49 protein-coding genes and 2 pseudogenes are annotated in these 50,075 nt (G+C 71.2%); 27 read left to right on the plus strand and 24 right to left on the minus strand.

Translation table 11 applies throughout. The annotated features are described in order from the left end of the window. A partial coding sequence (locus tag QSK03_RS30115) for an alcohol dehydrogenase catalytic domain-containing protein (protein WP_285659286.1) occupies nt 1-355 on the minus strand: 355 nt, incomplete at its 3' end. A 181-nt stretch (nt 356-536) separates the two neighbouring features. On the opposite strand from QSK03_RS30115, the gene QSK03_RS30120 reads away from it, so the two are divergent. Continuing rightward, nucleotides 537-797: an SHOCT domain-containing protein gene (locus tag QSK03_RS30120; RefSeq protein ID WP_285659287.1), complete on the plus strand. Its 261-nt coding sequence runs from the start codon at nt 537-539 to the stop codon at nt 795-797. A 629-nt stretch (nt 798-1,426) separates the two neighbouring features. Here the strand turns inward: QSK03_RS30120 and QSK03_RS30125 are convergent. Next, nucleotides 1,427-1,633 (minus strand): DUF1918 domain-containing protein, encoded by a 207-nt coding sequence (locus QSK03_RS30125; RefSeq protein WP_285659288.1) that lies wholly within the window; start codon nt 1,631-1,633, stop codon nt 1,427-1,429. Between the two features lie 680 nt (nt 1,634-2,313). Here QSK03_RS30125 and QSK03_RS30130 point away from each other — a divergent pair. Then, entirely contained in the window at nt 2,314-2,502 is a 189-nt protein-coding gene (locus tag QSK03_RS30130; protein ID WP_285659289.1) for a hypothetical protein, read from the plus strand. Between the two features lie 346 nt (nt 2,503-2,848). Here QSK03_RS30130 and QSK03_RS30135 read toward each other — a convergent pair whose 3' ends face one another. Together QSK03_RS30135 and QSK03_RS30140 are read right to left on the minus strand one after the other, a co-directional pair. Next, complete coding sequence (locus tag QSK03_RS30135) at nt 2,849-3,493, minus strand: response regulator transcription factor (RefSeq protein WP_285659290.1); 645 nt, start codon at nt 3,491-3,493, stop codon at nt 2,849-2,851. Between the two features lie 87 nt (nt 3,494-3,580). Next, a complete protein-coding gene (locus tag QSK03_RS30140) occupies nt 3,581-4,108 on the minus strand; it encodes a universal stress protein (RefSeq protein ID WP_285659291.1) in 528 nt (175 codons plus the stop codon). 246 nt (nt 4,109-4,354) lie between these two features. Between QSK03_RS30140 and QSK03_RS30145 the strand changes: the two genes are divergently transcribed. The 9 genes from QSK03_RS30145 to QSK03_RS30185 all read left to right on the plus strand — a co-directional run bounded on the left by QSK03_RS30145 (nt 4,355) and on the right by QSK03_RS30185 (nt 11,945). Continuing rightward, a complete protein-coding gene (locus QSK03_RS30145; RefSeq protein ID WP_285659292.1) occupies nt 4,355-4,702 on the plus strand; it encodes a BlaI/MecI/CopY family transcriptional regulator in 348 nt (115 codons plus the stop codon). 4 nt (nt 4,703-4,706) lie between these two features. Next, nucleotides 4,707-5,669 (plus strand): M56 family metallopeptidase, encoded by a 963-nt coding sequence (locus QSK03_RS30150; protein ID WP_285659293.1) that lies wholly within the window; start codon nt 4,707-4,709, stop codon nt 5,667-5,669. A gap of 54 nt (nt 5,670-5,723) precedes the next feature. After that, nucleotides 5,724-6,284: a DUF2231 domain-containing protein gene (locus QSK03_RS30155; protein ID WP_285659294.1), complete on the plus strand. Its 561-nt coding sequence runs from the start codon at nt 5,724-5,726 to the stop codon at nt 6,282-6,284. 8 nt (nt 6,285-6,292) lie between these two features. Continuing rightward, entirely contained in the window at nt 6,293-6,880 is a 588-nt protein-coding gene (locus QSK03_RS30160; protein WP_285659295.1) for a hypothetical protein, read from the plus strand. Nucleotides 6,881-6,896: 16 nt separating this feature from the next. After that, entirely contained in the window at nt 6,897-7,616 is a 720-nt protein-coding gene (locus tag QSK03_RS30165) for a response regulator transcription factor (RefSeq protein ID WP_285659296.1), read from the plus strand. Continuing rightward, nucleotides 7,613-9,037: a HAMP domain-containing sensor histidine kinase gene (locus tag QSK03_RS30170; RefSeq protein ID WP_285659297.1), complete on the plus strand. Its 1,425-nt coding sequence runs from the start codon at nt 7,613-7,615 to the stop codon at nt 9,035-9,037. Before QSK03_RS30165 ends, QSK03_RS30170 begins: the two co-directional genes overlap by 4 nt. Nucleotides 9,038-9,186: 149 nt before the next feature. Beyond that, a complete protein-coding gene (locus tag QSK03_RS30175) occupies nt 9,187-10,614 on the plus strand; it encodes a ferredoxin reductase family protein (RefSeq protein WP_285659298.1) in 1,428 nt (475 codons plus the stop codon). A gap of 39 nt (nt 10,615-10,653) precedes the next feature. After that, entirely contained in the window at nt 10,654-11,109 is a 456-nt protein-coding gene (locus QSK03_RS30180; RefSeq protein WP_285659299.1) for an FMN-binding protein, read from the plus strand. Beyond that, nucleotides 11,106-11,945, plus strand: coding sequence for an FAD:protein FMN transferase (locus QSK03_RS30185; protein ID WP_285659300.1), 840 nt, complete (start codon nt 11,106-11,108; stop codon nt 11,943-11,945). Before QSK03_RS30180 ends, QSK03_RS30185 begins: the two co-directional genes overlap by 4 nt. On the opposite strand, the pseudogene QSK03_RS30190 reads toward QSK03_RS30185, so the two are convergent. Further along, a pseudogene (locus tag QSK03_RS30190) lies at nt 11,896-12,150 on the minus strand (cbb3-type cytochrome c oxidase subunit I); the annotation flags it as partial. The gene QSK03_RS30185 and the pseudogene QSK03_RS30190 sit on opposite strands and share 50 nt — an antisense overlap. A 238-nt stretch (nt 12,151-12,388) precedes the next feature. Between QSK03_RS30190 and QSK03_RS30195 the strand changes: the two are divergent. From QSK03_RS30195 to QSK03_RS30215, 5 genes are all read left to right on the plus strand, one after another. Next, nucleotides 12,389-13,789: a cytochrome ubiquinol oxidase subunit I gene (locus tag QSK03_RS30195; RefSeq protein WP_285659301.1), complete on the plus strand. Its 1,401-nt coding sequence runs from the start codon at nt 12,389-12,391 to the stop codon at nt 13,787-13,789. Nucleotides 13,790-13,820: 31 nt separating this feature from the next. Next, on the plus strand, nt 13,821-14,870 hold the full coding sequence (cydB, locus tag QSK03_RS30200) for a cytochrome d ubiquinol oxidase subunit II (RefSeq protein ID WP_285659302.1): 1,050 nt from the start codon (nt 13,821-13,823) through the stop codon (nt 14,868-14,870). Further along, a complete protein-coding gene (gene cydD / locus QSK03_RS30205) occupies nt 14,867-18,256 on the plus strand; it encodes a thiol reductant ABC exporter subunit CydD (RefSeq protein ID WP_285659303.1) in 3,390 nt (1,129 codons plus the stop codon). Before cydB ends, cydD begins: the two co-directional genes overlap by 4 nt. A 655-nt stretch (nt 18,257-18,911) precedes the next feature. Then, nucleotides 18,912-19,349: an SDR family NAD(P)-dependent oxidoreductase gene (locus QSK03_RS30210; RefSeq protein ID WP_352232076.1), complete on the plus strand. Its 438-nt coding sequence runs from the start codon at nt 18,912-18,914 to the stop codon at nt 19,347-19,349. Nucleotides 19,350-19,480: 131 nt separating this feature from the next. Further along, nucleotides 19,481-20,218, plus strand: a complete 738-nt coding sequence (locus QSK03_RS30215) for an alpha/beta fold hydrolase (RefSeq protein WP_502872238.1) — start codon at nt 19,481-19,483, stop codon at nt 20,216-20,218. A gap of 59 nt (nt 20,219-20,277) precedes the next feature. Here the strand turns inward: QSK03_RS30215 and QSK03_RS30220 are convergent, their stop codons facing one another. Then, nucleotides 20,278-21,240, minus strand: a complete 963-nt coding sequence (locus tag QSK03_RS30220) for an SMP-30/gluconolactonase/LRE family protein (RefSeq protein ID WP_285659305.1) — start codon at nt 21,238-21,240, stop codon at nt 20,278-20,280. Nucleotides 21,241-21,278: 38 nt separating this feature from the next. Beyond that, complete coding sequence (locus QSK03_RS30225) at nt 21,279-22,133, minus strand: MmyB family transcriptional regulator (protein WP_285659306.1); 855 nt, start codon at nt 22,131-22,133, stop codon at nt 21,279-21,281. Nucleotides 22,134-22,876: 743 nt separating this feature from the next. Between QSK03_RS30225 and QSK03_RS30230 the strand changes: the two genes are divergently transcribed. From QSK03_RS30230 to QSK03_RS30245, 4 genes are all read left to right on the plus strand, one after another. Continuing rightward, on the plus strand, nt 22,877-23,695 hold the full coding sequence (locus QSK03_RS30230) for an N-acyl homoserine lactonase family protein (protein ID WP_285659307.1): 819 nt from the start codon (nt 22,877-22,879) through the stop codon (nt 23,693-23,695). Nucleotides 23,696-23,740: 45 nt separating this feature from the next. Next, entirely contained in the window at nt 23,741-24,175 is a 435-nt protein-coding gene (locus QSK03_RS30235; protein WP_285659308.1) for an FmdB family zinc ribbon protein, read from the plus strand. A 74-nt stretch (nt 24,176-24,249) separates the two neighbouring features. After that, nucleotides 24,250-25,683 carry an MFS transporter gene (locus tag QSK03_RS30240; protein WP_285659309.1) on the plus strand — a complete coding sequence of 478 codons (1,434 nt, stop codon included), beginning with the start codon at nt 24,250-24,252 and terminating at the stop codon, nt 25,681-25,683. Further along, complete coding sequence (locus QSK03_RS30245; protein WP_285659310.1) at nt 25,680-26,792, plus strand: NDMA-dependent alcohol dehydrogenase; 1,113 nt, start codon at nt 25,680-25,682, stop codon at nt 26,790-26,792. The genes QSK03_RS30240 and QSK03_RS30245 overlap by 4 nt, the downstream gene beginning before the upstream one ends. A 14-nt stretch (nt 26,793-26,806) precedes the next feature. Here QSK03_RS30245 and QSK03_RS30250 read toward each other — a convergent pair whose 3' ends face one another. The 6 genes from QSK03_RS30250 to QSK03_RS30275 are packed head-to-tail and all read right to left on the minus strand — an operon-like array spanning nt 26,807 to nt 32,519. Beyond that, a complete protein-coding gene (locus QSK03_RS30250) occupies nt 26,807-28,147 on the minus strand; it encodes an MmgE/PrpD family protein (protein ID WP_285659311.1) in 1,341 nt (446 codons plus the stop codon). Between the two features lie 5 nt (nt 28,148-28,152). Further along, on the minus strand, nt 28,153-29,115 hold the full coding sequence (locus tag QSK03_RS30255) for an HpcH/HpaI aldolase/citrate lyase family protein (RefSeq protein ID WP_285659312.1): 963 nt from the start codon (nt 29,113-29,115) through the stop codon (nt 28,153-28,155). Then, nucleotides 29,115-29,609 carry a MaoC family dehydratase gene (locus QSK03_RS30260; protein ID WP_285659313.1) on the minus strand — a complete coding sequence of 165 codons (495 nt, stop codon included), beginning with the start codon at nt 29,607-29,609 and terminating at the stop codon, nt 29,115-29,117. Before QSK03_RS30260 ends, QSK03_RS30255 begins: the two co-directional genes overlap by 1 nt. After that, the gene (locus tag QSK03_RS30265) at nt 29,606-30,778 is read right to left on the minus strand and encodes an acyl-CoA dehydrogenase family protein (RefSeq protein WP_285659314.1); all 1,173 of its coding nucleotides are present in this window, start codon (nt 30,776-30,778) and stop codon (nt 29,606-29,608) included. Before QSK03_RS30265 ends, QSK03_RS30260 begins: the two co-directional genes overlap by 4 nt. Further along, entirely contained in the window at nt 30,775-31,302 is a 528-nt protein-coding gene (locus QSK03_RS30270; RefSeq protein ID WP_285659315.1) for a MaoC family dehydratase, read from the minus strand. Before QSK03_RS30270 ends, QSK03_RS30265 begins: the two co-directional genes overlap by 4 nt. Next, nucleotides 31,299-32,519 (minus strand): CaiB/BaiF CoA transferase family protein, encoded by a 1,221-nt coding sequence (locus QSK03_RS30275; protein ID WP_285659316.1) that lies wholly within the window; start codon nt 32,517-32,519, stop codon nt 31,299-31,301. The genes QSK03_RS30270 and QSK03_RS30275 overlap by 4 nt, the downstream gene beginning before the upstream one ends. Nucleotides 32,520-32,799: 280 nt before the next feature. On the opposite strand from QSK03_RS30275, the gene QSK03_RS30280 reads away from it, so the two are divergent. After that, the gene (locus tag QSK03_RS30280) at nt 32,800-33,552 is read left to right on the plus strand and encodes an IclR family transcriptional regulator (protein ID WP_285659317.1); all 753 of its coding nucleotides are present in this window, start codon (nt 32,800-32,802) and stop codon (nt 33,550-33,552) included. A gap of 58 nt (nt 33,553-33,610) precedes the next feature. Here the strand turns inward: QSK03_RS30280 and QSK03_RS30285 are convergent, their stop codons facing one another. The 6 genes from QSK03_RS30285 to leuB form a co-directional block, all read right to left on the minus strand. Then, the gene (locus QSK03_RS30285; protein ID WP_285659318.1) at nt 33,611-33,934 is read right to left on the minus strand and encodes a DUF3870 domain-containing protein; all 324 of its coding nucleotides are present in this window, start codon (nt 33,932-33,934) and stop codon (nt 33,611-33,613) included. Between the two features lie 36 nt (nt 33,935-33,970). After that, the gene (locus tag QSK03_RS30290; RefSeq protein ID WP_285659319.1) at nt 33,971-35,377 is read right to left on the minus strand and encodes an FAD-binding protein; all 1,407 of its coding nucleotides are present in this window, start codon (nt 35,375-35,377) and stop codon (nt 33,971-33,973) included. A 71-nt stretch (nt 35,378-35,448) separates the two neighbouring features. After that, the gene (locus QSK03_RS30295) at nt 35,449-36,927 is read right to left on the minus strand and encodes an aldehyde dehydrogenase (protein WP_285659320.1); all 1,479 of its coding nucleotides are present in this window, start codon (nt 36,925-36,927) and stop codon (nt 35,449-35,451) included. Nucleotides 36,928-36,999: 72 nt separating this feature from the next. Continuing rightward, nucleotides 37,000-37,638: a 3-isopropylmalate dehydratase small subunit gene (leuD, locus tag QSK03_RS30300; protein ID WP_285659321.1), complete on the minus strand. Its 639-nt coding sequence runs from the start codon at nt 37,636-37,638 to the stop codon at nt 37,000-37,002. A 1-nt stretch (nt 37,639) separates the two neighbouring features. Then, entirely contained in the window at nt 37,640-39,022 is a 1,383-nt protein-coding gene (gene leuC, locus QSK03_RS30305) for a 3-isopropylmalate dehydratase large subunit (protein ID WP_285659322.1), read from the minus strand. 17 nt (nt 39,023-39,039) lie between these two features. Beyond that, on the minus strand, nt 39,040-40,140 hold the full coding sequence (gene leuB, locus QSK03_RS30310) for a 3-isopropylmalate dehydrogenase (protein WP_285659323.1): 1,101 nt from the start codon (nt 40,138-40,140) through the stop codon (nt 39,040-39,042). A gap of 486 nt (nt 40,141-40,626) precedes the next feature. Between leuB and QSK03_RS30315 the strand changes: the two genes are divergently transcribed. After that, nucleotides 40,627-41,355 carry a GntR family transcriptional regulator gene (locus tag QSK03_RS30315; RefSeq protein WP_285659324.1) on the plus strand — a complete coding sequence of 243 codons (729 nt, stop codon included), beginning with the start codon at nt 40,627-40,629 and terminating at the stop codon, nt 41,353-41,355. Between the two features lie 100 nt (nt 41,356-41,455). Here QSK03_RS30315 and QSK03_RS30320 read toward each other — a convergent pair whose 3' ends face one another. Then, entirely contained in the window at nt 41,456-41,914 is a 459-nt protein-coding gene (locus tag QSK03_RS30320; protein ID WP_285659325.1) for an Lrp/AsnC family transcriptional regulator, read from the minus strand. Nucleotides 41,915-42,045: 131 nt separating this feature from the next. Here QSK03_RS30320 and pdhA point away from each other — a divergent pair, with 131 nt between their 5' ends. The 3 genes from pdhA to QSK03_RS30335 are packed head-to-tail and all read left to right on the plus strand — an operon-like array spanning nt 42,046 to nt 45,421. Continuing rightward, nucleotides 42,046-43,122: a pyruvate dehydrogenase (acetyl-transferring) E1 component subunit alpha gene (gene pdhA, locus QSK03_RS30325; protein WP_285659326.1), complete on the plus strand. Its 1,077-nt coding sequence runs from the start codon at nt 42,046-42,048 to the stop codon at nt 43,120-43,122. Further along, nucleotides 43,122-44,108: an alpha-ketoacid dehydrogenase subunit beta gene (locus QSK03_RS30330; RefSeq protein WP_285659327.1), complete on the plus strand. Its 987-nt coding sequence runs from the start codon at nt 43,122-43,124 to the stop codon at nt 44,106-44,108. The genes pdhA and QSK03_RS30330 overlap by 1 nt, the downstream gene beginning before the upstream one ends. Then, complete coding sequence (locus QSK03_RS30335; protein WP_285659328.1) at nt 44,105-45,421, plus strand: dihydrolipoamide acetyltransferase family protein; 1,317 nt, start codon at nt 44,105-44,107, stop codon at nt 45,419-45,421. The genes QSK03_RS30330 and QSK03_RS30335 overlap by 4 nt, the downstream gene beginning before the upstream one ends. Before the next feature lie 76 nt (nt 45,422-45,497). On the opposite strand, the gene paaD is transcribed toward QSK03_RS30335, so the two are convergent. The 4 genes from paaD to QSK03_RS30355 all read right to left on the minus strand — a co-directional run bounded on the left by paaD (nt 45,498) and on the right by QSK03_RS30355 (nt 47,744). After that, entirely contained in the window at nt 45,498-46,007 is a 510-nt protein-coding gene (gene paaD, locus QSK03_RS30340; protein WP_285659329.1) for a 1,2-phenylacetyl-CoA epoxidase subunit PaaD, read from the minus strand. Beyond that, nucleotides 46,001-46,141: a hypothetical protein gene (locus QSK03_RS30345; RefSeq protein WP_285659330.1), complete on the minus strand. Its 141-nt coding sequence runs from the start codon at nt 46,139-46,141 to the stop codon at nt 46,001-46,003. The genes paaD and QSK03_RS30345 overlap by 7 nt, the downstream gene beginning before the upstream one ends. Next, nucleotides 46,138-47,103: a 1,2-phenylacetyl-CoA epoxidase subunit PaaA gene (paaA, locus tag QSK03_RS30350; protein WP_285659331.1), complete on the minus strand. Its 966-nt coding sequence runs from the start codon at nt 47,101-47,103 to the stop codon at nt 46,138-46,140. Before paaA ends, QSK03_RS30345 begins: the two co-directional genes overlap by 4 nt. Before the next feature lie 92 nt (nt 47,104-47,195). Next, entirely contained in the window at nt 47,196-47,744 is a 549-nt protein-coding gene (locus QSK03_RS30355; RefSeq protein ID WP_285659332.1) for a TetR/AcrR family transcriptional regulator, read from the minus strand. Nucleotides 47,745-47,951: 207 nt separating this feature from the next. Here QSK03_RS30355 and QSK03_RS30360 point away from each other — a divergent pair, with 207 nt between their 5' ends. Then, the gene (locus QSK03_RS30360; RefSeq protein WP_285659333.1) at nt 47,952-49,187 is read left to right on the plus strand and encodes a thiolase family protein; all 1,236 of its coding nucleotides are present in this window, start codon (nt 47,952-47,954) and stop codon (nt 49,185-49,187) included. Nucleotides 49,188-49,634: 447 nt separating this feature from the next. Then, nucleotides 49,635-49,916: pseudogene (locus QSK03_RS30365) on the plus strand (helix-turn-helix domain-containing protein); the annotation flags it as partial. Between the last annotated feature and the right edge of the window lie 159 nt (nt 49,917-50,075).

Here is a 50,075-nt window from a genome sequence, read left to right on the forward strand (position 1 = left end):
CGTCCCAGCCGGTGTAGCGCGAGGCGGGGCAGAGGTTCTCGTCCCCGCGCCGGCAGTACCGGCAGGTGCCGCAGGTGTGGCGCAGCCACGCCACCCCGACCCGGTCGCCCTCGGCGAACCCGGTGACCTCCTCGCCCACCCGCTCCACCCGGCCCACCACCTCGTGCCCGGGGACCACACCGGGGCGGTGGACCGGCAGGTCGCCCTCGGCGACGTGCAGGTCGGTCCGGCACACCCCGCACGCCAGCACGGCGACCAGCAGGTCGTCCCGCCCCGGCGTCGGCACGGCCTCCACGACCCTCTCCAGCGGCCCGTCGGCCGCCGGTCCCAGCCGCCGCACCCTGAACGCCCGCATGCGCCTCCCCTCCCGGTCGTCACGTCCCGAGGTTCCGCTCTCGTCGGGGCAGGACCAGGGCCGCGGGACCCGCCGGGCGCCCGCCGGTGGTCACCCCGGAACGGGTCGTCAGGCACTCCCCGCGACGCGCGCCGGCACCGATCGTCCGGCCCGTACCGGTCGGACGGGCGAGGAGGACACGATGATGTGGGGCTACGGCTGGGGCGGCGCGTGGATGGGGCCGCTGATGGGCGTGAGCGCCGTCCTGTGGTGGGTGCTGGTCGTCGTGGTCGTGCTCGGGGTGGCGCGCTGGTGGCGGGCCGGACCGGGCACACCGCCGGACGCCCTCGGGCCGGCGACGAGCGCGCCCGACGCCCGCGAGATCCTCGACCAGCGCTTCGCGCGCGGCGAGATCGACGCGGACGACTACGCCGAGCGTCGCCGCGTGCTGACCGGCGGCTGACCCCGGTCCCGCCCGGCGCGGGACGATCGGCCCACCGCCCCGGGGACCCCGGACGCTCCCGGGCCGGCCGGCGTCGGGGCAACGCTCGTCGGCATGTCCGTGTCCGACGTCCCCGACCGGCTCGCCGCGCACCGCGGCCGCTGGTCGGGCGCTACCGGCACCCCGCGAACCAGCTGCGCCACGGGGGCGCGACGCTCGGCGAGCGGGTCGCGGACCGCGTCACGGTGGCGTTCGGATCCTGGGCGTTCATCCTGGCGCAGAGTGCCGCGATGCGTCGCCGAGCTCGGGTCGGACGCCGAGAGGCTGCTGGCGGCCTCGGCCGACCACGGGCGGGGCCCCGAGACCCAGGAGGTTCCCCGTGAAGGTGCGAGACATACTGAGTCATCTCGTCGTGCGGGTCGGGCCCGACACGTCGGTCTCCGAGGCCCTGCTCGTCGAACGGTCTACGCGCCCTCCCCGTCGTCGAGAGCGGGGAGCTCGGCGGCCTCATCGCCCGGCGCGACGTGCTGCGGTACGCCGCGGCAGGTGAGCTCACATCCGCCGAGGTGTGGCGGCACCGCTTCGGCCTCGTCGACCACGACCGGCGCTGACGCCCGCGTGCTTCGCCGCCCGGCAGCGCTCCCGGGGCATCAGGGCGTGCCGAGGTGTCGTGGGTGCTCCTCGACCCGGGCGTCCGGGCCCGGGAAGACCAGGCTGGTGTGCTCGTCACCGAGCCACCGCACCCAGAACGGTGGGCTGCCGTCGGCGTGGTCGACCGCCACGATCTGGGCCTGCCGACGCGGCGACTCGTCGGTCAGCCCCTCGACGATCAGCCAGTTCCCGACCCGTGCGTGCATCTCCGGACCTCCTCCGCCTCGCCGATCACGCCGATCCGAGCGTCGGGCCGCCGCCACCCCCGGACCAGGGACCTCCGGCTCGTGCGTGGTGGGCCCCTCGGCTCCTTCCCCGGCCGTCGAACGCGACCAGCGTCCCGCCCGACGGCAGGCGGCACCGCGGCATCGGGACCGAGCGGATGTCGCGGCAATCGCAGTCGAGCGGCGGCGGACCGAGGCGGCGGGGCAGGGGGACGCCCGCGCGACGACGTCAGCCCCCGATGTCTGAGGGCGTCGGCTGTCGGGGGTCGCGAGCCGGGACCGTCGGCCGCCTCCGCGGGGGGAGGCGGGGCGACCGACGGTCCGGTTGCCGCCGGGGTCGGGATGAGCCCGACGGTTTTATGACCCCATGGTCGCGCTCCGCACCCGGACGATCACCCGCCGGTCGCAACTCCGCCCAAGGATCTCCCGCCCCCGGTGCTGGCGACGGTCTCCCCGTCGTTCGCGGCACGTGGCCCCGTACGGAGGGGGAGCTGTGTGGTCATCGCATCCTGTTCGTCGGGATGAGGTCGAGCGCGGCCGCCCGCGCTCACGTCCACCTTCCGTCGTACGAGCCGTCCGTCGGCAGGGCCGAACGTCCCGGGCACGCACCGTCACTCGACGGACACGTTCTGCGCTCCCACCAGTCCACGCCGCAGGACGCGATGCACGGCGACCCGCGGATGCTCGACGACGAGCACTCCGCCGTGCTCGCGGAGGTCGCGGGTACCGCTGAGCACGGCATCGCACCCCCGCAGACCGAGGAACTCCAGCTGCGCCAGGTCGAGGCGGAAGGTCCGCCGGCAGGGGCCCGCTGGCGGCGGCGAGGACCAGGGCCGCGCCACAGCTCGTGAAGAACGACAGCGCACCACCGAGGTGCAGGCGGCAGGGCGAACACGGCCCACCGTCGACGAGCGCAGGCTCCACGACGAGCGGCATGCCGGAGGCGCGCATCTCCTCGACGCAGCGCCGGACGTGCGGGGCCGCGACGAGATCGCTCTCGAACACGACCAGGACCTCGGTTCCCCGCATCTCGACGTCGCTCCCGGCGTGACCCCCCACCCCGCGGACCGCCCGTGACCTCCCCGGTCACACCGGCCCCCTGCTGCCCCAGAGTCCCACCGTGCGGACGGCGGGCAATCCGCCGCGCCGTCCAGCGGCGTGCTCCGGAGTGACGATCCTCCGGGCACGCACGAACGCTCAGTCCCGACCCTCCCCGGACCGCACCTTGTTCGCGAGGACGGCCGCCTGCACACGGCGCTGCATCCCGAGCTTCGCGAGCAGCGCGGAGACGTAGTTCTTCACCGTCTTCTCGGCGAGGAACATCCGATGGCCGATCTCTCGGTTGGTCAGCCCCTCACCGATGTAGTCGAGCACCTCGCGTTCCTTCGCTGTGAGCTCGGCCAACGGGTCCGGGGTCTCGCTGCGGGTCCGCAACCGCGCCATGAGCGCGCTGGCGGCGCGGCCGTCGAGCAGGGTGCCACCCGACCCGACCTCGCGGACGGCGTTGACGATGTCGTTGCCGCGCACGTCCTTGATGACGTAGCCGGCCGCGCCGGCGAGCACCGCATCGAACATCGCCTGCTCGTCGGTGAAGGACGTCAGCATCAGGCACTTCAGCTCGGGCATCCGCGACCGCAGCTCGCGGCAGAGCTCGATGCCCGTGCCGTCGGGCAGACGCACGTCGAGCACGGCGACCCGCGGGCGCAGGGCCGGGATGCGCGCCAGCGCCGTCGCGACCGATCCAGCACCGCCGACCACCTCGAGATCGTCCTGAGCGTCGAGCAGCGCCGCGACGCCCTGCCTGACCACCTCATGATCATCCACCAGGAACACCGTGATCACGGTGTACTCCTCTCTGCGGCAGCGCGGGTACGACGATCCATCCTCGTCGCGATCAGGACGAGGTGACAGGGTCGAACGTCCCCACGATCACGGGACCGACGGTGACCCCGTCCGGGCCGTGTCGGGCACCACCCGCACCGGGCAGGGCGCGTGGAGCACGCAGCCCCACCCGACCGACCCGATCAGGGTGCTCGCGACGGCGCCCCGGCCGCGGTGCCCGACGACCAGCTCGTCGGCGCCCCGCGCGGCCTCGACGAGGACCTCCGGGGCATGGCCGGGCACCGCCACCACGTCGATCTCCGGGCGGCGCAGGCCCTCGCCGCCGAGCTCGTAGGCGAGATCGGTGACCATCGCGCGTGTGCGGTCGACCAGCGACTCCTCGATCTCCCGGCGGCTCGGCAGCGGCACCATGAACGCCGGGCCGAGGCGCCACTCCGGCGGCTCGTAGACGGCGACCACCCGCAGCAGGGCGTCCCGGCGCGCGGCCGAGCGCATGGCGTCGGCGAGCGCGGCCCGTGCCCCCGCCGAGTCGTCGACGCCGACCACCACCGTCGGCCGGTGCCGCTCCCCGGTCGTTGCCGTGACGGCCTGCGTCGTGGTCTCCGTGGTGCTCACGTCCGTTCCTCCTGTCGCTCGGCCCGCCGCACGGACGTCGACTCCGACGGTCGCGCCCACGGGACCCCCGGACCAGGGCCGAAGGGCACGTCCGAGGTCCCGGGTGCCCGGGCGGGGGCGAGCCGGCGGACCGAGCACCCGGGTGATCCCGTACGCCGACGTAGCGACCAGGACGTGGCGACCAGGACCGTCACGACCCTCCGGGCGCCGGCGACTACCGTCGGGATCTCGCGGACAGGGGGCCGGATGGGTGAGGGACGGGGTCGGGGCGAGCTGGAGTCGGCGGTGCTGGAGGTCCTGCGCACGGGCGCGGCGATGACGCCGGGCGAGGTGCGGGCCGCGCTCGGCGACGAGCTCGCGTACACCACCGTGATGACGACGCTGGCCCGGCTGCACGCCAAGGGGATCCTGGCGCGAGAGCGCCGGGGCCGGGCCTTCGCCTACCGTCCCGTCAGCGACGACGCCGGTCTCGCGGCCCTGCGGATGCGCCGGGTGCTCGATGACGGACCGGATCGGGACACCGTGCTGTCCCGGTTCGTCGACGACCTGTCCGACGACGACGAAGCCGTCCTGCGCCGGCTGCTGGGTGAGTGAGGACATGCGATACGCCGTCTACGCGCCCTGGTTGCTCTCGTCGGTGCTCGCCCTCCCGGCGGTGACGGCGACCCTGCGCCGGCTCCCGGACCGTGTCGATCCCCGGCCGGTCCTGGTCCTGCTGACGATCTCGATGGCCGCGGCCGCCGTGGCGACCACGGCGTCGCTGGTCATGCTCGTCGCGGTCGGGGTGGCCCAGCTCGGGCAGGCGTCTCCCCTGACCTCCCCGAGCGGTCACGCCGCCCCGGGCGCGGTCCCGGTCGGGGTGACCGCGGCCGTGGCCCTGGCCGTCGTGCTCGTGCGGACGGTGCGCGAGTGCCGGGGTCGGCGCCGGCGCCGGCGCCGGGTCCACGACGCGCTCCGCTCGTCGGGACGGCCGGAGGACGGTGTCGCGCTGATCGACGACGGCCGCGTGTTCGCGGTCGCCGCCCCGGGGTGGCGCCGCTGCCCTCGACGCGTGGTCGTCAGCCGCGGCCTCGTCGAGGCCCTCGACCGCGGAGAGTACGACGCGGTCGTCGCCCACGAACGCGAACACCTCGACCGGGGTCACCACCGCCACCTCGCGGTCGCCGGGCTGGCCGTGGCGCTGAACCCCCTGCTGCGGCCGTGGTGGGAGGAGCTCGTCTACACCGCGGAGCGGTGCGCGGACGAGGGTGCCGCGCGCCGGATGGCCGACCGCGAGCTGGTCGGCCGCGCGGTGGGGCGGGCCGCCCTGTCCGCGCGGACGTCGCACGCCCGCCCGGTGGCGTCGGCGTTCCCGGCTTCGTCCCTGGCGCTCGGTGTCACCACCGGCCCGGTGCCCCGTCGGGTCGCGGCCCTGCTCGCGGGCGACGATCGCGGGTCCGGCGTCGTCCCGGCGCTGCTCGTGGCGGTGGTCGTGCTCGCCCTCGCCGCCCTGGCCGCCGCGGGCGCGGTCCACGCCGCGTGGGACCTGGGCGACCTGTTCGGCACCGCCCCGGTGGGGTGACCGCGGCGGACTACTACGCTCCGGTAGTAGTTCGACCGTCGAGAGGGGCCGACCGTGACCACGGTGAACGGGCTGCCCGCCCACGTCCTGCTCGTGCACGCCGTCGTCGTGCTCGTGCCGCTGACCTCCCTGGTGATCGTGCTGGTGGCGTTCTGGCCGGCCGCGCGACGCCGGCTCGCGATCCCCGCCGCGGTACTCAGCGTCGTGACGCTGGTCGCGGTCCCGCTGACCACCGAGGCGGGCGAGTGGCTCGAGCACCGCCTGCCCGAGAGCGAACTGCTGCGCGCGCACACCGAGCTCGGCGACGGGTTGCTGCCGTGGGCCATCGGCCTGGCCCTCGTCGGGATCGCGGTCGGCGCGCGCGAGGTCCTCGCGAACCGCACGGCCCGCGCAGGGGAGGACGTCCCGGGGCCCCGGTCGCACGCACGCACCGGGGAACGCGGCGGGCGGGTCGTCTCCCTCGTGCTGGCCGTGCTCGCCGTCGTGGTCGCGGTCGGCGCGACCGTGACCACCTACGAGATCGGCGACTCCGGCTCGCGCGCGGCGTGGACCGGCCAGTTCAGCCCGACGCCGCTGCAGCAGCCGGGACCTCCGCGGCCCGATGACGACGGGTGACGCCGACCATGACGACGCGGCGACTCTCGGCGGCCGTGCTCTGGCGGGGACCGCGGCTGGAGGCGGACACCGCGGCAGGCTCCTCGGCGCGGGTCCAGGCTCTCGTCGGGATCTCCGACCGCGCGTCGCCACACCGCGTCCTGCTCACGATGACCGCGACGCCGCCCGAGGCGTGGCAGCTCACGGCGGTCGAGGTGCAGCGAGCACCGGACGGGCCTCCCCTCGACGCCGACGTCCTGCGGGACGTCCCGCTCGGGCGGTGCCTCGATCTCGCCCTCGACGAACTGGCCTCCGCCGACCCGCCACCAACGCCCGGCCCGGCCCCTGGCGAGGGTGTGCGTCGTCCGCTGCCGCTCGACGACGCCGAGGCCGAGGTGCTGGGTTGTGTTGCCCACGTCTACCGCGCCGCGCTGAGCAGTGCGGTGGCCCGGGAGCAGCAGGCGCCCACCGCCGCCGTCGCACGCGTCCTGGGGGTGAGCCGGGCACACGCCGCGCGACTCGTCTCGCAGGCGCGTCGCCACGGGCTGCTGGGGGCCGCGCTGCCTCGGCGCCCCGGCGAGACACCGCAGCACCCCGGCCCCCAGGACGCGCCGTGAGCGTCGGCGGCGCGGCATGACCCAGGAGGGGCCGGTGCCGCTGCGCGTCCTGGTCGCCGACGACGACCGCGCCATCCGGGAGTCCCTCGCTCGCGCCCTCGAGCTCGAGGGCTACGAGGTGGCCGCGGTCGCCGACGGCGTGGAGGCGTTGACCTGCGTCCGCCGCGACGCCTTCGATGCGCTCGTGGTGGACGTGATGATGCCCGGGGTCGACGGGCTCGCGGTGTGCCGGGTCCTGCGCGCGGAGGACGACCGGACCCCGGTGCTCATGCTCACCGCGCGGGTCGAGACTCCCGACCGTGTGGCCGGGCTCGACGCCGGCGCCGACGACTACCTGCCCAAGCCCTTCGAGCTCGACGAGCTCTTGGCCCGGTTGCGGGCGCTGCTGCGCCGCGCGGCCTACGCCCCCGAGGAGACCGCGGACGGCGGCGCCGGCTCCCGGCTCACGGTGGGGGCCCTCGCCGTCGACCCCGCGGCGCGTCGCGCGTGGTGGAGCGACGAGGAGCTGAGGCTCTCGAAGACCGAGTTCGACCTCCTGGAGCTGCTGGTCCGCAACGAGGGCATCGTCCTCGACCACGGCACCGTCTACGACCGGATCTGGGGTTACGACTTCGGAGCCGACTCGAAGAACCTCGCCGTCTACGTCGGCTACCTGCGCCGCAAGCTGGCGGCGGCAGGCGCTCCGCCGCTGATCCACACGGTGCGGGGGGTCGGCTACGCGGTGCGCCGGCCGTGAGCCTGCGGACGCGCCTCGCCCTGGCGTTCGCGCTCGTCGCCGCCGTGGTCGCCGGGCTGGTCGGCGTCCTGAGCTACCACTCCGCGGGCGAGCGCATCAGCGACGAGAGCGATCGCTCGCTGGCCGCGGCGACCACCGCGCTGATCGACGGTCAGACCGCGGTCCTGTCCGCGCTCCCGCCCACGCAGCCCACGGACAGCGACGGCCTCGACGGCGACGAGCCGGGCGGACCGGATCCGCGCCGCGAAGGCCCGACGCTGACCGCCCAACGGATCGCTCCCGACGGCACCGCCACCTACCTCGGGGGCCGCCGGGTGCGGCTGCCCGTCGACGACGCGACCCGCGGGCTCGCCGCCTCCGGCGCCGCGGGCCGGACGGCGACCACGGAGATCGACCTCGGCCGGGGCGCCTACCGGGTGCGCACCACCGCGCTGGGCGACGGCCGTGGCGCGGTGCAGGTCGCCGTCGACATCGACCTCTCCCGCCGCGTCCTCGGCGGGCTGGCGACCGAGATCGCGCTCATCAGTCTCGCGGTCACCGTCGTCGCCGCGGGCGCCGGCTGGCTGCTCGCGCGGCGCATCACCCGTCGGCTCGTGCGGCTCGCCACCACCGCCGAGGACATCGCCGACCACGGGCGGATCGACGTCGCGGTGCCGGTCTCGGGTCGCGACGAGGTCGGGCGGCTCGCGACCTCGTTCACCACCATGCTCGCCCGCCTCGGCGCGGCCCGGGACGCCCAGGACCGCCTCGTGCAGGACGCCGCTCACGAGCTCCGCACCCCCCTGACCAGCCTGCGCACCAACGCCAGCGTCCTGCGCCGTCTCGGTGAGCTCTCGCCCGACGCCCGCGACCGCCTGGTTCGCGACATCCAGGGCGAGACCCGCGAGCTGTCCGACCTCGTCGACGAGCTGGTCGAGCTCGCCCTCTCGCGGCGCAGCGAAGAGCCCGACGAGGACATCGGCCTCGGCGATGTCGTGCGCCTGGTCGCCGAGCGCGTGCAGCGACGCAGCGGGCGCGCGATCACCGTCGACGACGACGGCTCCCGCATCCGCGGTCAGCGCGGAGCGCTCGAACGTGCGGTCGGCAACCTGCTCGAGAACGCGGTCAAGTTCGATGCGGGAGGCAGCGGCGACATCCTGGCCCGGGTCCGCGCGGGCACGACGACGGTCACCGACCGCGGGCCCGGGATCGCCCCGGCGGACGCGGCCCGGGTCTTCGACCGCTTCTACCGGGCCGACTCGGCCCGTGGCCTCCCCGGCTCCGGGCTGGGCCTCGCGATCGTGCGTGACGTCGCCGAAGGCCACGGCGGGGGTGCGTTCGTCTCCACCCCGCCCGGCGGCGGGACGACGGTCGGCTTCTCCGTGGGCGCCGGGCGGCTGCTTCCCGCCGAGCGCCCGGACGGCACACCGTCGCCCGCGTAGCGGCCCTTCTTACCCGACTCCGAACCGCGTCACGTCGACGCTTCACCCCGGGCGACCACGGTGGGGATCACCTACCCCGCACCACCGCCCCCGAGGTGATCGATGAACCCCCACGAGGTCCCCGCGTCCGAGGACGCCGGGCGGCGCTGGTGACCGCCACCCTCGGGCGCCCGGTCCCCCGCGCCACCCGCCCGACCCGCCACGCGGCCGGCGCGACCCCCGCGGCCCGCGACCGCCGGCTCCGCACCGCGGCCGAGGCGCTCGTGTGCGCCTCCCTCACGCTGGTGGCGTTCTGGTGGGCCACCGGTGGCGGTCTCTCCGACCTGAGCGGCTGGGCGACCGGTCTGGACTCGCTGGGTCGTCTGACCGGACTGCTCGCCTCGGTGCTCCTGCTCGTGCAGGTGATCCTCATGGCCCGGGTACCGCTGCTCGAGCAGGCGTTCGGGCAGGACCGGCTGGCGCGCATCCACCGACTCGTCGGCTTCACCTCCTTCACGGGCATGCTCGCCCACATCGGGCTCATCACCTGGGGTTACGCCGCCGGGGATCTCGCCCGAGTCCCCGCCGAGGCCTGGGATCTCACCGTCGACTACCCCGGCATGCTGCTCGCCGTCGCCGGCACCGCGTGCCTGGTCATGGTGGTGATCACCAGCGTCAGGGCCGCGCGGTCACGGCTGCGCTACGAGTCCTGGCACCTGCTGCACCTCTATGCCTACCTGGGCGTCGGGCTCGCGCTGCCGCACCAGCTCTGGACGGGCCAGGAGTTCCTGGAGTCCACCGCACGCACGGTCTTCTGGTGGACGCTGTGGGCGCTGGCCGCCGGCTCGGTGCTCCTCTGGCGGATCGCGCTGCCGCTGCGGCGCAGCCTGCGCCATCGCCTCGTGGTCACGTCGGTGGTCGACGAGGGCGACGGGTGCGTGTCGGTCCACCTCAGCGGGCAGCACCTGGCCGAGCTCGACGTCCGGGCGGGCCAGTTCTTCGGGTGGCGCTTCCTCACCGGCCCGGGATGGACCCGCGCGCATCCCTTCTCGCTGTCCGCGGCACCCGACGGGCGGAGCCTGCGGATCACGGTCAAGGACCTCGGCGACGGCAGTCGGGCCCTGCGCCGGCTGCGCCCGGGCACCCGGGCGCTGGTCGAGGGCCCCTTCGGACGGCTCGCGGACCGTGCCGGGAGCAACGGGCGCGTGGCCCTGGTCGGCGCCGGGGTCGGCATCACGCCGCTGCGGGCTCTCGCCGAGGAGCTCGGGGAGGCCGGGCGTGACGTGGTCGTCCTGCACCGGTTCACCGACGAGCCGCTCTTCGCCCACGAGTTCACCGTCCTCGCCCGGGAGTGCGGGATCGGGCTGATCCCGCTGCCCGGACCCCGGCGGGCCAGCGACTCCTGGCTCGGGGACGGTGTCGGCGGCCCTCTCCGCCACACCGACGACCTCACCGCCCTGCTCGCCCGCGTACCCGACATCGCCGAGCGCGACGTCTACGTCTGCGGCCCCGAACCGTGGACCCGTCTCGTCCGGCAGACCCTCAGCGCGGCCGGCACCCCGACCGACCGTGTCCACTCCGAGACCTTCGGCTGGTGACCCGCGTTGCGCCGCATCCTGCTGTGGTTCCTGACCACCGTGAGCACGGTGGTCCTGCTCTTCGGCTACAAGACCTCGACCTCCTCGACGCTCCCCTCGAGCGAGGAGGCCGCCGCCGGCGGCACCGGAGCGACCACGACGACCGCCCGGGCCGCCGCCCCGAGCACCCCGGCGACGTCGTCGGCGGGCTCGTCGACGGCCCTTCCGGCCGCCGCCAACGGGACCTTCACCGGCAGCACCGCCAGCACCCGCTGGGGACCCGTCCAGACCCGCGTCACGGTCGCGAGCGGCCGCATCACCGCGGTCGACGTCGTCCAGTACCCGGACGGCAACGGCAAGGACCGGGAGATCAACGCCGACGCGATCCCCCAGCTCGTCGACGAGACGGTGCAGGCCCAGAGTGCCGACATCGACATGGTCAGCGGCGCCACCGTGACCAGCACCGGGTACCTCGACTCGCTGCAGAGCGCCCTCGACCAGGCCCGGGCGGCGTGACCGCCGGTGCGTCGGCAGCGCCGCCGGTCACCCGGTACGTCGAGCACGTGATGGGCCTCCCGATCAGCCTCGCCCTGCGGGGACGCCACGCCGACGACGCCAGCGGTCGGGACGCGTGGCGCGCGGTCATGGCGTCGCTGGGCCACGCCGACCGCGTCTTCAGCACCTACCGGTCCGACTCGATCGTCTCCCGGCTCGACCGCGGTGAGCTCGCCCCGGACGACCCGGCGGTGCTGGCCGAGGTCGGCGAGGTGCTGGCGCTCGCCGACCGTGCCGAACGGGCCTCCGACGGCGCCTTCTCTGCGTGGCGCCACGGGCCGGACGGCCGGCGCCGCCTCGACCCGAGCGGCGTCGTGAAGGGCTGGGCGGTCGAGCGTGCGGCCGCGGCCCTGCGTGCGCTCGACGACACCGACTTCTGCCTCGGTGCCGGCGGCGACGTCCTCGGGCGAGCCCTCGACCCCGACCTTCCGTGGCGCGTCGGCATCGAGGACCCGCACGACACCCGCAGCGTCCTCGCGGTCGTCCCGATCCGCGACGGCGCCGTCGCCACGTCCGGCACCGCGCACCGGGGTGCCCACGTCGTCGACGCACGCACCGGTCTTCCGCCCGTCGGCGTCGCGTCGGTGACGGTGATCGCCGGGAGCCTCACCGTCGCCGACGTCGACGCCACCGCCGCCTTCGCGCGGGGCGCGGACGCCGCCGCCTGGCTCGGGCACCGGGTCGGGCGGACGGGTCTCGTCGTGGCGGACGACGGCACCATCACGTCGGTACCGGCGGCCCGGACGCCACCATCGGGGTCGCGTGGAGCAGCAGCACGATCGTGCCGTGCGTCGTGAACAGCCGGTTGTACTGCTCCACCGACAGGAACTGCAGGCCCGGCTGCGCCGGCTCGCCACGCATCAGCAGGGCCATCAGCCCGCCGATCATGCAGAACGCGAACGAGGTCACCAGGTACAGGATCGCGATGTCCTTCGGATCCGTCGTCCGGAGGTAGTGCGCGAACGCCGAGCCCCGGAACGGGCGGCGCGGGGCGTGGAGAGGCGAGGGGCCCGGACGCCCGAGCCGTCCGGGTCGTCGATCTCGCTCGCAGGTCGGTCAGCAACTCGCGGCGGGCGTCGGCGTCGAGCGACTCCGGCGGGCAGGGCGAGCGGGGCCCGGAAGACCCGGCGGCGCCGGGACGTCGAACAGGACCTTGGGCCCTGATCACCCGCGTCTCCCTCGGCCACCGTCGTCGGCGATCCCCGCGGCGAGCGGGGCCCGACGCGGGGAGGCACTCGAGATGGCGCTGGACCTGGCGCGCTGGCAGTTCGGCGTGATCACCGTCTACCACTTTCTCTTCGTCCCGCTGACGATCGGCCTCTCGCTGCTGGTCGCGGGCATGCAGACCGCGTGGGTGCGCACCGGCGACGAGCGCTGGCTGCGCATGACCAAGTTCTGGGGCAAGCTGTTCCTGATCAACTTCGCCATGGGCGTGGTGACCGGGATCGTCCAGGAGTTCCAGTTCGGCATGAACTGGAGCGACTACAGCCGCTTCGTCGGCGACATCTTCGGCGCCCCGCTGGCCATCGAGGGCCTGCTCGCCTTCTTCCTCGAGTCGACGTTCCTCGGCCTCTGGATCTTCGGCTGGGACCGGCTGCCGAAGCGGGTGCACCTGGCCACGATCTGGCTGGCCGCGATCGGCACGATGCTCTCGGCTTACTTCATCCTCGCCGCGAACTCGTGGATGCAGCACCCGGTGGGCTCGGCGGTCAACCCCGTCACCGGGCGCGCCGAGCTGCACGACTTCGGCGCGGTCCTGACGAACTCCACCGCGGTCGGCGCCTTCACCCACACCATCACCGCGGCCTTCCTCACCGCGGGGATGTTCATCCTCGGCATCTCGGCCTGGCACCTGGCGCGGCACAACGAGGTCCGGGTGTTCCGCTCCTCGCTGCGCCTCGCGCTGGTGACCGTCCTGATCGCGGGTGTCGGCGTCATCGTCACCGGCGATCTCCAGGCCCGCCTCATGACCCAGCAGCAGCCGATGAAGATGGCCGCCGCCGAGGCGCTGTGGAACACCAGCTCGCCGGCCTCGTTCTCGCTGTTCACCGTCGGCAGCCTCGACGGTTCGCAGGAGGTCTGGAGCATCCGCGTGCCGAAGGTGCTCTCGTTCATGGCCACCGGCGATCCGGACGGCACCGTCGAGGGCATCAACGACGTGCAGCGCGCCGAGGAGGCCCGCTTCGGCTCCGGCGACTACACGCCCAACGTGCCGATCGCCTACTGGACGTTCCGCGTGATGATCGGCTTCGGGGCGCTCGCGCTGCTGCTCGCCCTGGCCGGACTCTGGATGCAGCGGGGTGGGCGGGTCCCGGCCTCGCGGTGGTTCACCTGGGCGGCTCTGGCCGGCATCGGGTTCCCGGTGGTGGCCAACTCGGTGGGCTGGATCTTCACCGAGATGGGCCGCCAGCCGTGGGCCGTCTACGGGACGCTGCGCACCGCCGACGGGGTCAGCCCGTCGGTCGGCCCCGCCACCGTCGCGACCTCGCTCATCGTCTTCACCCTGCTCTACGGCGTGCTCGCCGTGGTCGAGGTGACGCTGCTGGTCCGCTACGCCCGCAAGGGCCCGGATCCGCTGCCGCCGCCCGACGAGGCGATGCCGGCCGAGTCGGCCCCGCGCCCACTCGCCGTCGCGTACTGATCCCCGGCCCTCCGAGACCCCCGAGGACATCATGTTCGGCCTCGCGCTGACCGACATCTGGTTCCTGCTCATCGCCCTGCTCTGGACCGGCTACTTCGTCCTGGAGGGCTTCGACTTCGGCGTCGGCTCGCTGCTGACCCTGCTCGGACGCGACGAGACCGACCGCCGCCGCGTCGTCAACACCATCGGCCCGCTGTGGGACGGCAACGAGGTGTGGCTCCTCGTCGCCGGCGGCGCCACGTTCGCGGCGTTCCCCGAGTGGTACGCGAGCCTGTTCTCCGGCTTCTACCTCGCCCTGCTGATCATGCTCGTGGCGCTCATCGGCCGGGGTGTCGCCTTCGAGTACCGCGGCAAGGTCGACGACGACGCGTGGCGCCGCCGCTGGGACGCCGTCATCGTCACGACGTCGGCCGTGCCCGCCCTGCTCTGGGGTGTCGCGTTCGCGAACATCGTGGCGGGCGTGCCTCTGGACGCCCAGCACGAGTACACCGGGACCCTGCTCACCCTGCTCAACCCCTACGCCCTGCTCGGGGGCCTGACCACCCTGCTGGTCTTCCTGCTCCACGGCGCCGTCTTCGTCGCCCTCAAGACCGACGGCGACCTGCGGGTGCGGGCCCACCGGACCGCGCTGCGCCTGGGTGTGGGCGCCGTGCCGGTGGCGGCCGGCTTCCTCGTCTGGACCGAGCTGGCCCACGGCAAGGACTGGACGATCCTCAGCGCCGGCCTCGCCGCGCTGGCCCTCGTCGGCGCCGTCCTGCTGGTCGGGCGGCAGCGGGAGGGGTGGGCGTTCACCCTGACCGCGCTCACGATCGTCGCCACGACCGTGACGCTCTTCGGCTCGCTCTACCCCGACGTGCTGCCCTCGTCCACCGACCCGGCCGGCACGCTGACCACGACCAACGCCGCCTCCACGCCCTACACACTGGAGATCATGACGTGGGTGGCCCTCGCGGTGACCCCGGTCGTGCTGGCCTACCAGGCCTGGAGCTACTGGGTGTTCCGGCGGCGCCTGACCCGTGACGACATCCCCCCGGCGTCGGGACTCCCCGCGCGGGAGCGCCGTCCCGAGGTCCGTCGGTGAAGCCGCTCGACCCGCGGCTGCTGCGCCACGTCCGCCCAGCCCGCACCTTTGTGGTGCTCACGGCCGCGGCGGGCGTGGCCACCGCGGCCCTCGTCGTCGCCCAGGCCGACCTCCTCTCGCGGGTGGTCGCCCGGGCCTTCCTCGACCGGGCCCCGCTGACCGCGTTGACGGTGCTCCTCTTCGGTCTCGCGGCGGTCGTCGCCGGGCGCGCGCTGCTGGGCTGGGCCACCGAGACCGCCGCGGTGCGGGCGAGCGCCCGGGTGATCCGGCAGCTGCGGGCCGACCTCGTCGACCATGTTCTGCGCCTGGGGCCGCGCGACCCCCGCCTGCCCTCGACCGGCGAGCTCGGCACGTTGGCCACCCGCGGCGTGGACGGCCTCGACGGCTACCTGCGGCGCTACCTCCCCACCCTGTTGCTGGCGACGACGGTGCCGCTGCTCGTGGGCGTCCGGCTGCTGACCGCCGACTGGATCGCCGCGGTGATCGTGGCGGTGACCGTCCCGCTGATCCCGCTGTTCATGGTGCTGGTGGGGCTGCGCACCCGTGACGACACCGAGCGGCGCTGGCGCGCGCTCGCCGTGCTCGGCCACCACTTCCTCGACCTCGTGTCCGGCCTGGACGTCCTCGTCGCCTTCGGCCGCGCGGGACGGCAGTCCGGGCGGCTGCGCGCCCTCGCCGAGGAGTACCGGCGCACGACGCTGCGCACGCTGCGGGTCGCGTTCCTGTCCGCGCTCGTGCTCGAGGTGCTCGCCTCGCTCTCGGTCGCCCTCGTGGCCGTCTCGGTGGGCCTGCGCCTGGCCGAGGGCCGTCTCGACCTCACCACCGGCCTGCTGGTGATCATGCTGGCGCCCGAGATCTATCTGCCGCTGCGTGCGGTCGGGGCCCGCTTCCACGACAGCGCCGAGGGTCTCGCCGCGGCCGACGATGTGTTCGCGGTGCTGGAAATGCCGCCGGCCGCCACCGCGACCGACGCGCGGCGGCCCGCCCCCGACCCGTCCCGGGTCCCGGTGCGCCTCGAGCACGTCGGCGTCGACGGCCGCGGCGGCCCGGTGCTGGACGACCTCGACCTCACGGTCGGCCCCGGCGAGGTCCTCGGGCTGCGCGGGCCGAGCGGGGCGGGCAAGTCGACGCTGCTCGACCTCGTCACCGGTCTGCGTCGCCCCGACCGGGGACGCGTCACCGTCGGGGGCGTGGCGCTCGACGACCTCGATCTCGAGGCGTGGCGCGCCCGCATCGCCTGGGTCCCCCAGGGGCCCGTGCTCGTGGTCGGCACCGTCGCCGACAACATCCGGCTGGGCGCGCCCGCCGCCTCCGACGCCGCGGTCGAGCAGGCCGCCCAGATGGCGCAGGTCGACCTCGACACGGACACGCCCGTGGGCGAGCGGGGCGCCGGGCTGTCCACCGGCCAGCAACGCCGGGTCGCGCTCGCTCGCGCCCTCGTCACCGTCCGGCCCCTGATGCTGCTCGACGAGCCCACCGAGGGCGTCGACGCCGACACCGAGTCGGCGCTGCTCTCCGCCCTGCCCGGCGCGCTCGCCGGCCGCAGCGCGATCGTCGTCAGCCACCGCGCGGACGTCCTCGCGACGGCCGACCGGATCGTCGACCTACCGGCGCGCGCCGCCCCGGCGACGGAATCCGTCCTCGGGCCCGCGCGAGCCGCCAGCACGTCGACGGTGATCGCCGCATCGGCGACTGAGCCCGCACCCGCGGTGTCCGACGCGCCCTCCCGGAACCGGGGTGCCCTGCGATGGCTCGCCGCCGTGGCCCGCCCCCACGGCGGCCGACTCGCCCTGGCGGTCCTGCTCGGGGCCGGCGCCCTGGGCAGCGCCGTGGCACTGACGGCCACCTCGGCGTGGCTCATCTCGGCGGCGGCGCTGCAGGCGCCGCTGCTCACCCTCATGGTCGCGATCGTCGCGGTGCGGGCCTTCGGGCTCTCGAAGGGCGTCCTGCGCTACCTCGAACGGCTCGTGTCCCACGACGCTGCCCTGCGCCTCGGCGCCGACCTGCGGGTGCGCGTCTGGCAGGCCCTCGTGCGCCGCGGGCCCGCGACGACCGCCAGGCAACGCCGAGGCGACCTGCTCGCCCGGCTGACGGGCGACGTGGATGCCCAGCAGGACGTCCTGGTCCGCGGTCTCGTCCCGGCCGGTTCGGCGTTGCTCGTCGCTACCGGACTGGTCGGCCTCTTCGCGTGGCTCCTGCCCGAGGCCGCCCTGGCCCTCGCCCTCGGCCTGGTGCTCGCCGGTGTGGTGGCGCCCGTGCTCGGCGTGTTGGCCGGACGGCGGGCCGCGCGCTCGACGGCGGCCGCCCGAGCCGCGGTCGCCGGCGGCACCCTGGAGCTGCTCGACGGAGCCGCCGATCTCCTCGTCCTGGGTGCCGCGGCACGCATGCGCCGCCGGCTCGCCGCCGCGGACGACGACCTGGCCCGGCGTCTCGTCGCCCAGGCCGGGGGCGCCGGCGTCGGCGCGGGGCTCGGGGTGGTCGGAATCGGTGCGGCGATGCTCGGCGCCACCGTCGTGGGGGTGCTCGCGCTCGCCGACGGCCGACTCGCCCCGACCGCCCTCGCCGTGCTCGCCCTCGCCCCGCTCGCCGCCGCCGAACTGGTGGCCGGGCTGCCCGACGCCGCCGCCCGGCTCGCCGAGGCCGTGCCCGCGGCCCGGCGCCTGGCCGACCTGGAGGCGGCGCCGGCCCCGGTCACCGACCCGGCGCACCCGGCTCCGGTCCCCACCGAACCCGGTGTGGCGGCCGAGTCCGTCGCCGTGCGGTGGCCGGACACGACGGTCGAGGCCGTCAGGGACGTGTCGTTCGCGCTCCCCCCCGGCGAGCGATTCGTCTTGGCAGGTCCGTCGGGGGCAGGGAAGAGCACGGTGCTCGCCGCGGTCGCCCGCACACTGCCCGTGGCCCGAGGCGAGATCACTCTCGACGGTCACGACACCGCGACCATGGCCGCCGACGACGTGCGCGCCCGCCTCGGCTGGTGCGGCCCCGCGGCGCACCTGTTCGACAGCACCCTGCGGGAGAACCTCCGCCTGGCCCGGCCCAACGCGACCGACGACGACCTCCTCGACGCGGTCCGGCACGCTCGGCTCGGCGACTGGTTCGCGTCGCTTCCCGACGGCCTGGACACCACCCTCGGCGACCACGGCGGCCCGGTGTCCGGCGGGGAGCGTCAGCGCCTCGCCGTGGCCCGCGTGCTGCTCGCCGACCGCCCGGTGCTCACCCTCGACGAGCCCACCGCCCACCTGGACGCCACCACGGCGACGGGGTTGGCGTCCGAGATCGCCGAGATCACTCGCGGACGTACCGCGATCGTCGTGTCCCACCGACCGGCCGAGTTCCCGGACCTGCCGGTGGTGACGATCGCCGGGAAACGGACCGTCGGCGCCTGACGTCCGCCGACCTACGAACACTCGACGCGCATGACGAGCGAACCGCCCGCCGTGGGCCGAGGGTCTGCGGGTCGATTACGGTGCGCCGTCGCCAGCACCACCTACAGCTCCGTGCCCACCCCTCCGATGGAGATCCCTCGGCCCGTGAAGTGCGTCGGGACGACAGGATTTGAACCTGCGACCCCTTGACCCCCAGGACGGCGAGGATGCAGTTTTGGCTGCTCAGGCCGTGTGTAGGGGTGGACCCACGGCATCAACTGTGCAGGTGTCGCGTCCTCATGCGCAGGTCGTGTGGTCCCAAGCTGGTCCCAAGAAAGTCTGGCCGCCCGACCAGCGGCGGACGCATGCACTCTCCTCCACGCGAATAATGAGGCTTGTCGGGTTGTGAGCCGCGACCGTTGCCGCATCGTCTGCTGCACACCGTGCGCTCCACACCTCAGTCACCTGAAGGCGCGTGCTGTCTCCGGCTTGAGAGTGCTCCCCCGACGTCCCGGAACCAGAGCAGTCGTGGCCTTACTCCAATCTCTGCCAAAATGTCCTTAAGCAACGGCCAGCCAATAGCTGCAAAGATTGCGAAAGAAACTACGAAGTTGAACACCTGTGGAAGTGTGTAGATCAGTCCGACATACGGCAGGAGTGGACTCCTGTATCCCTGCTGGGCCGCGTCAACACGCTGAGCGTCTTCCACTGCCTCAAGCACCAGCTCCCGGCGATGAGCAACGGCGGCTCCGTCGTGAACACCAGCTCGGCCCTCGGCGAGACGGGCGCGCTCGACCAGGCGGGCTACATCGCGTCCAAGCACGCGATCTGCGGCCTCACCCGCGCCGCGGCCGTCGAGGTCGCCGACCGCGGGATCCGGGTCAACGCGGTCCTCCCGGGGATCATCCGCACGCCGATGCAGGTCGCGGCGCACGGTCCGGTCGACTCCGCCGCCGCGCAGGAGCGCGTGCGACGACTGCACCTGCTCGGCAGGCTCGGGGAGGCCGTCGATGTCGGCCGGATGGTGCGTTGGCTGCTCTCGGACGAGGCGTCGTTCGTCACCGGCGCACTGCTGCCGGTCGAGGGCGGAGCGCTCGCGGGACGGCGATTGTGACGCCGCCCGTCGCGCTACGCCGACACGTCCGCACCTCGGTGGGCGGGACCATCACGGCGCTGGTGGGTGGGGACGGACCACCCCTGCTTCTTCTCCACGGGTGGCCGCAGACCTCGAGGGCCTGGCGGGCGGTGGCGCCGACGTTCGCGTCGTCCGGCTACACGGTCATCGTCCCCGACCTGCCCGGTACGGGTGACTCCGCCGCACTGCCGGACGGGCACGACGACAAGGAGGCGGTCGTCGACGCGCTGCGGCCCGTGGTCGGGGAGCTCGTCGGCAACGAGCCGCTACGCGTGGTCGGGCACGACATCGGCGGGATGGTGGCTCTGGCCTGGGCGAGATCCCACCCCGACGACGTGGTCCGGCTCGCCGTGGTCGAGACCGGTCTGCCCGGGCTCGGCCTGGAGGAGGCCATGGATGTGGCCCGCGGGGGCCGGTGGCACCACGGGTTCTTCATGACCCCTCAGGTGCCGGCCATGCTCGTCGCGGGCCACGAGGAGGAGTTCTTCACCTGGTGGTTCGGTCGTCTCGCCGCCCGCCAGGACGCCTTTCCCCCGACGGAGATCGCGGCGACCACCGCCCCCTACCGGGGGCGGGCCGCGCTCGACCGCAGTTTCGCCCACTACCGGACGCTGCTGCGAGACGGCCGCGTCACCGCGGCGTGGCTCGAGGACGGCGGCCGGCTCACGATGCCCGTCGCCGGTGTCGGTGGAGAGCTGTCTCTGCGGGATCACGTGGGCCGGGCCCTGGCGCGCGCCGCGTCCGACGTGCGCACCATGGTGGTCGCCGACTCCGGTCACTTTCCCGCCGAGGAGCAACCCGCCGCCTTCCTCGATCATCTCCGGCCCTTCCTGGCGGACGACCCGTGACGTCGACATCCCGGCGCATCGCAGCGGCGGTGGGGCGCGGCGGGCCGAGACGGCCGTCGTCATCCCCCGACGAGGTGTGCGATGCGCAGTGCGGGTCGGTCACCTGCTCGCAGAGCACCGTTGGTGATGAAGGCCATCTCCCCCCGGACCACCACGGCCGTCGTGCCCTGCAGGCCGTCACGACCGTCCAGCAGAGTTCGGCGGCTGCCGTGGGCCCCGATCCTGACGAGCTCGCTCGTGTCGTTGATCGCCGCGAGGATCTCGTCGCCGCGGCCGGTGAAGTCGAAGTCGTCCACGCCGGGGAGACCCGCGGCACGGACGACGCCCGCCTCGGACGCACCCGTCTGTGTCAACGGAATGCGCACGATCGTGCCCGCGTCGTAGTTGCTCACCCATGCTGCTCCGGCGTGCAGCTTCAGTCCGTTCGCCCCGAAGAACCGCGACGGAGCCAGGGCCGGGTCGGCGCTCCACACCGACGCTCGACCGCCGACCCGCGGGGCCTCCCACACCCGCCCGCCGGTCGAGTCGGTCACGAGGAAACGGTCCCCGGGCCCGTCGATGAGGAGCGCGTTCGGGAAGGTGTCGGCCGGCATGGGGACGATCAGTTCGGGCTCGGTGGAGCCGGGCACGAGTCGCCAGATTCCCGTCAGGCCGCCCTGCCCCGCCGCGTAGAGGAAGAACACCGTGCCGTCCGCGTCGCGCGCCACCCCGGTCACCTGAGCGGTCTCCACCACCGGTGTGGTGCGGCTTGCGGGCGCGGGCATGGCGACGAGGACCTCGATGCCGCCGTCCGCCCCGACACGGACGACCTGGCGGGCCCGCACCATCCCCACGATCGCCCCGCCGTCGGCGTCGGGCGCGACGCTCTCAGCGTTCTGCCCGGCGGACCGATCGAAGCTTGCGAGCACCCGCACATTGGCCAGCCCCGTGAGTTCGGACGAAGGCGGTGTCAGCGGCGGCGGTCCGGGCACGCACGCGACCGCGCCGAGCGTGGCCGCCACCACCACCGCTGCACCCAGCACTGACGACCAGCTCCGCCCGACGGAGGACGCACGCATCGTCACCGACCCCTCTCCGTCTCGTGGGCGAACCGTTCCCGACCGAGCGTCGCGAGCAGCTCGAGCTGGCCCACTGCCTTGCTGCCCGGGGCGGGTGAGTACACGATCAGCCGCTGGCCCGCGGTGGTCGCCAGGACGTCGAAGTCCAGTTCGAGGAGCCCGACCGCCGGATGGCGGATGCGCTTGCGCTCGCTCCGCCGGACGGCGACATCGTGCTCGGTCCAGAACTGCTCGAACTCCGAGCTCGCGGAGCGCAGCGCTGCGACCAGCCCCGTGGCGAAGCGATCCCCCGGTCGCGCCGCGACCGTGGCGCGGAGGTCCTCCACCTGGGCGCGGCCCTCCTTCTCGTGGTCACCGACCGGCTGCCGAGCGCGAAAGGCCGGCTCGGTGAACCAGCGGTAGGTGCAGCTGCGGGCATAGCCGCGCCGTGCGGCCTGCTCTCCCAGGAGAGCGTCGGCCAAGGAGTTCTGCGCGAGGACCACGTTGAGGTCCGAGGCGATCACCGCGGGCAGCGTCCCGAGATCGTCGAGCAGACGCAGGAGCGCCCGACCGACATGCTCGTCGCGCCCGACGCCGGTCGGAACCGGGAGCCCGGAGAGCCGGAACAGGTGGTCGCGCTCGTCGTAGCTGAGTCTGAGGGCACGAGCGAGGGCAGCAGCCATCGCGGCCGACGGGACCGCGCCCCGACCCTGCTCGAGCCGGGCGAGGTAGTCCGGCGACATCACGGCCAGCTGCGCGACCTCGAACCGCCGAAGCCCCGGCGTCCTCCGTCGGGATCCCTGCGGCATCCCGACGTCCGAGGGCTGCAGCAGGGCCCGTCGACGACGCAGGAAGTCCCCGAGCACGGCGCGATCCATGGCCTCCAGCGTGATCATTCCCGAGCCGGACAACCAGGACCTGTCTGGTCCACGCTCGCCGTCGGTCGGCGAGGCGTACCGCGAACCCGTCGCGGACCTGGCGAGCAGAGAAGCGCTGGTACGTCGAACGGCGTCGCGCAACGAAAGCTTGACAAAGCCGGAACAAATCCGGAGTCTGATGCTCTCAAACGGAACGCGTGCCACGTCACAGCACGCGATCGGTGACGAACGATCAAGCAAGGACTCACCGCCCGCACGGCACAGAGCGTCCCCGATCGAGCCCGCTCCACGGCTCGACACACACGGGACCTCTCCCTGACACGTCAGCGGACGCGCGCCCGACAGCGAGCGCTGCCCCGTGAACGAGATCAAGGGAGATCGCCAGTGCCGAATATCGACGACGCCGGAATGTCCTGGGGCTTCCGAACCATCGGTCGCGCGCGCACCCGCGACAGGTCCCGTGCTGGTGTCCTTCCCGCCGACATCGGCGACCGCGGTTGTTCATCCCGAGCCTCGTGCCCGCCTGCAACCGCGTGAGCCGCCGTCGCGCGGGCCTCGCGCGCGAGACGTGGCAGATGGCCTCACGATCGCCGTGACGGCATGCCCGCGGCCGGAACGACGAGACCCTCCTCCCCTGTTCCGCGCAGCCCGCCACCACCTTGTTCTCACCAACGTCACCACCCCTTTCGCCGCCGATTCGCGTGCACCGGGGTGTCATGCCGTACCCAACGAGGAGAATGGCCATGACTCATGGCGACAAGATCAAGCTGAGCATCCTGCCGACCGGCACGATGCACGGCGATCTGACGTGGCTGCTCATCGACCCGAATCGTATGGCGTCACGATCCCAGCCGATCCGCACGAGGGACTGGGTCGAGATTCCTACTCATGTCGTGTACATCGAGCATCCCGCGGGGCAGAAATTGATGTGGGATGCCGGCGTCCCGCGGGACTGGGCGACACGATGGGCGCCGACCGGCTTCGACGAGGTGTTCCCTGTCGACGCAACCACCGACGAGATGTGGCTCGATTCTCGTCTTCGCCAGCTCGGCCTAGAGCCTGGAGAAATCAACTACCTCCTGCTCTCACATCTGCATCTCGACCACGCGGGAAACGCAAGACTGTGGCAGGGCGCCGGCACGAAGATCATTCTCGACGAGGCCGAGAAGGCAGGCGCCCTCTCCTTCGACGGGCACAGCATGGGCGGCTACCTCCGATCCGACTACGACAACCTGGCATTGGACACCGTCAACGAGGACACGGAGATCCTTCCCGGGATCACGCTCCTGCAAGTACCCGGCCACACCTGGGGCACCCTGGCACTTCAGGTCGATCTCGCAGACTCGGGCACCATGATCTTCGCTTCCGATTCACTGTATCTGAAGGAATCCTACGGTCCCCCCGCGATCGCTGCTGGGATCGTCTACGACAGCATCGCGTGGTTCCGCTCCGTCGAGAAGATCCGTGCGATCCAAGAGAAGACGAACGCCACGATTGTCTTCGGGCATTCGGCTGACCAACTGCATCAGCTGCGGCTCGGCCCTCACGAGTACTACACATAGGCGGCCGCCCGACGCATGTCAGTACCGGGAAACTTGGAGACGCCCGTGCCACTCTACGATTACGCCTGCGTCTGCGGTGAGCGCTTCGAGGTGCTCATGCCCAGCTGGAGGAGCGCCAATCCTTACTGCCCTACCTGCGGTGAGGTCACGACCCGCCGACCGGCTGCGCCGGCGCTGAAGGGCATGACGTCACCACCTCCCCCGATGTCGGCAGCTCCGCATTCGTGGGAGGGGGTGGATCGCGGCAACCGTGAACTCCTCACGCGTTGGCGGCACGCTCTCGATCGACGCCAGGAATTCGAGTCCGTGCATCCCGAACACGCGGAGCGCCGCGATGCCGTCGCCGCACACGAGGGGATATTCGAAAACAGTCCCCTGACCTACAGGGAGATCGCCACGAGGGCCGAGACGCATCGTGACACGCGCGAGGCGGTGACAGAGGCGGGGCGTTCGCGGCTGGCGACCCATGACCAGGAATAGACGACTCCCGGATGCGAGAAGAAGCTCGAACCACCCCCGTCGACATCTCTGCCACAGAAAGCCTAGGTACTGACATGACGTCCGATCCGGATCTGAAGGTCAACCCTCCGGGCGCTCATCGCACGGAGCAGGACCGTCGACGCGCCCTCTGGGCTGCCATGTTCGGCACTCTCATCGAGTACTACGACTTCTACTTGTATGCCTTGGTCGCCGCCATTGCACTGGGTCCGCTCTTCTTCCCGCAGGCAGATCCGACCGTCGGCCTCATTGCCTCGTTCGCCACGTTGGCAGTCGGATGGTTCGCGCGTCCGGTGGGCGCACTGATCATGTCCCTCGTCGGTGATCGACTCGGGCGCAAGAACGTACTGCTGATCACCGTGCTGCTGATGGGCATCGCGACCTTTCTGATAGGGATTCTTCCGACCTACTCCAGTATCGGAGTCGCGGCTCCCATCATGCTGGTCTTCTTGCGGACGATCCAGGGCCTCGCAGCCGGTGGTGAATTCGCCGGCGCGCTGCTCATGTCGGTCGAATACGCACGGCCGAATCGGCGTGGACGGGCGAGCACGGCGACCACGTTCGGACAGTACGGCGGCATCATTCTCGCCAATGTCGTCCTGCTCGCGGTGTCGCTGCTGCCCGAGGAGCAGTTCATGGACTGGGGCTGGCGTGTTCCCTTCCTCGCCTCCGCCGCTCTTCTCGCCGTCGGGGTGCTGCTCCGGGCGAGAGTCAAGGAGACGCCGGTCTTCGAGGCCGCCCGAAAGACCAGTGGGCTGTCCGAACGACCCGTCACCGGGATGATCCGAACACAACGACGGCCACTGCTGCGGCTGGTCGGCGTGATGCTCATCGTAGCGACGGCCACGGCGTTCTACACATCCTACCTGCCGGCCTATGCCATCCAGTCCGACTTCTCCGCATCGGCGGCTCTCGCGATGAGTCTGGTCGGGACGATCGTCGGGTTCGTGGTCGCGCCGGCCGCTGCCGCGGCGTCCGATCATCTGGGCCGTCGTCGCGTGGCCTCGATCGGCGCCGTCCTGAATCCTTTTCTCGTGTGGATCGCCTTCGAGTCCGTCGGGCAAGGCTCTCTCTTCTTCGTCATCGTCGCCGGAGTCCTGGCGGCGCTCGCCCAGAGCCTGGTCCTGGGCCCGGTGGCGGTATGGGTGAGTGAATTCTTCCCGACCCGCTACCGCTACAGCGGAGCGTCAATCGGATACCAGGTCTCCTCGGCGATCGGCGCGGGCATCTTCCCTCTGGCCGCCGCGTCCTTGATGGCAGCGGCGGGAGGACCTCCTCATTTCGGCCTGGTGGTCGCGTATGTCGCCGTCATCGCAGCCGTGAGCCTGGTGGCGATGCACTTCTCCCCCGAGACGTCGCGGGCGACCTTCGCCGACCTCGACGGCGACGAACCACAGGAGTCGGCGGGTTCCCGAGCACAGGGCGGCCGGTCGGAGGACCCGCCGACGACCGGCCCCACACACGCCACGAGAAGAAAGGTGGACCCATGAGAACCAGAGCGGCTGTCCTCGAGAAGCCCGGCGACGATCAGTTCACGATCAGGGAGCTCGAGGTGGACGAGCCCGGGGCGGGAGAGGTTCACATCAGGTATGTGGCCTCGGGCCTCTGCCATTCCGACCTGCATCTGATCGACGGGATCATCGTCCCGCGCTACCCCATCGTCGCGGGCCACGAAGGTTCGGGCGTGGTCGAGGCCGTGGGCGCGGGCGTGACGAAGGTCGAGCCGGGCGATCACGTCGTCTGTAGCTTCATCCCCAGCTGCGGGCACTGCCGCTACTGCGCCACCGGTCATCAGAATCTCTGCGACCTCGGCGCGCACTTCCTCGCCGGTCGCCTGCCCGAGAGCGGTTTCCGATACCACGCGGACGGAACGGACTACGGCAGTCTTGCCATGCTCGGGACCTTCTCGGAGCGGGCTACGGTCCCGCAGCAGTCGGTGGTCAGGATCGATCCGTGGATCCCGCTCGACGTCGCTGCTCTCGTCGGGTGCGGCGTGCCCACGGGCTGGGGAAGCGCCGTCAACACCGGAGCGGTGCATGTCGGGGACGCCACCGTCGTCTACGGGATCGGTGGGATCGGGATCAATGCCGTTCAAGGTGCCGTCTTCGCCGGAGCGAAATACATCGTCGCGATCGATCCTCTTGACTTCAAACGACAGGCGGCTCTCGAGCTCGGCGCCACCCACGCCTTCGCCGACCCGGAGGAAGCGGCCGCAAAGGTGCACGAGCTGACCTGGGGCCAAGGTGCCGATCAGGCGATCGTGACCGTCGGGGTCGTCGATGAAGTAGTGCTCCGGCACGCTTTCGATGTCATCGGCAAAGGCAGCACCGTCGTCGTCACCGGACAGTCACACCCCGACAACCTGACAATCCAGATCCCGAGTGCTCTGTTGGTCCGTAACGAGAAAGTGATTCGTGGCTCGCAATTCGGTTCCAGCAACCCCCAGTACGACATCCTGAAGTTGCTGCGCCTCTACGATTCCGGTCACCTCAAGCTCGACGAGCTGGTCACCAAGCGGTACACCCTCGACCAGGTCAACGACGGCTACCAGGATCTCCTCGACGGAAAGATTATCCGAGGGCTCGTCGTACATTCGTGACCGCAGGCGGTCGATCACCAGGACCATGTCGCCCTCAACAGACCGGCCACCGGGTCGTCATCCGCTCGTGACGTGACCTCGTCCCGGAGGGCGCGCACCTGTCCCGGGGTCGCCCACGGGGAGAGGACCGCCGACAGCTTCCGGTCCAGAAGGGCGCGCCGCTCGAGCGCGGAGGGTGGTCCGGGTGAAGGTTCCTGCCGGGACCGCCCGCCGGCCGGGCCACCATCGACGGTGACGATCGCCTCGACGTTGTCGAGGCGATCGTTGCTGCGCACCGCGGTCCTTTCCAGCAGGCTGCGCACGTCCGCTCGTCGCGCGGTCGCATCGGTGAAGAGGGCCGGATCGGAGAGATCGCACCCCAGGACGACCAGCGCGACAGTCGCACCGACATGAAACTTGAGCTCCAACCCGGTGTCGGCGTTCCGGGTCACGATGTCGTGGAACTGCGGTCCGACCTCGATCTCGATACGGGCGTCCGGTCCGAGGTCCGTACCGGCCAGTCCGAGGCCCTCGGCCGCCGCGATCGCGGAGTGCGTCGCGAAACACGCGGCGTAACGCTTGAAGACGGTGTCGTGGATGCGTGGGGAAGGGTCGTGTCCAGACCCCGACTCACCGACCTCGCGGGCGCAGTAGACCGATGGCCATCCGGCGCCGGGATCGAGGATGTCGCTGGTCACGGCCAGGCCACTCGCTGCCGCCAGCGCCGCGAGGACACCGTTGTGCGCGGCCAACCCGACCTGCCAACTCTTCCCGTGCGAGCCGAAGGCGTGCTTGAGCCCGGAGCTTCCCGTGGCCGCGCCGGCAAGCGCTCTGGTCAGTGCGTCCTCGTCGAACCCCAGCGTGATCGCGGCCGAGGCCGCGGCACCGAACACCCCCAGCGCCGCCGTGGGGTGCCAGCCCGCTCGGCTCAGCGCGGCACCCCAGGCATCGCCCAGCGCGCACATCACCTCGACGCCCGCCACCACGCCGCGCAGCGCTGCTCCCCAGGAGCGTCCTGCGGTCTCGGCGACCGCCAGCGCCGACGCCACGACAGGGGCGCCGCAGTGTCCCGGCAGCCTGGCCATGACGTCGTCGTAGTCGAGCACGTGCGCCAATGTGCCGTTGATCAGGGCGGCGGTCTGCGGCGGCACCGTGGCGCCGGAGGCCAGGGAAGAAGCGGTGCCACCGCCCGCGTACTGCTCGAACCGACACAGCACAGCGGCCAGTTCCTCCTGGCGCGCCGCCGTGGCGACACCCACCCAGTCCAGGACGCAATCGGCGGCGAGCGCGAGAGCTGCTTCGTCGGCGGAGCCGGCCACCCGCGATCCGAGGACCGCCAGATCGTGAGCCGACAACGGTCTCGAGGAGACGACCATGGGACTCAGCTCTCGGGCGGGGAGAAGGTCGTGGTACGGCTCAGCCCGGCGGACCGTCCCTGGGCGGCGACGACGAGCGCCATCTTCCGGGACGCCTCGTCGATCATCTCGTCCCCGAGCATGACGGCACCGACGGCGCCACCCTCGGCGGAGGTGAAGTACGCGTAGGCGTCCAGGATGAGCTCCGCCCGGTCGTAGTCCGCCTGCGTCGGGGCGTAGACCCGATTGGCGATGTCGATCTGGTCGGGATGCAGGACCCATTTGCCGTCGAAACCCAGCGCCGCCGAGCGTTCCGCGGTGCGGAGGTAGCCCTCGGCATCGCGGACCCGCCCGTAGGGTCCGTCGATCGCCTGCAGGCCGTTGGCCCGCGCAGCCATCAGGATCGCCATCAGGATGTAGTGGTAGGCGTCGGACTCGTACCCGGGAGGCTGGTCGCCGACGACGAGGCTCCGCATGTTGATGCTGGCCATGAAGTCGGCCGGACCGAAGATGATGGTCTCGATCCTCGGCGAGGCGGCGCCGATGGCGTTCACGTTGGTCAGACCCTCGGCGTTCTCGATCTGCACCTCGATGCCGATCCGTCCGACCTCGAGCCCGAGCACCTTCTCCAACTGGGTCAAGGTCATGTCGAGCCACTGCACCTGCGCCGCGGTCTGCACCTTCGGCAGCATGATGCAGTCGACCTTCGGGCCGGCCTTCTCCACGACGGTGATGACGTCTCGGTAGGTCCACTCGGTGGTCAGGTCGTTGACGCGGACCGTCCGAATCTTGTCCTTCCAGTCGCCCTCGTCGAGCGCCGTGGCGATGGCATCCCGCGCCGCCGGCTTGGCCACCGGCGCGACCGAGTCCTCCAGGTCGAGGAAGACCTGGTCGGCGTCGGCGCTCTGGGCCTTCTCCAGGAAGCGGGCGCTGGATCCGGGAACGGCCAGACAGGAACGGCGGGGGCGTAGGAGACGGGTGTCGGTCATCAGGACTCCTCGGCGGTGACGGCTGCCGGGCGGCGCCGGACGTGCACGATGCGGTCCGCCTCGAAGACGGTCTGGTCGTCCTGGTTGCGTCCCCAGTGGTGGAACACGATCTCGCCGAGGCCGTCGTCGATCGGAGTGGCCGACACGACCTCGGTGAAGGCGTAGACGGTGTCGCCGTGGACGACGGGCCGGGCCAGCTTCATGGTGCGCAGCCCGATGTCGCGCACGAGGTTCTCCGACGCGTCCTGGCTCGCGAGCCCGATCACCACGGAGGCGGTGACTCCACCGAAGACGATGCGCGTGCCGACCGGCTGGTGTTTCTGGGAGTCCTCGTTGAAGTGCGCCTGGGCGGTGTTCACGCAGAGGTTGGTGAGCAGGACGCCTTCGAGCTCGTCGATCGTCTTGCCGCGCTTGTGTCGCATCCTGCGGCCGACGGGATAGTCCTCGAAGAAGGTTGCCGGACCCGTCACGGCGTCCGGGGACGGGGCGTTCATCGGGCCACCTTCCCGAGGAGCCGGTCGGAGATGATGCGCAGCTGGATCTCCGACGTGCCCTCGAAGATCTTGGTCAGGCGCGCGTCGCGCCAGTAGCGCTGGGCCGCGAAGTCGGTGGTGTAACCGGCCCCGCCGTGTACCTGCAGACCGTCGCTGGTGACCTTCTCGGCCATCTCGGAGGCGACGTACTTGGCCATGGCGGCCTCGTCCGAGCACGGCAGCCCGGCGTCGAGCAGGCGGGCGGTGTGGTGGGTGAGAGCACGAGCGGCCTCGATCTCGGCCGCCATGTGCGCCATCTTGAAGCGCAGGCCCTGGAAGCTGGCGATGGGCTCGCCGAACTGCACCCGCTCCCGGGCATAGGTGACGGCGTCCTCCAGCGCGCCGCGGGCCACGCCGACGGCACGGGCCGCGGTGTGGATGCGGGCGATGTCGAGGCTCACCATGCCGGCGTAGAAGCCTTCACCCTCGTTGCCGAGCAACGCCGAACCGGGCACCCGGACGTCGGACAGCCCGAGCTCGAAGGTGTTCCATCCGTGGTAGCCGATCTTGCGGACGGGCGCGGCCCGGATGCCGGCCGGGAAGGAACCCCGCTCCTTTTCGATCATGAACGCGCTGATGCCGAGGTGGCGCCTGCGCTCGTTCGGAGTCGGCGAGGTGCGGGCGAACAGGACGATGTAATCGGCCTGGTCGGCGAAGGTGCACCACATCTTCGCACCGTTGATGATCCAGTCGTCCCCGTCCCGGACCGCGCGGGTCCGGATGTTCGCGACGTCCGAGCCCGCTTCCGCCTCGGAGAGCGAGAAGGCACCGAGGTACTTGCCCTGGGCGGCGAGTGGCTCCAAGATCGCGCGGCGCTCGGCGGGCAGCGCCCTCGGCAGGGTGCTGGCCCGGATGATGCTGCCGACGCTCATCCAGGCGCGAGAGAGCTCCTCGGTGATGAGCGCGTACTCGAGGACGCCGAGACCGAGACCGCCGGACCGCTCGGGAAGCATGACCCCGAAGAAGCCGATCTCGGCCATCTTGTCCAGCAGGTCCTGCGGGATCACGCCGCCGATCGGGTCGAGCTCGTTCGCGACGGGTAGCACCTCCTTGAGGGCGAACTCCCGGGCCGCCTCGCGGAGGTGGAGCTGGTCCTCGGTGAGGACGTGGGCGGAAGGTTCGGACATCATGAGGCACTCCCTCGGACGACGAGGTTGGTCCGGACGAGCTCCAGGACGGGCTCGCGGGAGTCGACGTAACCCGTGGTGCGCCACGTGACGATGCCGGCGGTGGGGCGGCTCTTCGAGTCGCGGACCGCCAGCACCTCGCTGCGCGCGGTGAGAGTGCCGCCGGGATAGACCGGAGCCAGGAAGTCGACGGAATCGACGCCGAGGAACATCCCGCCGTCGCGCTCACTGGTGTCCTCGACGGACAGTCCGAGCACGGTGAGGAAGACGAAGTACGCATTGATCGGTCGCTGCTCGTGGCCGAGCTGCCGTGACCAGTGCGCGTTGGTGTAGAGCGGTGCGTAGTTCAGCGTCAGGCTGCCGAACAGCACGGCGTCCGTCTCGGAGAGCGTGCGGCCCCAGTGGTGCTCGAGCTGCTGCCCGACCTCGAAGGTCTCGAAGACCGGGCCCTTCTCCACGAGCTCGAAGTCTCCGGGGTCGAAGACCGGCCGCTCGGTCGTGATGGCCCCGTCGGCGCGGGCGGTCATCGCGTCACTCCTTCTTCACGCAGGCTGTCGATGGCATCGGCCGAGTAGCCGAGGTCGGAGAGGACGCGGTTCGTGTCCGCGCCCAGGAGCGGGGCCGACCGGGGTTCGGCTTCCGGTGGGCCGCCGAACTTGACGGGCTGTCCCGCGATACTGATCCGCGCGCCCGAGCCGGGGTGATCCACGGCGCGCACCATCCGTCGTGCGGCGACGTGCTCGTCCGCCACGATCTGGTCGACGGTCTGCACGGGGCCGAACGGGATCTGCGCGCCGAGCAGCTCCTTCAGCACGTCGATCGTGTGCCGTGCGGCCCAGTCCGACACGATCCCCACGACCTCGTCCCGGGACGCCGTGCGGTTCGCGCTGCGCGCGAAGGGATGGTCGCCGACGAGATCCTGACGGCCCATGATCGCGGCCAGACGCGCCCACAGATCGTCGTTCGGGGCAGCGATCGCGATCCACCCGTCCTCGGCCCGGTAGACGCCGAACGGAGCGAAGAAGGGGTGCGCGTTGCCGATCCGGCTCGGCACCGCCCCGGTGATCGAGTGCTGATATACGAGCCGCTCGCACAGCGAGACGATCGCGTCGTACATCGCCACGTCGACGAAACGGCCGCGCCCGCTGCGCTGGGCGTCGAGCATGGCGGCGAGGACACCGTTGATCAACAAAGACGCCGGAAAGATGTCGCCGAGGCCCGGACCGGTCTTCGTCGGTGCCCCGTTCGCGTCGCCCGTGATCCCCATCAGGCCCCCCATCGCCTGGGCGATCACGTCGTAGGCCGGCCAGTCGACGTACGGGCTGACGCCGGTCCGGGGATCTCCGAAACCCCGGATGCATCCGTAGACGAGGCGTGGGTTGACCTCCCGGAGTGCCTCGTAGGAGAAGCCGAGTCGCTCCATGACGCCGGCACGGAAGTTCTCGACGAGCGCGTCGGACCCGGCCACGAGCTCGAGGAAGACCTCACGCCCCTCGGGCGCCTTGAGATCGAGGCACACGCTGGCCTTGTTGCGATTGACGCTCGCGAAGTAGCCGCCGTAGGCGTCATCGTCGGAGAGGAAGGGGCCGGACCGCCGGATGAACTCGCCCGCCTGCGACTCGATCTTGATGACGTCGGCGCCGAAGTCGGCGAGCATCATGGTCGCGTAGGGCCCGGCGAGCATGTGCGTGAGGTCGATGACCCGGAAGCCACGGAGCGGCCCGGCGACGTCGGTCGTCGACACTGTCGATCTCCCCTGATCTCGTTCACGGCGCAGCGCCCGGTGCGGGCGCGCGTCCGCTGGCGTATCAGGGAGAGGTTCCGTGTCCGCGAGCCGTGAACCGGCCGGGAAGGGCCGCACGGCTCGGTCGAGGGCGCTCTGTGCTGTGCTGGCGGTGCTCGTCTACTGTCTGCTCACCAGGGTCGTGCTGTGTTACGGCACGCGTTCCATGGCACGGATCAAGCCTGCGTCGGAGATCGCGGGTTGTCAAGAAGCTGCTGTCGGGGCCGTCCGGAGGTGGCCGGTGCAGGTCGTGCGCGTCACCCTTGCTGTTCTTCGACAAGTCGCCGTCGACCAGCCGGTCGGCGTCTCCGCCCTGGCGCGCGCGCTGGAGTTGCCGAAGAGCACCACCCAACGGCACCTCAAGCTGCTCGCGGAGGAAGGGTGGCTGGTCGAGTCCGGCGCCGATCATGCGAAGTGGGAGCTCGGGCCGGCGTCGCAGGAGCTGGCGCGCCGGGCACCGGCGGAGCTGAACCTCCGGGACGCCGCTCTGCCCGCCATGCACCGTCTCGCGGCCGCCCAGAGGGAGACGGTGTACATGGCGGTCCCGTCGGGCGAGGCGGCGGTTCTGATCGAGCGGGTCGACAGCCCACAGCCCGTCCGGACCTACAACGCGCTCGGCACCCAGGTCCCGCTGCACGGACCCGCGACGGGCAAGGCCATCCTCGCCCACCTGCCCGGCCCGATGCGGGAGAACGTCCTCAACAGCCCTCTCACCAGGTTCAACCCCCGGACGTTGCACGCAGAAGACCTGGCCCGACAGCTCGACGAGGTTCGCACGAACGGTTTCGCCGTCAACGTCTGCGAATGGCGACCGGACGTCGTCGGCTTCGCCTCCCCCGTCCTGGACGGGGACGGCGCGCCGCTGTGCAGCATCGGACTGTCCATGCCCGCAAGTCGTTACGCACCGGAGAGGCTGCACGAGTGGGGGGCGGCAACGATCGTGGCGGCCACGGAGATCCGCACCTCGCTGGGGCTCCGGACCCCTCTGCTCTGACCCCGGCCGACCGCTTCCCGTCACCGCCCGCTCGCGGGTCCCGCGGCGACGGCCTCGCTCAGACCCTCTCCGCCTCGAGATTGTCCTGGTAGCGCCGTACCAGGTCGCGGAACGCCTGGCGGATCGCGGCCTGCGCGCTACCCCAGTAGTTCGCCTGGATCTCGTCGAGGAAGGTGTCCGCCGAGGTCAGCAGGTTCGTGCCGATCAGGCGGGTGCTGACCCAGTCGTTGGTGTGTGATGCCGCGAGGGTCGTCCACGCATCGATGACGACATGCTCGCCCACCTCGACGATCGCGCCGACCGCGAGGGTGCCGTACAGGGCACGCGCGGCCGTCCCTTCCGGCAGTTTCGCGTAACCGACGACGAGCACCTCGCGGCTCACGCTCACCCCACCGACGCCGCGTGAGTGGGCCCGCGACTAGGCATGGGCCGCGGCGTGCTCGGCAGCAAGACGTCCGAAGGTGAGCGACCGCAGGACGGACGTACCCGGCGGGTACTCGTGGTAGTACAACCCGGTGAGCTCTCCGGCCGCATAGAGGTGCGGAATCGTGACGTCCCCGGGCGTCACGACGCGCGCCGCCAGATCGGTGCGGACACCCCCGTAGGTGAAGGTGATGGCCGAGGTCAGGGGGATCCCGATGAACGGCGGCGTGTCGAGCGGAGTGGCCCAGTTGGACTTCGGCGGGGTGACGCCGATCGTCGACTTGCCGTCGAGGCGGTGAACGTCGAATTCCTGGGACCCGCACGCTGCATTGAAGCCCGCGACGGTCTTCTCCAGTGCTTCACTGTCGATGCCGAGTTTCGCGGCCAGGTCGCCGATCGTGTCGGCTCGCTCCGGCGGCACGTCGCTGAGCAGAGAGTGCTCGACGCCCGGAACGGCGAGAGTCTTCGCGTCGGCGATCCAATACGCCTCTTGGTTCTGATGGCGCCAGATCTCGAATCCGATGTGCTCGAAGGTGTTGTCCCACGTGTCGCGACCCTCGTCGAAGAAGCGGTCCGCGTTGCCGTTGACGAAGATGCCTGCGGCGAAGCCGTAGATCACGGCGTCCGCCGCGGACGTGCGAGTGTCCACGGCCTCCGCGTGGATCATGTCGAACTGGCCCGCGGTGTCCCCCCCGATCTCCGTGACCATCCGCAGGCCGTCTCCCCTGTTGTTCCGCACACCGGGCGCGATGAGTCTGAGGTCGCACGCCTTCGGCCCGACGTATCGAGACAGCATCTCGCTGCTGCCCTCGAACCCCCCACACGCCAGCACGACGTCGCGGGCGCCGAGCCGTCGGAGGAGTCCGTCGGGCCCCCGCGCCATCAGACCGTCGACCGCGCCGTCTTCCGAGATCGTGAGGCGCACGGCCTCCGTCTGGTAGAGGAGGTCGACCCCGGACCGACCTTCCAGGATTCGAGAGAGCGCCTCGACGATCGCCTTCCCGCCGCCGTCCGGGCGCCCCGCGGGCCGCATGGCGGGCGGGCCGCCGACGAGCGTGTGCGCGAACGGGAACTGATCGAAGAGGAGCTTGACGCCGCGTTCCTCGATGAAGCGCATCGTCGTGGGCGTCTCGCGCTCGAGCAGCCGGCAGTACTGATCGTCGGCGAGCCCGGCGGAAACCCGCTGCATCCTCTTCGTCCAGTCGGGGTCGAGGGTCCGGTCCTCGGCCACGCGCAGGAAAGCACCCGTCCATCGTGTTGCTCCGCCACGCTCCTCACGCGGAGCACGTTCGAGGACCGCGATGCGGGCCCCCTCTCGTGCCTCCGCGTAGGTCACGGCTGCCGCGAGGCCCGCGGCACCGTGCCCGACCACGACGAGGTCGTACTCTTCGGTTGCTGCCATGATGCGCTCCTGCTCTCCTTCGACTCGGACACCGATGCTGTGTCGAAATCTGATGTGGCACACGCGGCCGTCTATCGGAACGTGAAAGGGTCGGCGAGTCCGGAGGTGGACGACTCGAACCAGATCGACTTCGGTTGGGTGAATTCCGCGAACCCATCCAGCCCGTTCTCACGGCCGAAGCCGCTGGACTTGGACCCGCCGAACGGGATCGAGAACTGCATCGCCCGGTAGGTGTTCACCCACACGGTGCCGGCCTCGAGCCGACGCGCCGCGCGATGCGCCCGGGCGAAGTCGTTCGTCCACACTCCCGCGGCCAGACCGAAGTCGGAGTCGTTGGCGATCGCGATGGCCTCGTCGTCGCTGTCGAATCGGAGGACGGACAACACAGGACCGAAGAGCTCGTTACGAGCCACGGACATGTCGTTCGTGACGCCGTCGAGGACGGTGGGTGGATAGAACCAACCTCGATCGGGGCGGGGCGCGTCCGGTCCGCCTGCCACGACGACCGCACCCTCCTCGATGGCCTCCTCGACCCGAGAGGCGACACCGATGTGGATCTTCTCCTGTGACAGCGGCCCCATTTCCGTCTCGGGGAGCTGAGGGTCGCCCAACTTGATGGTGCGGGCTCGCTCGCCCACCGCCTTCACCAGCTCGTCCGCAATATCTGCGTGGACGAGCAGCCGGGAACCGGCCACGCAGGTCTGGCCCGCCGCCGCGAAGATGCCGGCGATCACTCCGTTGACGACCTTGTCGACGTCGACGTCGGGAAAAACGATGTTCGCGGACTTGCCGCCGAGCTCGAGGACGGTCTGTTTGAGACCGGCCGCAGCACGCGCTGTGACATGGCGCGCCGAGTCGGGGCCTCCGGTGAAGAAGACCTTACGGACGAGGGGATGCCCGACAAGGGCGTCGCCGGCCTCGTGACCATATCCGGTCACGATGTTCAGGCATCCGTCGGGAAGCCCTGCTTCCTGGGCCAGCCGGCCCAACAGGAGAAGTGAGAGCGCATTGATTTCGGGTGGCTTGACAACGACCGTGTTGCCCGCGGCCAGAGCGGGAGCGATACCCATCGCGCCGAGCATCATGGGCGAGTTGAACGCCGGGATGACACCGATGACGCCGTAGGGCTCACGCACGGTGACAGCCATGATCGACTCGCTGTCGTGCGGGATGTGTCGACCGTCGCCGTGATGGGCGAGGGTGGCGTAATAGTGGTACCAATTGCGCAAGAGCACTTGCTGGTCGCGAACTTCGCGGATGACCTTACCGGCGTCCCGGCTCTCGAGCCCGGCGAGTTCGCTCGCGTGCTCGGCGATCAGGTCGCCCAGCCGCCAGAGCACCTCCGCCCGCCGCGACGGTCCTGTCCGACGCCACGTCGCGAATGCCCGGTGCGCGCCGTCGACCGCTCGATCCACGTCGGAACCGCTACCCCGGGCGATCTCCGCCCACGGCTCGGTGGTCATCGGGTCCATGGTGGGGAGATAGGTCCCCTCGGCCGGCTCGGCCGATACGCCGTCGATCCAGTGCAGGTGGCGCTTCAGTGACGTCACGACATTTCCTCCGATTGCTGCTCGTCTCATCGAGCAATCTGCTGAGCGAGATCGACGACTATCGGCTCGCGATCACGGTGTCGTCCCGGCATCGGGGCCGACGGCCGCCCCGGGAACGACGCTCACATCCAGGTGGGGCATCCACGCCGGGCGGGCGCGCTCGTACTGCGTGATCACGTCGAGCTGGCCGAGGACGAGTGCCACATCATCGAGTCCGTGCAGAAGGACCTCACGGACCTGGTCGTCGAGGTGGAACGTGCCGCTACCACCTGTCCACATGACGCGCATCGTCGTCAGGTCCAGTTCGACGCCGCTGTCCGGGTCGCGTTCGGCGGCCGCCTGCAGGCTCCGGCAGAGCTCAGGGGGGACGACCGCGGGCACGACGCCGGCCTGAGCGCAGTTTCCGGTGAAGATGTCGGAGAACGACGGCGCAACGACGGCGTCGAAACCGTACTGCTGCAGACCCCACACTGCGTGCTCGCGGGAGGATCCCGAGCCGAAGTTGCTACCGGCGACCAGAATGCGCGCACCGGAGAACCGGGGATCGTTGAACACGAACTCAGGGTCGCGGCGCCACTCGTGGAAGACGAATTCGCCGAAGCCATCTCGTTCGACGCGGGAGAGGAACTGTTTCGGCATGATCTGGTCGGTGTCGACATCGTCTCGGACGAGCGGCATCATGCGGCCGCGGACCCACAGCACCGGTTCCATCTCAGACCTCCCGGACGTCGACGAAGTGCCCGGTAACGGCGGCCGCCGCCGCCATGGCCGGCGAGACCAGGTGCGTCCGGGCGCCGGCTCCCTGTCGACCTTCGAAGTTGCGGTTCGAGGTCGAGGCGATCCGTTCCCCCCGTTCGGCGACGTCTTCGTTCATGCCCAGGCACAACGAACAGCCCGGCTCTCGCCATTCGAAACCCGCCCGACGGAACACCTCGTCAAGGCCTTCCTGTTCGGCTTGAATCTTGACCGGAACGGAACCCGGGACGACCATGGCTTTGACCCCGTGGGCTACCTTTCGTCCGTCCAGGACGTTCGCCGCCATTCGAAGGTCCTCGATCCGGGAGTTCGTACAGCTCCCGATGAAGACCCGGTCCAGACGCAGATCGACAATTCGTTCGCCGCCCACCAGCCCCATGTAGTCGAGGGCTTGCTCGGCCTGGTTCCCGTTCGGGGATTCTTCGGGCTTGGGCACCCGGCCGCCGACGGGGACGCTCATGGCGGGAGTGGTCCCCCACGTGACGGTCGGTTCGATCTCATCGGCGCGGAGGCTCACCACACGGTCGAAGGCTGCGTCGCCGTCGGTCCGCAACGCCCTCCAGTCGCGCTCCGCCTCCCGCCATGCTTCGTCGATGGGCGCGAAGCGGCGCTCGCGGACGTAGGCGAGGGTGGTGTCGTCCGGTGCGATCAGCCCGACCCTGGCTCCGGCCTCCGCCGACATGTTGCACAACGTCAGGCGACCCTCGACCGACAGCGCGCGAACGGCTGCTCCGCGGTACTCGACCGCGTACCCGGTCGCACCGCCGAAGCCGAGGAGACGGACCACCGTCAGGGCGAGATCCTTCGGAGTGACCCCGACCGGGAGGGCGCCGTCGACCTCGACGGCCAGCTGACGCAAGGGATTGACGAGCAGGCACTGTGTGGCCAGGACCTGCTCGACCTGGCTGGTGCCGATGCCGAAGGCGAGTGCTCCGAGCGCGCCGTGGGTCGCCGTGTGGCTGTCGCCGCACGCCACCGTGATCCCCGGACGAGTCAGACCCGTCTCGGGGCCCAGCACGTGGACGATGCCCTGTCGGTGGGAGCCGAGCCCGAACAACGGGACCCCGTGGGTGGCGCAGTTGCGCCGCAGCAGATCCAATTGTGCTGCAGCGAGCGGGTCGCGGAGGGGTGCCGACCGATCTCCGGTCGGCACGTTGTGGTCCATCGTGGCCACGGTGGCGGCCGGTCTGCGCACCGGGAGCCCCCGGATGTCCAGCCCGCCGAACGCCTGGGGGCTGAGTTCGTGCACGAGGTGCAAGTCGATGTAGAGGAGGTCCCGACCGCGAATGCGATCGACCAGGTGTTGCTCCCAGAGCTTCTGCGCCAGGGTCTTTCCCATCTCCGGCCTCCGCTCGGTCAGCTTGCCTCGGCGGCGGGGTGGCGCTCGATCTCGGCGACGACGGCGTCGCCGAAGCTCGACGTGCTCACCGCGGGGCCTGCACCAGCAAGATCGGGTGTGCGGGTGCCGCGACGCAGGACCGAGGCAACCGCTCGTTCGATGTCGGCGGCGGCGCTGTCGTGGCCGAGGCTGTGGCGCAGCATCATGGCGGCCGAGAGGATCGCGGCCGCCGGATTGACGGCGCCCGTCCCGGCGATGTCCGGGGCCGAGCCGTGAACGGGTTCGTAGAGGCCGAACCGATCGCTGCGGAGGCTGCCGGACGGAAGCAGTCCCAACGAGCCGACCAGGCCGGCAAGTTCGTCGCTGAGAACGTCGCCGAAGAGGTTCTCCGTGACGATCACATCGAAGTCCTGCGGCCGGAGGACCAGCTGCATGGCGCAGTTGTCGACGTAGAGGTGGTCGAGGGTGACCTGGGGGAAGTCGGAAGCGACCTCGTCGACGACATCACGCCACAGGCGTGACGACTCCAGCACGTTCGCCTTGTCGACGGAGGCCAGACGTCCCTCGCGGGCTGCGGCGAGCTCGAACGCGACGACGGCGATCCGGCGGACCTGCTCGGCGGTGTAGGACATCGTGTCCCACCCGATCTCGGTCGATCCGTCGCGGCGCCGACCGCGCTCCGGCGAGAAGTACAGCCCTCCGACGGCCTCGCGGACGAGCAGGATGTCGACCGTCGGCACCCGTAGAGGAGAGGCTTCCGGCACGAGGGTCGACGCGGGCCGGAGGTTGGCAAAGAGGTCGAGGTCGCGGCGCAGCCTCAGCAGTCCTCCGGGTCCGGGGTTGCGATCCGCCGGTAGCCCATCCCATCGGGGACCACCGACCGCCCCCACCAGAAGAGCGTCGCTGGCCTCGCACAGCGCGAGCGTGTCGTCAGGCAGGGGCACACCGGTCTCCTCGATGGCGGCGCCACCGAGCAATCCGTGCTCGAGGGTCAGTCCCAGCCCGGCCCGCGTGGCGGCAGCGCGGAGGGCCCGGACCGCCTCATGCGTCACCTCGGGGCCGACGCCGTCGCCGGACAGAACGGCAACTCGAGCTTCGTTCGCGGGGAGTCGGGTCATCGGGTCGTCCTTTCACCGGGCGTGCGTCATGGGGGAGCCGGCGTTCGCATGCCATGGATGGTGAGTCCTCGGTCGAGGCGATCGTCGTGAGCGACAGCGTCGGGCGGGCCGCGACAGTGCACCGTCGCGGTCCCGCCTCCGGCGGTACCGGAGCACACCCGAGGCGCTCGGAGGAAAGCAGGCGCCTCGGAGGCCGAGGTCCTGCGAGGAGATCGGCGTATCTGATGGCGTTCGACGCGACGGGTTCGCGCGCCCTCACCGTCTCCCGAATGGGGCGTCAGCCCGACGGCGAGGCGTGCGTCGGCGGGGACGCACGGACTGCTGTGGTCATCGCATGTCCCATAGTCCGCTCTCCTCGTTGAGTTGAACTACTGCCAGGCAGGAACGTCTGACGTGATTGAGCGACAATCTAACTCGGGGTGTCCTGGACCACAAGGGTGTGCGATAGATTGTCCGACGGCCGTGTCCCACCATCGGGAGTGTTGGGTGAGGAAGTCAGAGGCGAACGCCGCCACCGACAGGCGGTCCGTGATCGAGCAGGCTGCCGCCCAGATCCGAGAACGCATCAAGTACGGGCGGCTCGCGCCGGGTCAGAGGCTCATCGAGGCAGATCTCATCGGGCAGCTACTCGTGAGCCGCAGCACCATACGAGCCGCGTTCAGCCAGCTCGCGGCAGAGGGCATCATCACCTTGGAGCGAAACCGGGGCGCGCACGTCCGACTGCTGCAGGTGGACGAGATACAGGAGCTCTACGAGCTGCGTGCCGTCCTCGAGGGACGGGCAGCGGGCCTGGTCTCGGAGCGCGCCGAACCCGCGTGTCTCGTCGAGGTGCGAGAACTCGACGTGCGGAACAAGGACTTCCACGACGGCGGCAGCTTCGCGGAGTACTGGAGCTTCAACGAAGGCCTGCACCGAGCGATCCTCGACTGGTGCGGTAACGACATGCTTCGGCGGATGGCGGAACAGACCCGAACGTTGACCCACCATTACCACCTGCAGGCTGCGGCACAGGGGGACCCTGGTCGACCCGTGTCGATCGACCACGCCTGCGAGCAACATCAAGCGATCCTCGAGGCCATCCTGAGCGGCACGCCGGATGCGGCGGAACGAGCCATGCGCGAGCACGTGCGCGACAACGGCCGGTCCATCGTGGCCTTTCTCGAGGCCGAACAGGCGGCGTCGACCGTGCGGCCACTCGGACGCTCACTCGGCTAGCAGCGGGCGACGCGGGGGCTCAGGCACGCATCTCGGACCACCGGACGGCGCCGTCGGGGGACGCATCCATCCCGGCCGGGACGGGACGACACCGATTCGATCAGTGCCCGTGCGGGAGAGTTGGCCGGTTCTCGACGTCGTCGAAGACCAGGGAGGTGCGCGTCGCCAGGACGCCGGGCATCGCCTGGAGACGCTCGAGCACGAGTCGTCGCAGCGCGTCGTTGTCCTCGGCCCGCACGAGCAGGATCACGTCGAACTCTCCGGCGACCAGTGCCACGTGCTCGACCTCGGGGACGTGACGGAGGCGTTCCCGCAGCTCGCGCCACGAGCTCTGCTGCACGCTCATCGTCACGTAGGCCGAGGTGCCGAGGCCGAGCATGCGGGGATCGGTGGTGGCGGTGAAGCCGGTGATCACCGAGGAGCTCGTCAACCGCTCGAGCCGGGCGTAGGCGTTGGCCCGGGAGATGCGCACCCGCTCGGCCAGTGCGCGTACCGAGAGTCGGCCGTCGGCCTGGAGCGCGGACACGATCCGCCGGTCGACTTCGTCGAGCGCAGCCATTCGTCTCACCTCGCGCAGCGTTTCAGCAGTGTTGCGGCACTTCGTCTGGGTGACAGTCCGCTCTGTAACCGTCTCTCTCGATATTCCGTCTCGTGTGGACTAACCGTCCTCCGATTCTCGACGATCCTGACATGTCGTCTTCCCCAGAGCCCGAGCAGGTCGACATCGTGCGCCTTCTCGGCCACGACGGCGAGCCCACGGGAAGCGCGCCGCTCCCGGCGCCCGACGTGCTCCTCGACGGCTACCGCCGTCTCGTCGCGGCGCGCCGGCTCAACGAGCAGGCCCAGGCACTCGTTCGGCAGGGCCGCCTCGCGGTGTACCCCTCGTCGCGCGGGCAGGAGGCGTGCCAGGTCGCCTGCGCCGCGGTTCTCGAGGAACGGGACTGGTTGTTCCCGACCTACCGCGACACCGCGGCGATCGTCGCGCGCGGCGTCGACCCGGTCGAGGTGCTGACCATGCTGCGCGGCGACTGGCACTGCGGCTACGACCCACGGGAGCGACGGACCGCCCCGCAGGCGACCCCACTGGCCACCCAGCTCCTGCACGCCGTCGGGGTCGGGCACGCCGCGCGGTTGCGGGGCGAGGACACCGTCGTGATGGCGCTCTGCGGTGACGGCGCGACCAGCGAGGGCGACTTCCACGAGGCCTGCAACTTCGCGGCGGTGTTCGCCGCGCCGGTGGTGTTCTTCGTACAGAACAACAAGTACGCGATCTCGGTGCCGCTGGCCCGCCAGTCCGTGGCCCCGTCGTTGGCGGCCAAGGCGGACGGCTACGGCATGCCGGGCGTCCTGGTCGACGGCAACGACCTGCCCGCCGTCACCCGTGTGCTCGCCGAGGCGGTCGCGCGGGCCCGTTCCGGAGACGGGCCGACGCTGGTCGAGGCGGACACCTACCGCATGGACGCCCACACCAATGCCGACGACGCCACCCGCTACCGCACCGAGGACGAGGTGACCGGCTGGGGGGAGCGCGACCCGCTCACCCGGGTACGCACCTATCTGACCGGGGCCGGCGTCCTCGACGAGACCGGCGAGAGAGAGATCACCGCCGCGTCGGAGGACATGGCGGCCCAGGTCCGCAGAGGACTGGCCGTGGAGGCTCCGGTCGACCCCGATGAGCTGTTCGCGCACGTGTACGCCACCCCCACGCCGCAGCTGACCAGCCAGCGCGCGTCGCTGCGGGCCGAGCTCGAGGACGAGGACTCCTGATGGCACCGAAGATGTCCATGGCCGCGGCGATCAACGCGGCGCTGCGCGACGCGATGGCCGCCGACGACGCGGTGGTCGTGTTCGGCGAGGACGTCGGTCCGCTGGGCGGGGTGTTCCGGGTGACCGACGGGCTCACCCGCGACTTCGGCGAAGGTCGCTGCTTCGACACCCCGCTCGCCGAGGCGGGGATCGTCGGTATGGCCGTCGGGATGGCGATGAACGGGATGCGGCCGGTCGTCGAGATGCAGTTCGACGCCTTCGCCTTCCCGGCTTTCGAACAGATCACCAGCCACGTGGCGAAGACCGCCAACCGCACTCGCGGCCGCGTGCGGTTACCCCTGGTCATCCGCATCCCCTACGCCGGCGGCATCGGCGGGGTCGAGCACCACTGCGACTCGTCCGAGGCCTACTACGCCCACACCCCGGGCCTGACCGTGCTGGCACCGGCGACGAACGCCGACGCCTACGGGCTGCTCCGCGCCGCGATCGAGTACCCGGACCCGGTGGTGTTCCTCGAACCCAAGAAGCTTTACTTCGCCAAGGAGGAGGTCGACGTCGCCGCCGAGGTCCCCCCGATCGGTCGCGCCGTCGTCCGACGCGCGGGACGCGATGCCACCCTGATCGCGTACGGGCCGTCCGTGCCGCCCGCACTGGCTGCCGCCGAGCAGGCCGCGGTCGAGGGGCGGGACGTCGGCGTGGTCGATCTGCGATCGATCGTTCCGTTCGACGACGAGACCGTGTGCGCCGAGGTCCGCAGCACCGGACGCGCCGTCGTCGTCGCCGAGGCCCCCGGGTTCGCCTCCGTGGCCTCCGAGATCGCCGCCCGGGTCACCGAGCGCTGCTTCCACCACCTCGAGGCACCCGTGCACCGGGTCACCGGGTTCGACGTTCCCTATCCCGCGCCGAAGCTGGAACGCCACTTCCTGCCCGGGGTCGACCGAATCCTCGACGCCGTCGACGAGCTGCAGTGGCAGGACGCGGCGTGAGAGACCAGATCTTCCTGCTGCCCGACCTCGGTGAGGGGCTCACCGAAGCGCAGCTCATCCGGTGGCTCGTGGCCGTCGGCGACACCGTCGCGGTCGACGAACCCGTCGCCGAGGTCGAGACCGACAAGGCCACGGTCGAGGTTCCGTCACCGTTCGCCGGGATCGTCGCCACACGACACGGGGAGGAGGGCACCACCCTCGCCGTGGGTGAACCGCTGATCTCGATCAGTCCGGACAGCGGCACCGACGCGACGCCGGAGGCCGACGAAGGCGCAACCTACATCGAGGAAGAACGCGGCGGATCCGGCGCGGTCCTCATCGGGTACGGCACCTCGCACGCCGCCCCGTCGCGTCGCCGGCGCCGGCGGACCGCACCCGCCAACCATGTGTCGGTCCCGACGGAAGGGACGTCGGAGCAGGCCGCTCCGCAGAAGCCCGCTGTCTTCTCCCCGCTGGTCCGTCGGCTCGCGCGCGACGGTGACATCGATCTGCAGGCGGTCACCGGGACCGGACCCGGCGGCCTGATCACGCGTCACGACATCGCGCGGGTGGCGACGACCTCCCCGGCCGACGAGCCGGCCGCGGCATCCCCGGACGCGGACATCGATCGACGCACCGCGCTGCCGGTCCGCACCCGCATCCCGATCACCGGGATGCGGCGGGCGATCGCCGAGACACTCGGCCGCAGCCGCGCGGAGATCCCCGAGGCGACCACGTGGGTCGACGTCGATGCCACGGCCCTGCTCGAGTTGCGTGCACGGCTCGCCGACTCGGGGCGAGCGCCCGGCCTGCTGGCCATGGTCGCGCGATTCGTCGTCGCAGGCCTGGTCCGCTTTCCCGAACTCAACGCTCGCGTCGACACCGAACGCCAGGAGATCGCCCACCTCGACGGGGTCAACCTCGGCCTCGCCACTCAGACCGACCGCGGGCTGGTCGTTCCCGCCATCACGAGCGCGCACCGGTTGTCCATGCGGGGCCTCGACGACGAGAGCCGCCGCCTCATCGCGGCGGCTCGGGAGGGCACCGCCACCGCCGCCGAGCTGGGGTCCGGTTCCTTCACGCTCAACAACTACGGCGTGCTCGGCGTCGACGGCAGCGCGGCGATCATCAACCATCCTGAGGTCGCGATCCTCGGCATGGGCCGCATCCTCCCGCGCCCCTGGGTGGTCGACGGGCAGATCGTCGTCAGGCAGGTCGTGCAGCTCTCCCTCGTCTTCGACCACCGCGTCTGCGACGGGGGCACCGCGGGGGGATTCCTGCGCTTCGTCGCCGACGCCGTCGAGAATCCGACCGCAGCCACCATCGAGCTGTGACGTCGGTCCGGCGCGCCGGCTCGAGAGAAGGCTCAGCCGCGGCCGGTGGGCGCGAGCTCCTCGGCGGGGGCGCTCATCAGATCTCCTTGACGTGCTCGAACGGCTCGCCGTACGACCGGCACCGGCGCAGCGCGGTGCACGCCGTCGGGCCGAAGCGTGAGGTCTCCTCGGTGTCCGGCGCGCCGCACTGCGGGCAGGCGACGGCGCGCGACGGGGCGGCGAGCGTCAGCGGGATCGGGCCGTTCGCGGCGCGCGGGCCGATCCGGTCCGGAGGGGCGACGCCGGCCTCGGCGAGCTTGCGGCGACCGTCGTCGGAGATCCAGTCGGTGGACCACGGCGGGCTGAACGTCGTGCGGATGTCGACCCGCGCGTAGCCGGCGTCGGACAGCGCCCGGCGCAGGTCGTAGCGCATCTCGTCGAGCGCTGGGCATCCCGAGTACGTGGGCGTGAGGGTGACGACCACGGTGCCGTCGTCCCGGGTCTCCACGCCGCGCAGCACGCCGAGGTCGGCGAGCGTGAGCATCGGCATCTCGGGGTCGACGACTTGCTCGGCCGCGGCCCGCGCGTCGGTCTCGGTGATCACCACGTCGCCTCCGGGTGCGTGCGGGCCGGCGACTGCACGAGGGCGAGCTCCTCGTCGAGAGGCCTGGTGACCTTGGGTCCGCCGGTGAACGTCGGCGCGCCCTCGACGTGGGCGGTGGTGTCGTCGCCGATCGTCATGCCGCCGCCTTCCGGGACTCCTGCTTCGCGGCGTAGGCACTGGCCGCGTCGCGGACCCACTGCCCGTCCTCGTGGGCGGCGCGGCGGTTGGCCAGGCGCTGGGCGTTGCACGGCCCCGCGCCCTTGACGACCTGCATGAACTCGTCCCAGTCGATGTCGCCGAAGTCGTGCGCCTCGCGCTCGGCGTTCCACCGCAGCTCCGGGTCCGGCAGCGTGACGCCCAGGGCCTCGGCCTGCGGGACGGTCACGTCGACGTAGCGCTGGCGCAGCTCGTCGTTGGTGTGCCGCTTGATCCGCCAGGCCATCGACTGCTGGGTGTTCGGGGAGTCGCCGTCGGCCGGGCCGAACATCATCAGCGACGGCCACCACCAGCGGTCGACGGCGTCCTGCACCATCGCGCGCTGCGCCTCGGTGCCGGCCATCAGCGTGCGCAGCAGCTCGAAGCCCTGGCGCTGGTGGAACGACTCCTCCTTGCAGATGCGCACCATCGCCCGCGCGTACGGCCCGTAGCTCGAGCGGCACAGCGGCACCTGGTTGACGATCGCGGCGCCGTCGACGAGCCACCCGATGACACCGATGTCGGCGAACGTCAGCGTCGGGTAGTTGAAGATCGACGAGTACTTCTGCTTCGAGTCGATCAGCTTCTCGGTGAGCTCGGCCCGGTCGACGCCCAGGGTCTCGGTGGCCGAGTAGAGGTAGAGCCCGTGGCCGGCCTCGTCCTGCACCTTCGCCAGCAGGATCGCCTTCCGCCGCAGGCTCGGGGCGCGCAGGATCCAGTTGCCCTCGGGCTGCATGCCGATGATCTCGGAGTGCGCGTGCTGGGCGATCTGGCGGATCAGCGTCTTCCGGTAGCCCTCGGGCATCCAGTCGCGCGGCTCGATCCGGCCCTCGGCGGCGACCGCGCGGTCGAACTCCGCCTCGAGGCCGGCCTCGGCGTGGCCCTGCTCCTCGGTCACCGCCATCGATGGCATCCTCACACATCCTCCCGACCGAATGTTCGTTCGGTTCACATGCTGCCCGCCGCGGAGGCTCCAACGCAAGGGATGTGCACCGGTCATGCGGGGTTCTCGCGAAGACCCTCGAACGCCATGCGCTCGACGACGGCCACCAACTCCGCCGGGGTCGCACGGTCCGGCCGGTACCACTCGATCAAGGAATTGACGGCGCCCGACAGAAGCCGCGCAGCAAGTGCGGCGTCGATGTCGTCGACGATCTCGCCGGCGTCCATCGCCTCGCGCACCAGCGCGGCGATTCGTCGGTCGAAGACCTTCCGCCGCTCGAGTGCCCAGCACTCGGTCTCGGTGTTGCCCCGCAATCTGAGCAGCGACGTGACGTAGGGCAATTCCGTGGTCAGGACCTCCACCTGACGACGGACGATGTGCCTCAGCCGCTCGACGGGCGCACCGTCCTGGGCCGGGGACTCCGACAAGATCCCGAAGAGCCCCTCGATCGCGGGTTCCAGCGCCCCTCGGAGGAGTGCTTCCTTGCCGGGGACATGGTGATAGATCGACGACTTCGCGATCCCGGCTGCACGTGAGAGGTCCGCCATCGACGTCGCCTCGTAGCCGCGCTCGGTGAAGAGGTGCGCGGCCACCTCGATCAACGAAGTGGCAGTGTGGCCCGCGTAACGCCCCTCACGCGGTCTGTGCGCGACCCATGAGGACCGCGGACCTCCGTCGCCGTCGGCACCCTCCTGGACGCTGATCACGGCGGTCGCCTCCTCTACATCGGAGTAGTGCGCTGGTAGAACGCGATGCTACCTTCGGCCCAACCGAACGATCGGTCGGCTTACTGGGGACGAGAGGCGACGATGGCCGAGGCCTATGTAGTGGGCGGAGCACGGACGCCTCAAGGCAAGTACGGCGGTGCGCTGGCGACGGTGCGACCCGACGATCTCGCGGCACTGGTGATCGGTGAAGCCATCGCCCGAGCGGGCGTGCACGGCGAGGCCGTCGACGAGGTGATCCTGGGTGCCGCGAACCAGGCGGGAGAGGACAACCGCGATGTCGCGCGCATGGCCGTGCTACTGGCGGGCCTCCCGCAGACGGTCCCTGGTTACACCGTCAACCGTCTCTGTGCGAGCGGTCTCACGGCTGTCGCTTCAGCCGCACAGGCCATCAAGGCCGGCGAAGCGGACGTGGTCGTTGCCGGCGGCGTCGAGTCGATGACCCGCGCGCCGTGGGTGATGGCCAAGCCCGGAACGCCGTGGGGCCCGCCCGGCGAAGTCGTCGACACCAGCCTGGGATGGCGCTTCACCAACCGGCGGTTCCGCGAGCTGGACGAGCGTGCACCGGAGATCCACACCGAGACCGACGGGCCAGTCACGCTGTCGATGGGTGAGACGGCGGAAGAGGTCGCCACGCTCGACGGCATCACGCGCGAGGAGTGCGACGCCTTCGCGTTGCGCAGTCACACCCGCGCCGTAGCGGCCATGGACGCCGGCCGCTTCGAGGACGAACTCGTGACGGTTGACGCGCCCCAACGCAAGGGTGACCCGATACCTGTGACGCGCGACGAAGTACCACGTCCCGACATCTCGCCAGAAGCATTGGCGAAGCTGAAGCCGGTCTTCCGTCGCGGCGGCATCGTCACCGCCGGCTCGTCCTCGCCGCTCTCGGACGGAGCCGCGGCACTGGTCGTGGCTTCCGAGGAGGCCGTGCACCGCTACGGCCTCACTCCGCTGTCCCGGATCGTGGCGGGGGCGAGCGCCGGAGTGGCGCCTCACGTCATGGGTCTCGGCCCGGTTCCCGCGACGGAGAAAGTCACGGCGCGGGCCGGCTGGAGCGTCGACGAGCTCGACACCGTCGAGCTCAATGAGGCGTTCGCCGCTCAGAGCCTCGCGGTGATCCGACGACTCAAGCTCGACGAGGCCCTGGTCAATCCTGACGGCGGCGCCATTTCCCTCGGCCATCCTCTCGGCTGCTCCGGCGCTCGCATCACACTGCGCCTCGCACACCGGCTGCACCAGGGTGACGCCCGCCGAGGTCTCGCCACCCTCTGTGTGGGGGTCGGTCAGGGGGCGGCGCTCCTGCTCGAGCGCCTCTGAGCGTCTCTGCGCCACCGTCAGCTGTCGTCCTCGAGCCTCGGTGCCGGGACGAACTCCTGCTGGGGCATGGCGTTACTCCCTTCCCCAGCCGGCGATGAACAGCCCCGTCTGCCGACTCACGGCGAGGTTCCTGCGCCATCCCCACGACTTCGAATGGCACGAGCCCGAAGAGTGGTTGCCGGCCCCACTTCCGGAGGCGTAGCACCCACACTTCCGTGGTCAGTGAGGCACCTCGACCACCACGCTGGACAGGTGACGGACCAGGTGCTTAGCCCCCATCAAGTTCTTGATACACACCGGTTCGACAACGCGAGGGCCCAGCTCCTCCAGGCGGCCGATCGGTGAGCTCGCCGAGTTGGTTGTCGCGTCCGGCGTCTCCTGCTGACGACGGCTGAAAGCTGACCCCCTGGCGACGGGTGAATCTGGACCCCCTGCCGTTAGTGAGGGGTGCTGAGCGTGGAGGACTGGGCGGAGATCCGCCGGCTGCATCGGGCCGAGGGCATGCCGATCAAGGCGATCGTGCGCAGGCTCGGGGTCGGGCGGAACACGGTGCGGCGGGCGCTGGCGGCCGAGACGCCACCGAAGTACGAGCGCGTGGCGAAGGGTTCGATCGTCGACGCGGTCGAGCCGCAGGTTCGGGAACTGCTCGCCGAGTGGCCGACCATGCCCGCCACGGTGATCGCCGAACGGATTGGTTGGAACCGCTCGCTGACGGTGCTCAAGGACCGGTGATGGCGCTAGCTGAAGCTCCTCACTCCTGCTAGATCTGTGAGTGTCGCTGCGGTGCTCCGGCTGGGAGGACCAGCAGGCTCGGTGCCGGTGATCTCGACGTGACTCGCGCTAGATCTGGCCGCTTCGGCGTGCCTTGAAGTTGACGTGTCCGCCGAG

It is taken from the genome of Actinomycetospora sp. NBRC 106375 (assembly GCF_030269665.1).
Classification (GTDB): Bacteria; Actinomycetota; Actinomycetes; order Mycobacteriales; family Pseudonocardiaceae; genus Actinomycetospora.

What these genes read in the sequence shown, in the direction of transcription:
- QSK03_RS30260 (WP_285659313.1), bottom strand. Translation starts at nt 29,609, where the DNA reads ATGAACGCCCCGTCCCCGGACGCCGTGACGGGTCCGGCAACCTTCTTC.
- QSK03_RS30165 (WP_285659296.1), top strand. Translation starts at nt 6,897, where the DNA reads ATGACCCAGGAGGGGCCGGTGCCGCTGCGCGTCCTGGTCGCCGACGAC.
- QSK03_RS30225 (WP_285659306.1), bottom strand. Translation starts at nt 22,133, where the DNA reads ATGGATCGCGCCGTGCTCGGGGACTTCCTGCGTCGTCGACGGGCCCTG.
- pdhA (WP_285659326.1), top strand. Translation starts at nt 42,046, where the DNA reads ATGTCGTCTTCCCCAGAGCCCGAGCAGGTCGACATCGTGCGCCTTCTC.
- QSK03_RS30150 (WP_285659293.1), top strand. Translation starts at nt 4,707, where the DNA reads ATGCGATACGCCGTCTACGCGCCCTGGTTGCTCTCGTCGGTGCTCGCC.
- QSK03_RS30255 (WP_285659312.1), bottom strand. Translation starts at nt 29,115, where the DNA reads ATGACCGACACCCGTCTCCTACGCCCCCGCCGTTCCTGTCTGGCCGTT.
- QSK03_RS30125 (WP_285659288.1), bottom strand. Translation starts at nt 1,633, where the DNA reads ATGCACGCACGGGTCGGGAACTGGCTGATCGTCGAGGGGCTGACCGAC.
- paaA (WP_285659331.1), bottom strand. Translation starts at nt 47,103, where the DNA reads ATGGCGGTGACCGAGGAGCAGGGCCACGCCGAGGCCGGCCTCGAGGCG.
- QSK03_RS30145 (WP_285659292.1), top strand. Translation starts at nt 4,355, where the DNA reads ATGGGTGAGGGACGGGGTCGGGGCGAGCTGGAGTCGGCGGTGCTGGAG.
- leuD (WP_285659321.1), bottom strand. Translation starts at nt 37,638, where the DNA reads ATGGAACCGGTGCTGTGGGTCCGCGGCCGCATGATGCCGCTCGTCCGA.
- QSK03_RS30330 (WP_285659327.1), top strand. Translation starts at nt 43,122, where the DNA reads ATGGCACCGAAGATGTCCATGGCCGCGGCGATCAACGCGGCGCTGCGC.
- QSK03_RS30320 (WP_285659325.1), bottom strand. Translation starts at nt 41,914, where the DNA reads ATGGCTGCGCTCGACGAAGTCGACCGGCGGATCGTGTCCGCGCTCCAG.
- QSK03_RS30195 (WP_285659301.1), top strand. Translation starts at nt 12,389, where the DNA reads ATGGCGCTGGACCTGGCGCGCTGGCAGTTCGGCGTGATCACCGTCTAC.
- QSK03_RS30120 (WP_285659287.1), top strand. Translation starts at nt 537, where the DNA reads ATGATGTGGGGCTACGGCTGGGGCGGCGCGTGGATGGGGCCGCTGATG.
- QSK03_RS30160 (WP_285659295.1), top strand. Translation starts at nt 6,293, where the DNA reads ATGACGACGCGGCGACTCTCGGCGGCCGTGCTCTGGCGGGGACCGCGG.
- QSK03_RS30245 (WP_285659310.1), top strand. Translation starts at nt 25,680, where the DNA reads ATGAGAACCAGAGCGGCTGTCCTCGAGAAGCCCGGCGACGATCAGTTC.
- QSK03_RS30270 (WP_285659315.1), bottom strand. Translation starts at nt 31,302, where the DNA reads ATGACCGCCCGCGCCGACGGGGCCATCACGACCGAGCGGCCGGTCTTC.
- QSK03_RS30265 (WP_285659314.1), bottom strand. Translation starts at nt 30,778, where the DNA reads ATGATGTCCGAACCTTCCGCCCACGTCCTCACCGAGGACCAGCTCCAC.
- QSK03_RS30290 (WP_285659319.1), bottom strand. Translation starts at nt 35,377, where the DNA reads ATGGCAGCAACCGAAGAGTACGACCTCGTCGTGGTCGGGCACGGTGCC.
- QSK03_RS30230 (WP_285659307.1), top strand. Translation starts at nt 22,877, where the DNA reads ATGACTCATGGCGACAAGATCAAGCTGAGCATCCTGCCGACCGGCACG.
- QSK03_RS30130 (WP_285659289.1), top strand. Translation starts at nt 2,314, where the DNA reads ATGCACGGCGACCCGCGGATGCTCGACGACGAGCACTCCGCCGTGCTC.
- leuC (WP_285659322.1), bottom strand. Translation starts at nt 39,022, where the DNA reads ATGGGAAAGACCCTGGCGCAGAAGCTCTGGGAGCAACACCTGGTCGAT.
- QSK03_RS30360 (WP_285659333.1), top strand. Translation starts at nt 47,952, where the DNA reads ATGGCCGAGGCCTATGTAGTGGGCGGAGCACGGACGCCTCAAGGCAAG.
- QSK03_RS30345 (WP_285659330.1), bottom strand. Translation starts at nt 46,141, where the DNA reads ATGACGATCGGCGACGACACCACCGCCCACGTCGAGGGCGCGCCGACG.
- QSK03_RS30240 (WP_285659309.1), top strand. Translation starts at nt 24,250, where the DNA reads ATGACGTCCGATCCGGATCTGAAGGTCAACCCTCCGGGCGCTCATCGC.
- QSK03_RS30250 (WP_285659311.1), bottom strand. Translation starts at nt 28,147, where the DNA reads ATGGTCGTCTCCTCGAGACCGTTGTCGGCTCACGATCTGGCGGTCCTC.
- leuB (WP_285659323.1), bottom strand. Translation starts at nt 40,140, where the DNA reads ATGACCCGACTCCCCGCGAACGAAGCTCGAGTTGCCGTTCTGTCCGGC.
- cydB (WP_285659302.1), top strand. Translation starts at nt 13,821, where the DNA reads ATGTTCGGCCTCGCGCTGACCGACATCTGGTTCCTGCTCATCGCCCTG.